Genomic DNA, 56,311 nt, shown 5'->3' with positions numbered 1-56,311 from the left:
TCCGTCCAGCTCGCCGGCGCGCCCGCCCCGGCCCATCGGGATGGTGCGGCGGATGTAGGCGCGGCCCTCCTCGGTGGCGAAGAGCTCCTGGCTCATCTCCGACTCGAAGTAGCCGGGCGCGATCGCGTTCACCCGGACGCCGTCGCGCGCCCACTGCGACGCCAGCTCGCGCGTGAGGTTGACGGCCCCGGCCTTGCTGGCGCAGTAGCCCCCGTGGGGGATCCGCTTGGAACCGACCAGCCCCAGCGCGGACGCGATGTTGACGATGCTGCCTCCGCCCTGCGCGGCCATCGCGAGACCAGCGTACCGGGCGCAGGTGTAGAGGCCGACCAGGTTGACCTCCAGAATGCGGCGGAAGTCGTCGGTGGTCTCCTGGGCGACGGTCTTGACGTGGGTCGTGCCGGCGTTGTTCACCAGCACGTCGAGGCGTCCCGCCCAGTCCTGCGCGCGGGCGACGAGGGCGCGCACGTCGGCCTCGACCGTCACGTCGGTCGTGACCGGCAGCACCCGGTCCTCGCCCAGGTCCTGTGCCAGTTCCTTGAGTTCCTGGGTACGCCGCGCCGCCGCCACGACCCGGGCTCCGCGCCCGGCCAGGCACTGGACGAACCGCCTCCCCAGGCCGGACGAGGCACCGGTGACGACCACGCCGCTGCCGGTGAGATCGAACAGATCTGGCTCCGCCACGCAATCCTCCTTATTCCTGTTCACGCGGAATCGGCCTGGGCGCTGCCGAGATAGGCGGCGAGGACTTCGGGATTCGCGCCTATCTCGGAGGGCGTGCCGACCGCGACGAGGCGGCCGAAGTCCAGGACGGCGATCCGGTCGCAGATGTCCATCACCACGCCCATGTTGTGCTCGATCAGCACCACGGTGAGGCCGAGGCGCTCATTGGCGTCGAGAATGGCGTCGACCATCGACTCGACCTCGTCGTGGGTCATTCCGGCGACGGGCTCGTCCAGCAGCAGGACGTCGGGCTCGGCGGCCAGGGCCCGGCACAGCTCGACCTGGCGCTGGGTGCCGCCCGGAAGCTCGCCCATCCGCGTGTCGCGGAGCGCGCCGAGACCGAACATCTCCAGGACCTCTTCGGCCTTGGCCCTGCTCTCGCGCTCTTCGCGCGCGGCCCATCCGTACCAGAGCATTCCGCGCAGGACGCCGGCGCGCTGCTTGCTGATGCATCCCAGCAGGACGCTGTCCAGGACGGTCATGGTGGGAAAGGACTCGACGTTCTGGAACGTCCGCCCGATGCCCCGCGCGTTGATGCGGTCGGGACGCGCGCCGCGGATTTCCTGGCCGCGATGGCGGATCGAACCCTGCTGCGGCCGGTACACGCCCGAGACGCAGTTGAAGAGCGAGGATTTCCCCGCGCCGTTGGGGCCGATGATTCCGAACGTCTCCCCTTCCCGGATCTCCAGCGAGACGCCGTCCAGGGATCTGACCCCGCTGAAATTGAGGGTGACGTCCTCGAGTTCGAGAACCGTGGTGGTCATCGGCCCGCCCTTTCCGCCGTCCGCCGGGCGCGCCGGCCGCTCATGTCCTGCCCGCCGAGGTAGTACTGCGCGACCCGCTCGTCGCCGGCGAGTTCGGCGGCCGGGCCGCCGGACACGATGCGGCCGCCCTCCAGCACGTAGCCGTACTCGGCGACCTCGAACGCCAGCAGCGCGTTCTGCTCGACCAGCAGGACGGTGGTGCCCTTGGCGTTGATGGCCCGGACGACGTCGCGGATCTCCTCCACGATGCGGGGCGCCAGGCCGAGGCTCGGCTCGTCCAGGACCAGCAGCCGCGGCTGGGTCATCAGCGCCCGGCCGATCGCGAGCATCTGCTGCTCTCCCCCGGACAGGAAGCCCGCCCGCTGCCCGAGCCGCTGCCGCAGGACCGGGAACAGGTCGAGGATCTCCTCGTAGGTCGCCTCCCGGCGTTCGTCGTCGCGGCGCAGGGTGTGCGCGCCGGTCAGGAGGTTCTCGCGGACGGTGAGGTTCGGGAAGACCTGGCGGCCTTCGAGGACCTGCGCCACCCCGCGCCGGACGACGGCGGACGCGTCGGCGCCCGTGATGGCGTCGCCGTCGATGCTGACCCGGCCCTGGTGGATCACGCCCTGGTGGGCCTTGAGGAGGCCGGAGACCGCGCGCAGCAGCGAGGTCTTGCCGGCGCCGTTCGGCCCGACCAGCGCGACGATCTTCCCGGCGGGCGCCGTCAGTGAGACGTCTTCGAGGACGACGCCGCCCGTCCGGTAGCCGACGGTGAGGTCCTCGACGGCGAGGCTCGCCGCCGCCTTCTTCTCAGGCGTCCGTGCGCTCTTGTCAGGCATCTGACCGCCCCTTCCGGCCGACCGCGTTCAGTACCCGTTCGGAGATCCCGGCGAGTCCCCGCGGCTCGAAGACCAGCACCGCCACGATGGCGAGCCCGTAGAGGCAGTTCGCGAGGACGTCGACCGACACGCCGCCGCCCGCCGACGGGGTGGTGCTGATTCCGGGAACGACGCCCGCAAGGAGCGTCACGACCTGCGGGATCGCGGTGACGAACACCGCGCCGGCGATGGCGCCGCGCAGCGACCCGACGCCGCCGATGATGATGATCGCGAGGAGCTCGACCGACATCATCAGGTCCCACTGGTCGGGGACCGCGTACGTCTGGTACGAGACCATCAGGGCGCCCGCGAGGCCCGCGTACGCGGCGGCGACGCCGAACGCCGCGCTCTTCATCCGGGCGACGGGGACGCCGACGACCCCGGCGGTCAGGTCCCGGTCGCGGATCGCCGCGAAGCCGCGCCCCGGCCGGGTGCGGCTGAGGTTGCGGGCCGCGACGGCCGCCACCGCGAGGACGGCGCACGCGAGGTAGAAGAACTGCTGGTCGCCGGTCAGCATGAACGGGCCGGCGATCACGTCGTCCAGCAGGTCGTGGCCGAAGATCTCGACGGGCTGCGCGGCGCGTCCCTTGGTGCCGCCGGTGAGGCCCTCCCAGACGTCCCACACGTACTCCGCGACGAACAGGACCGCGAGGGTGACGACCGCGAGGTAGAGCCCCCGCAGCCGGGCGGCGAACGGGACGACGAGCAGCCCGACCGCCGCGCTGACCAGGCCCGCCGCCGGCAGCCACACCCAGATCGGCAGCCCCTGGTCGGCGCCCAGCCAGATCGCGGTGTAGCCGCCGACCGCGACGAAGGCGGAGTGGCCGAGCGAGACCTGGCCGGCCAGCCCCGTCAGCACGTGGAGGCCGAGCGCGGCGATCGCGGAGATCGCCGAGAACACCGCGATCGCCTGCCACTGCGGCGTGCTGAACAGCGGGACGGCCAGGAGCACGACCACGGTCACGATGCGCACGCTGCGGGACGTCCACCGATGCTGCGGACGGCCCGTCAGCGCCGAAACGACGTCCGCGTCGGCACGGGTCTTCACGGTGGAGGTCATCAGATGCGCTCCGCCTCGTGGTGCCCGAAGAGCCCCGAGGGACGCAGCGTCAGGACCAGCAGCATCGCCACGTACGGAAGCACCACGTGCACACCGCCGTACTCCGCCAGGTAACCCGAGCCGAGCACCAGCATCAGCCCGACGCTCATGCCGCCGACGACCGCGCCCGCCAGCGAGTTGAACCCGCCGATCACGAGCGCGGGCAGGGCGCCGAGGGCGGTGTCGACCATGTCCGGGGAGACGCGGCGCGGGAACGCGCCGAGGAAGATCCCGCCGGCGACGGCCAGCACCCCGGCGATGCCCCAGGACACGGTCTGGACCCAGCGCATGTTGATGCCCTGCGCCAAGGCGGCCTCGTGGTGGTCCGCGGCCGCGCGCAGGGCGAGGCCGTAGCGGGTCCGCTGGAAGAACAGCCAGAGCGCGGCCAGCAGGACGAGGGAGACGCTGATGATCCAGACGCCCGTCCACGAGAGGGCGACGCCGCCTATGCGGAGCACGCCCCGTCCCATCGGCCCCTCGGTGGACCCGCGCGGGTTGACGCCCCACGCCATCGCGACCACCGCCTGCCCCATCACCGACAGGCCGAGCGTCGCCATGATCACGACGTAGAGGGAGCGTCCCGCCAGGCGGCGCAGGATGACCTTCTCGCACACGATCGCGAGCGCCACCATGCACACCAGCGCGACCAGGACGCCCCAGCCGAACCCGTACGGGACGAGCGCCGCGACGATGTAGGCGCTGATCATCACGAACACCGGGTGCGCGAAGTTGAACACGCCCGAGCTCTTGAACACCATGACGAAACCGAGGCCGATGAGCGCGTAGATGCAGCCCAGGGCCATGCCCTGGAAGCTCAGCTGGAGGAAGTTGTCCATGATCGCCTCAGTGGCCCGTCAGCTCTTGGAGCCGTCGGCGAGCCGCCACTTGCCGGCGAGGTCCGTCGCGCCGAAGCCGGTGACCGGCACCGGAACCCCGGTCTTGGTGTCGATCTTGTTCATCCGCGTCTGCCGCGAGGGGATCCGGCTGTCGGCGTCGCCCGAGCCGTACTTGAGGTCGGGGCTCAGCCCGTTCGTCGTGACGCTCAGCCCGGACATGGCGGCCACCACGCCCTTCTGGGTGAGGTCCTTGTCCTTGCACGCCTTCTCCAGCGCGGCGACCGCGACGGACGCGTCCACCCAGCCGGCGATGACGAGCTGGTCGGGCTTGGTGCCGGGCGCGACCTTCTCGACGTTCTGCTTCACCTCGGCCATCGCGGGGACGTTCTCGGTGTAGAGGACGCTGCTGGTCACCACGTGCAGCTTGTCGACGAGGCGGCCGAGCTGCTTCGCCATCGCGGTCTCGTAGCCGGAGTCGACGGTCAGCCAGTGCGGCGAGTAGTCGAGCTGGGACGCCTGGCTGAGGATCGGCCCGGTCTTGGAGGCGATGCCGTGGATCCACACGGTCTCGGCGCCGGCCTTCTTCATCTTCAGGACCTGGGCGGTGAGGTCCTCCGCCTTCACGTCGTAGGCGGCCTCGGCGACGACCTCGATGTCCGGGTCGTTGGTCTCGACGTAGCGGACGGCCTTCTGGCCCTCCTGCCCGAACGCGTCGTCCTGGTAGATGACGCCGACCTTGAGCTTGCCGTCCGAGCCGGCCTGCTCCTTCTTCGCCCAGTCGAGCCCGTTGATGACGTACATCGGGAACGGGGTGGTGAACAGGTAGACGTTCTCCAGCTTGATGACCTCCGCGGCGCTGGTCGCGGCGAGCGTCGCGATGCCGTCGCGGGCGATCTGCTGGCTGAGGCCGTAGATGCTCGTCGCGCCGAGCAGCTGCCCGATCATGACGATGTCCTTGACGTTCGCGCGGTACGCCTGCACCGCCACGGCCGGGTCGTACTTGGTGTCGGCGCGGACGGACTTCAGCTGCCGCCCGCACACGCCCCCGGCCGCGTTGGCCTTGGCCAGGCGCGCGTCGAACCCGGCGGCGCCGGCGATGGCGCCCGCGGCGACGGGGCCGGTGTAGCCGTTGAAGAGGCCGATCTTGATCTCGTCGTCGGTGACGCCGGCGTCGACCTTGACGCCGTCCTTGCTGGTCGACGCTCCCGGGGTGGCGCAGGCGCCGGCGAGCGCGGCGGTGACCGCCAGGGAGATGCAGGCGAGTCGTGTTTTCACAGGGGGTACCTCGTCATCCGCTGAAGGCTGCCGGGAATGGTGGGTGGGTTGCTATTCGTGGGGGTGCGAAGCCGCGGCTCGCAGGTGCGACCGGCGGCGTATGAGCGTGGCGGTGACCGCGACGACGACCACGGCCAGCAGGAGCGCCGATTCGGGCAGGCCGGCGAGATCGTCGATTCCCGCGAGGTGGTCGATGGAGACGCGTCCGGGCCCGGTCAAGAGAAGGGTGAGCGCGGCGGCCGCGAAGACAGCGGGCAGCTCGACTCCCTTGTCGCTCTCCCACAGGCCGTTGGGGACGTGGAGCGAGGCGGCCACGAGCATCACGCCGACGACCGTCGCTGCGGCGGCGGGCGTGAGGAACCCGGCGACCAGCGCGAGCCCTCCCGCCACTTCGAGGGCTCCGGCGAGGGTCGCCATGGGCCGTCCCGGACGGAACCCGCCCTTCTCGAAGGCGAGCGCGGTCTGCGCCAGGCCCGGACCGTCCAGCAGGCCGAACTTCTTCAGCCCGTGACCCGTGAGGTAGAGCCCGAAGACCGTCCGCAGCGCGAGGAGCCCGATGTCGGCCGACGTGCCCGTCATGCCAGGCGCGCCGTGGTCCAGGCGACGATCAGGTCGGCGAGTTCGGCGCGGGCGGCGTCTCTCCCGTCCTTGCCGCCTCCATTCCTGCGGAAGTAATGGTCGCCTGCGATGACGTGGGATTCCTTGTCCTCGGATCCCAGCGCTTGGAGGATCGCGTCGGCGTCGCTGGGGAAGACGCCGGTGTCCATGTCGGCGTTCACCACGAGCGCGGGCTCCTTGATGCGCGCGAGGTGCGGCGTCGCCCGGGTCTCGGAGTCCTCCAGGCTCCAGAGGGAGAGCCAGGTCCGCAGCGTGCAGGTGCCGGCGATGCCGAAGACCGAGGCGTTGGCGCGGGCCGGCTCGCCGGCGTAGCAGGAGTTGGGAGGACGCCGGGTGGGCTCGATCGTGGCGTCCACCATGCGCGGGTCGGCCCAGGTGCGGTGGACGTTGAACAGGCGGTCGCCGGACCCCGCGTCGCGGAGGCGGCGCATCTCGTCCTTCACCCAGCGCGTGATGCGGTGGTTGCGCCGTGTCTGGGCCTCGCGGTACCGGGCGAGGAACTCCTCCGAGTAGGGCGCCGGGTTGCCGGGGTCGAACAGGCTGAGCGCGGGGTCGGTCGAGACGGGGTCGGACTCGTCCACGACCGACGGGTCCATCCAGGCCGTGAGGACCTCGGGACGGCCGAGGTGCGCGGCCGTCGAGATGTAGGCGTCGCCCGCCGGGAGGTCCAGCACGCCGCGCGCGGGCCGCATGCCCTCCAGCGGCGTGACGTTGGGCTCCTTGGCCTGCGACTGGTAGGCGGCCATCAGAGATCCGCCGCCGGAGTTGCCCAGCAGGACGACCTGCTCGACGCCCGCCTCCTCCCGCAGCCACCGGACGCCCTGCCCGATGTCGACGAGGGCGTGGTCGAGCAGGAAGTGGCTCTCGGCGCCCCGGAAGCGCGTGTTCCAGCCCAGAAAGCCCAGGCCGCGCTCGGCGACGAAGTCGGCGAGGTAGTGCTCGGAGAAGTCGACCGAGTAGTGCGTCGCGATCAGCGCGATCTTCGGCGTCCGGCCGGCCGGGCGGTGGTACAGCCCCTGGCACGGGTGTCCCCCGGCGCCGGCCCGTTCCGCCGTGGGCGAGGCGAGGCCGACGAAGAGTTGCTCCACCGCCATGGTGATACTCCCAAAGTAAACCTGACGTCGTATTCGTACCTTAGCCGCGGGTTCAGGGGATGTCCATACGTTGATCTGGGCAGATTCACCGTCCGGCGGCCGCTCGCGCGGGCGGGTGCGGACCGGTCAGGGACGGCCGGTGGGCAGCCAGGGCGGCCGGGTGCGCTCGTGGGCGGCGATGGCCTCGTGCCGGGCGAGGGTCAGGTCGATCTCGTCCAGCCCGTTGACGAGCCGGTGATGCGCCGAGTCGTCCAGCTGGAAGGGGACGCCGCCGATCCCGGCGGCCGGGCAGTGGACGGAACGTTCCATCACGTCCACGACGATCTCGGTCGCGGGGTCGTCTGTCGCGGCGGCGAGGAGCGCGCGGACGACGTCGGGCGCGGCCTGCACCGGCACCAGGCCGCTGTTCGGCAGGTTGCCGCGGAAGATGTCCGCGAAGCCGGGCGCGACGATCGCGCGGAAGCCGTAGTCGCGCAGCGCCCAGGGCGCGTGCTCGCGGGACGACCCGCACCCGAAGTTCGGGCCGCTGACCAGGATCGGCGCCCCGCGGTACTCCGGCCGGTTCAGCACGAACCCCGGGTCGCGGCGCCATTTCTCGAACAGGCCGTCCTCGTAGCCGGTGCGCTCGACCCGCTTCATCCAGTGCGCCGGGATGATCTGGTCGGTGTCCACATCGCCGCGGTCGAGCGGGACGGCACGGCCGGCGACCCGCGTGACGGGCTCCATCAGCGCGCCTCCGGAAGATCGGCGGCACTCGCCAGGTGGCCGAGCACGGCCGAGGCCGCGGCGGACTCGGGCGAGACCAGGTGGGTGCGGGCGCCGGGCCCCTGGCGCCCCTCGAAGTTGCGGTTGGACGTGGACGCGCTGCGCGTCCCCGGCGCCACGACGTCCCCGTTCATCCCGACGCACATGGAGCACCCGGACGAGCGCCACTCGAACCCGGCGGCGCGGAACACCTCGTCCAGCCCCTCCTCCTCGGCCCGCCGCTTGACCCGCGTGGAGCCGGGGACGACCAGCGCGCGGACGGTCGGCGCGATCCGGCGGCCGCGCAGCACCCCGGCGGCGGCGCGCAGGTCGGCGAGCCGGCCGTTGGTGCACGAGCCGATGAAGACGGTGGAGATCGCGATGTCGCGCAGGGCGGTGCCGGGCGCGAGGTCCATGTAGTCCAGCGCGCGTTCGGCGGCGGCGCGCTCGGCGGGATCGGCGAAGGACTCCGGGGCGGGCACCGTCCCGTCGATGCCGGTGGTCTGCCCGGGGTTCGTCCCCCAGCTCGCCTGCGGGCCGATCGCGGACGCGTCGATGACGACCTCCCGGTCGAAGGCCGCGCCGTCGTCGGTGCGGAGGGTGCGCCAGTCGTCCAGCGCGCGTTCCCAGAGGCGCCCGCGCGGGGAGCGCTCGCGGCCCTCCAGGTAGGCGAAGGTGGTGGCGTCGGGGGCGATCATGCCGCTGCGCGCCCCGGCCTCGATGGCCATGTTGCACACGGTCATGCGCCCCTCCATCGGCAGCGCCGCGATCGCCTCGCCCCGGTACTCGATGAGCGCGCCGGCCCCTCCGGCGGTGCCGATCCTGGCGGTGATCGCGAGCGTGAGGTCCTTGGCGGCCGTGCCGGGACGCGGCGTCCCGCGCAGCGTCACGGCCATCGCCCGCGGCCGGGGCATCCAGAGGGTCTGCGTGGCCAGGACGTGCTCGACCTGGCTGGTCCCGATGCCGAACGCGATCGCGCCGAACGCGCCGAGCGTGGCGGTGTGGCTGTCGCCGCAGACGATCGTCATGCCCGGCTGGGTCAGGCCGAGCTCAGGGCCGATGACGTGCACGATGCCCTGCCCCGGCGAGCCGAGCGGATGCAGCTCGATGCCTGCGTCGCGGCAGTTGTCCTGCTGGATCCTCAGCTGCCGGGCGCTCAGGCCGTCCAGCAGGGACAGCGCCTCGGGCGAGGTGGGCACGTTGTGGTCGGCGGTCGCCACGGCGAGGTCGGGCCGCCGGACGGGGCGTCCGGCCAGCCGCAGCCCCTCGAACGCCTGCGGCGAGGTGAGCTCGTGCAGCAGCTGCAGGTCGATGTAGAGGAGGTCGGCGTCGCCGCGCTCGATGACGTGCCGGTCCCAGACCTTGCCGGCGAGCGTTGCAGGGGTCACGGTTCACTCCAGGAATGCGCGGCGGCGGCCCCGGCGGGCCGGCCGGTCCGGGCCGGTCAGTCCGGGTCGGCCCGCCAGTAGATCGCCCGATACCACATCTCGCCGAGGGTGCGGACGGCGTCCTCGTCGTCGATCTCGGCGTCCTCGCCCGCCCCGGCGAGCAGGTCGTAGCAGAACTGGTTGAGCATCGCGACGATCGCCCTGGCCGTGAGCTGCGGATCGGCGCCGGGGCAGTACCCCTCCCGCTGGGCCCGCCGGACGCTCTCGGCGATGCCCTGGACGGCGTCGTCGCACAGCTCCCGCCAGTGCCCCGCGAACTCCTCGTTGATCATGGCGAGCTGGAAGACGCCCACCATCTCGGCGAGCCGCTCGCGGTAGGTCTCCCAGTGCGCGCGCGCCGACTCCATGACGCGCTCGCGGTGCGGGACGCCGTGCTTGTAGGCGACCACGGCACGCGCCTTGGCCTCCTTGCGGAAGTCGTCCGCCCAGTGGGCGAGCAGGTCTTCCTTGGAGTCGTAGTAGTTGTAGAAGGAGGCGGGCGAGCGTCCGGCCTCCTGCGCTATGTCGGCGACCGTCATCGCGAGGAAGCCCTTGCGGGCGATGATCCGGCGCGCGGCCGCCTCGATGGCGGCGAGCGTCTTGCGCCCGCGCCGGGTCGGACGGGGGGTCTGATCCTTCTCCACACCTGAACCTAACATCGGGTTTTCTCCCGCTGAACACGCCGCGCTGGGGAGCGCGCCGGACGGCCTGCCGGAGCCTCGGACACGGCCAGATATGAATCTGATGTTAGCATCATATGCGCCGACCGGTTTCCCGGGCTCCCCCGCCGCCGACCGGGTGCGCCGCTGACCGCAGAGCCGGAAATGACGGCTGCATGTGGCCACGCCGTGCCAATGCCGGGCGGGCTCAGCGGGGTAGGTCTCGACCATGCGCGAGAGCACCCCGGTCGTCGTCATCGGAGCGGGTCCGGCGGGACTCACCCTGGCCAACCTGCTCCGGCTGGCCGGCGTCGGCTGCGTGGTGCTTGAGCGGCAGAGCCGGTCCCATGTGGCACGGCGCCAGCGCGCGGGCGTGCTCGACTACGCCAGCACGCGGATCTTCGAGGAATGGGGGCTCGCGGAGACCCTGCTGGCCGGCATGCCCGAGGACCGCGTCCTCGAAATCCGCGTCGACGGCGAACCGCACCTCCTGGACATGCGCGCCCTCTCGGGCGGCAGGACGGGCCGGGCCATCCCGCAGCAGGTACTCGTCGCGCGCCTCATGGCCGCCTTTCTCGACGGCGGCGGCGACCTGCGGTTCGACGCCGGCGAAGTGACCCCGCACGACCTCGACGGCACCGCCCCCAAGGTCACCTATCGCGACGCGGACGGGACCCTGCATGAGATCGCCTGCGACTACATCGCGGGCTGCGACGGTTACCACGGCGTCACCCGGGAGAGCGTGCCCGCCGAAGCCATGACCACCTACTCCTACGACCACGGCATCGGGTGGTTCACCGTCCTCGCCGACGCCCCGCCGCCGCGCCGCCCGCTCTTCGCGATCAGCGCCCACGGCTTCGCCGCGCAGTTCCCGCGCGGTCCGGCGGCCTGCCGCCTCTACCTCGAATGCGCCCCGGACGACATGCCGGCCGACTGGAACGACGACCGGGTCTGGGAGCAGTCGCGGCTCCGCCTCGGCGACGACGCCCTGCCCACCGGTCCGATCACCGATAAGGCTGTCGTGGAGATGCGCAGCTTCGTCGTCGACCCGATGCGGTACGGGAGGCTCTTCCTCGTCGGGGACGCCGCGCACATCATCACGCCCATGGGCGGCAAGGGGATGAACCTCGCGATCGCCGACGCCGACGTCCTCGCCCGCGCACTTCGCGCGGCCGTGCACGACGGCGATGAGGAGCCGCTCGCCGCGTACTCCGCCACCTGCCTCAGGAGGGTGTGGAACCAGCAGGAGTTCTCCCGCTGGCTGACCGAACTGACGCACGAGGCCGGTGACTCCGCGCTCGCCGGGACGTTCCGCCGCCAACTGGCCAGGGCCCGGCTGGACCGGCTGTTCGCGTCCGGTCCGGCGGGCCGGGCGTTCGCCGACCTCATGGCGGGCGGCTGACGTCGGACGTTCAGCGCGGCTGCCGGGAGCCACCGGCCTAGGCGTCGCGGATGTGCAGGAGCAGGGCGGCGGCCGTGAGCGTCGCGGCGGCCCATCCGGCGGTCACGCCGAGACCGGCCCAGGGGCCGATGGGCAGGCCGCGGACGTCGCCGGTCGCCTGGACGGCGAGCCCCACGCTCGGCCCGATCCGCTGCAGCGGCCGCTGCCAGTGCGGATCGCCGATCACCTGGGCGAGGACGGGGAAGAGGTAGAGCAGCCCGAGGACGACCCCGATCCCGGTCGCGGAGTCCCGCAGGACGGTGGCGACGCCGAGGCTGAACAGGGCGATCAGGATCAGGTAGAGGATCGACCCGGTTGCCGCGCGCAGGGTCGGCCCGTCGGCCAGGGACAGGGCGGGGTGGCCGTGGGCGTCCGTGAATCCGCGGCCGGGCAGGGTGAGCCGTCCGGCCAGCAGCGACCCGAGTACCGCGACGGTCCCGGCCGCGGCCACGCTGCCGGTGAGGACGACGGCCTTGGCCGCGAGTGCGGTGATCCGATGCGGCGTCGCCGTCAGGGTGGTCCGGATCATGCCCGTCCCGTACTCGCCGGCGATGACCAGGACGGCCAGGACGGCGACCGGCGCCTGACCTATCTGGACGCCGATGAGGCTGAGCCTGGTCACGTCGCCGCCGCAGCCCGCGGACGTGCATGTCACCACCGACGTCACCGCCGCGCTGAGGGCCACCGTCGCCGCGATGCTGCCGAGCAGCAGCCATCGAGGGGCGGCGACGGTCCGCAGCTTCGTCCATTCCGCGTGGAGGGCCGGTGTCATGCGTCCCTCCGGTGGAGAAGGACGGCCGCCACCGCCAGGCTGACCAGCGCGTAACCGGCCAGAACGGCGAGCCCGGCCCACGGTGCCAGCGGATAGTAGCCGTTGGACGGCGTGTAGACGCTCGCGACCTGGTGATGCTCCACCAGCGTCTGCTGGACGGCGAAGGCCGCCGCCGGTGTCACCCGGCCCAGCCAGTTCGACACGCTCGCCGGCATGAACGGGATGGCCATCAGGATGTAGGGCAGGACGACGGCGGCGATGACGCCGGTGACCGCACCGGCACCGTGCCGGAGGATCGTGCCGATGGAGAGGGCCAGGATCGAAGCTGCCGCGAGCAGCGCCGCGATCCCGAGCTGCAGGCGCAGTTCGGTCGAAGCGGCCACCGGGAAGATGTAGACGCCGTTGGCCCGGGCGAGCCGCTCGCCGAGCGGAATCGCGGCGGCCGCTCCCGCCAGCCCGGTGACGAACGTGACGGCTCCCAGCACGATCGCCTTGGCCATCAGCACCCGAGGCCGCCGCGGGCTGGCGGCGAGAGTGACATGGATCAGGTCCGTCCTGTACTCCGTGGTGACGAACAGCGACCCGACGACGATCACCGCGATCAGCGCGGTGAACGTGCCGGTGAGGATCTCTCCGAGGGTGCCGCCGGTCGGCAGGGTCTCGCGGACGGCGGGCGCTATGTCCCCGGCGCCGGTCACCGTGAAGCGGCCGTCAGAGCCGGTGAACGAACCCGACGTGTTCTCCGGGTAGCCGGCGAAGGTGGGCGATTCGGGTCCGATCTGGTCGCCCGTCCAGCCGCCGCCCGTCCAGCGCCCCTGGACGCGAAGATCCCCGAAGACGGCCGTGGACACGCTGCCGCGCGTGCTCTTGCCGTGCACGGAAGGCGGGGACGCGACGAACGGCCCGGCCTGCGCGGTCGGCCCGAGCCCGCTCACCTGGACGGCGCCCACCTTTGTCCAGTTCGCACCGTCGGCGGAGGCGTAGCCGGTGATCGTGGCGCCTGAGCGCTCCAGCCGCAGCCGGCGCGGGGACGCCGCGGAGACGGGGCTGGGGATGCCCGCGATGTCGTTGACGTAGCCGTGCTGCATCCGCACGCCGTGGCCGCCGGTGACCATGATCGCGGCGTAGGGCGATCCCTGGCGGGTGCCGTCCTTGATGATGAGCCCGGCCTTCGCCCACGGCACGCCGCCGGGCCGCAGCTCGGCGGGACCGGTGGGGATGCTGCTCGTGAGCGCGGAAACGGACACCGTGATGCCGCCGTCTCCGGCCAGCGGCCGATGCACGAAGTAGAAGCTGTCGGTGACCGGCCCGCCGCCGGGCCCGGTCGGGACGGGCGGCGCGCCTTTCTGATCGCTGCTGACCCCGGCGAGCAGGGCGAACAGCACGACCAGGAGCGCCGCCGCCACCAGGCCGGTCACCCATCCGGGGACCGTCCGGAACTTGGTCCACTCCGCGTGCAGCAGCCGGGGGAAGCCGTCCCGCCCGCCGGACCGGTGAATTCGACTCATGGCCCCCGGTTCTACGCGGCGGCCGGTTCCGTCCGGGTCGCGGCGGCCGCGACCCGGCTGCGACCTCGGGCCTGGCATCGTTGGCGGCATGGCACCTCGACCCGGCGGCCGGTCCCGCCGCGCCGCCCGCTCTACCCGCACGGCGGACGGGGGCGAGCGGCGGTGAGGGTCCTCGTCGTCGAGGACTTCGAGGTCCTGGCGCGCTCCGTCGGGACCGGGCTGCGCCGCGAGGGCATGGCGGTCGACGTCGTCCTGGACGGGGCCGACGCCCTCGACCGGCTCGCCGTCACCCGCTACGACTTCGTGGTCCTCGACCGCGACCTGCCCGGCGTCCACGGGGACGAGATCTGCCGGCGGCTCGCCGGCGACCGCCGCGAGACCCGCGTGCTGATGCTCACCGCGTCCGGCACGGTCCAGGACCGCGTCGACGGGCTGGGCCTCGGCGCCGACGACTACCTGCCCAAGCCGTTCGCGTTCGCCGAGCTCGTCGCCCGCGTCCGCGCCCTGGCCCGCCGCGCCTCCCCGCCGCTGCCGCCGACCCTGGCGTGCGGGGACGTCACGCTCGACCCGGCCCGCCGCACCGCGTTCCGTGCCGGGCGGCGGCTCGAGCTGAGCCCGCGGGAGTTCGGCGTGCTCGAATGCCTGCTCGCCGTGCCTGGCCTGGTCGTCTCCGCGGAGGAACTGCTCGAACGCGTCTGGGACGAGGCCGCCGACCCGTTCAGCAGCGCCGTCAAGCACACCGTGCACCGGCTGCGGGCGAAGCTCGGCGACCCGCCCGTGATCGAGACCGTCCGCGAAGGCGGCTACCGCATCGGACCGTCATGACCGCCCCGCTGCCGGCGAGAAGGTCGTTGCAGGCGCGGCTCGCGCTCGCCTACGCGGCCGGTGTCTACGCCGCCGGGGTCTTCGTGCTCGTCGTCGTCGCGGTCCCGCTCGCCAGCGTCGACGCGGGCACGCCCAAAGGCGGGCCTTCGACGAGCGGGCCCGCCGAGAACGGGCCCGGGATCGGCCTGGCCCAGCTCCTCGCGGGTTCGGCCGTCGCCCTGGTCGTCCTGGTTCCCGTCGCGCTGGCCCTCGGCTGGTTCGTCGCCGGACGGTTCCTGCGCCCGCTGCGCGCCATCACCGCCACCGCCCGGAGCATCTCCGCCGGAGACCTCCACCGGCGCCTCGGCCTCGGCGAACCCGCGGACGAGCTGACCGAGCTCGGCCACACCCTGGACGACCTGTTCGCCCGCCTCCAAGCGTCCTTCGACGCCCAGCGCCACTTCGTCGCCAACGCCTCCCACGAGCTGCTCACCCCTCTCACCGGCCTACGCACCCTCCTTGAGGTCGCCCTCGCCGACCCTGATGCCGACACCGGCGCCCTCCGCTCGGCGTGCGAGGAGGCGCTCGCGCTCGGCGGGCACCAGGAGCGGCTCGTCCAGGCGCTGCTCGCCCTGGCCACCAGCGAACGCGGCGTCACCCGCTGGGACACCGTCGACCTCGCCCAGATCACCGAGGAAGTGCTCGCCTCCCGCCGCGACCATGCGGCGGAGAAGGGCATCGGCCTCGCCGAACACCTCGCGCCGGCGCTGACGGCCGGGGATCCGGGACTGGTCGAGAGCCTCGTCGCGAACCTCATCGACAACGCCATCCGCCACAACCACGCGGCGGGGCACCTGCGGATCACCACGCAGACCTCTGGTGCGCAGGCGTTGCTGACGGTCGCCAACACCGGGCCCGTCATCCCCGACGACCAGGTCCAGCGCCTCTTCCAGCCCTTCCAGAGGCTGGCGCCCGCCCGGGACGGCCGTCGCGACGGCTACGGCATCGGCCTCGCCATCGTCAACGCCGTCGCCCATGCCCACCACGCCACGCTCATGACCACCGCACGTCCCGAAGGCGGGCTTTCCGTCACGGTCCGGTTCGCGGACGGGACCGGCGGCGTCACGCCCGGCGCGGGAACGGCGGGGCCTCCCCGCTCCAGGCGGCCCGGAGCAGGCGCGTGACGCCGTCGCGGGTGACGGGTGCGGGGTTCGCGGACGGGGCGTTCACGACCTGCTCGCAGATGGGTTCGATGTCGCTCTCCGCCATGCCGAGCCCGTGCAGCGAACGCGGCGCGTCCAGGGAACCCGCGAGGTCCCAGAGGCGGCGGGCGGGGTCGTCCGCGTCCAGCGCTCGTGCCAGGGCTTCGGTCGCCTCGGGGGCGGCGGGCTGGTTGTAGGTGAGGACGTGCGGCAGCACCACGGTGTGGGTCGCCGCGTGCGGGAGGTCGAGCGTCCCGCCGAGGGCGTGGCACAGCTTGTGGTGCAGGGACATGGTCGTCGCGCCGAGCGCTGCGCCGCACAGCCAGGACGCGTACAGCGCCGTGGTGCGGGCGCCGGGGTCGCGGCCGTCGGCGAACACGGCGGGGAGCCCCTGGGTCATCGCGCGCACGCCCTCCTGGGCCATCAGCGAGACGACCGGGGAGCGGTCGGGTGCGTAGAGCGCCTCGACCGCGTGGGCGACGGCGTTGAATCCGCTGGTCACCGACATGCCGACCGGGAGCCCGAAGGTGAGTTCCGGGTCGTACAGGACGCTCGCGGGCAGCACCCGCGGGTCCTTCCCGGTCCGTTTGCGGCCGTTCTCGGTGAGGCCCCAGACGGCGGTCATCTCCGAGCCCGAGTAGGTCGTCGGGACGGCGATCACCGGCAGGCCGTGCTCCAGCGCGACGGCCTTCGCCAGGCCGACGGCCGATCCCCCGCCGACCGCCACGCAGCAGTCGGCGCCGAGCCCGGCGGCGCGGTCGCGGGCGCGCCGCGCGATCTCGACCGGGACGTGCATGCGCGCTTCGGCGAACACTCCGGCGGATCGCTCGCCGAGCGCGTCCGCGATGGTCTCCGCGGTCGCGCGCCGCCCCGGTGAGCAGAGCACCAGAGCGCGCCGCGCGCCCAGCCGGTCGACCTCCTCGGGGACGGACGCGACGACGCCGGACCCGAAGCGCACCCGCATCGGAAGCGCGTCGTAGGAGAAGGCGGCCTGGACCATGCTCACGCTTCCCGGTCGGCGGTGCCGGTTTCGGTGTCGGGGCGGAGGACGACGTCGAAGTTCACCGTGCGGAACGGGTTGGGCAGTCCGGCGGCCGCCGCGCGCTCGGGGTCGTCGACGGTGGGGAACTCGCGCACGAGGCTGGGCTTGACCCCGAACACGGCGTCGGAGTCGATGAACGGCGTCCCGGCGACGAACAGGTGGGTGGTCACGGTGCGGTAGCCGGGCGCCGACACCTCGAAGTGGATGTGCGCGGGCCGGTTCGCGTGCCGGGCCGTCGCCTCCAGCAGCCGCCCGACCGGGCCGTCCTGCGGGATCGGGTAGTGGCGGGGGACGATCGAGCGGAACCAGAACCTTCCCTCGCCGTCCGCGGTGAACAGCCCGCGCAGGTTCAGGTCCGGCTGGACGCCGGGTTGCTGCACGTCGTAGAAGCCCTCGTCGTTGGCCTGCCACACGTCGACCGTGGCGTCCGGGACGGGCCGTCCGTCCGGGCCCGCCACGCTGCCGGTGACCAGGCACGGGACGCCCTTGCCGTCCTCGGCGATGTCGGCGCCCAGCTCCCGGCGCGGGGACGCGACCATGTGGAACGGGCCCTCGACCGTCGACTCGGTCAGCCCGCCGCCCGCCCGGTTGTTGAGGGTCTCGACCAGCATCGAGGCGCCGAGCACGTCGGAGAGCAGGATGAACTCCTGCCGGGTGCTGGTGCACGCCTGCCCGGTCGCGGTGAGGAACTCGATCGCCGCGGCCCACTCCCGTTCGGTCAGCTCGACGTCCTTGACGAAGTCGTGCAGATGCCGCACGAGGGAGGTCATGACCTGCCGCAGACGCGGGTCGGGAGTGGCGGCGAAACTGGCGGCGACCACGTCCGCCGACCGCTCCTCGCTGAACAGCTCGGACGAGGGCGGATGCGCCGGGCCGGCGGCGGGGTCTGGTGCGTCGTCCGACATCTCGCTCCTTCCGCGGCGCCCGGATCGCCGACGGCCACCGTACCGGCCACGGGCACGGGGCAGGGGCAGGGGCGCGGATGGCGGAGACTGGAGTCGTGATCGAGTTTCGGATTCGTGCTCCGCAACCCGGCGACGGCGCGGGGGTCGCGGTGGCGTGGTGCGATTTCGCCGAGTTCTACCAGGAGATCAATCCGGAGTCGTTCCGGTCGCCGAACCGCGACGGCCTGGACGCCTGGCTTGAGGGCAAGCTGCTGACCGACGACGAGGACAGATTCGTCCGGGTGGCCGACCTCGGCGGGGAAGCGGTCGGCTTTGTCGGCGCGGCGTTCATGGAGCCGCATGAGGACGCGGATCGCCAGCTCGTCCGGGAACTCGCGCAGCCCCGGGTCTTCGTCAACGCGCTCGCCGTTCAGCGCGGCCATTGGCGGTCCGGGGCCGGGGCGGGTCTGATGACGGCGGTGGAGCAGTGGGCCAGGGCGCGAGAAGCGCACCTGATCACCTTGGACACTTACGCCGCCAGCCCGGTATCGGTTCCGTTCTATGAACGCCGGATGGGATACCAGCGGCAGGGCATCATCTTCGGTAAACGGCTCCGCTAATCGGCGCGGGCGGTTCGGCGCGGAGGCGGGCAATTTCGTTCGCCTCGACTCGGTGCCGTTCGCGAGAGTGAACGGTGACATCGGCAGGACGGTCGGCAGCGCACCCGTCGCGAGCAGCACCGTGCCGAGGAGGTCAGGACACCGGGTGCCCTTTCACTTCCTTCGGGAATTCAGGTGATCCGCGTGTTACTGGACCTGCAGGTCGACACAGGCGTAGAAGGCGTTGCCGGTGTCGGCGATGTTCCAGACCGCCAGCACCTTCTGCCGGCCGGTCACCCCGCCGAGATTGACGGTGTGGGACGAGCTCTGCGGGCTGAACTTCCCGAGGCTCCTGCCGCCGAGGAAGTACTCGTAGTCCCGGGTGGCGTGGCGGGCGGTGAACGTCCAGGAGAAGGTCACCGAGTTGCCGACCGAGGTGGCGCGCCACGGCTTGCTGTCGTCGTCGAGATCGGAGAACCGGCCGTTTCCGCCGCTGCAGCTTTGCAGGCCTTTCGGCCCTTCGACGCTCTGCGGCTCCCACTGGATCTGTCCGCACTGGACGATTCTTTGCGCGCACTGGGCCTGCCGGCTCAGCGGCGAGGAGACATAGCCGTGGGCGTAGGCCGAGGTGGCGGGCAGCACCACGGCGACGAGGGGGGCGATTCCCACGCCGGCCGCGACGGCGGCGAGCTTGCGCCTTGATGATTTCATGCGGGGGGTCCTTGCTTTTCGGGGTGGGTGATCAGGCTTCTGTCGCGGGGCCTTTTTAGATCGGCGGGCGATGGAGGGGAGCGAGGCATGTTGACTCCATCAATAGGAAATTTCCTATTGGATAGTTGAACGTTAACCGTGGGTCCGATAAGGGGCAAGGCTTCGCTGGTGAGCGCGGATTGGCACGGGACATGCCCCCGCAGGCCAGCGACCGAACCACTTCTCGGCCCGCGAAATAATCGTCAGACTCTCCCGACTTTCGGGCGATCGATCGGCAACTTCTGCCTACCGGGGTGATTCGCGGAGTCCGGGCCCGGCGGGAAGGGGGCGCAGGCCGGGGGCGAGCGCGAGGGTGACGGCCACCGAGGCGGCGGCCATGATCGCCATCGCGGTCGCCGGGGATGTCACCTGCGCCGCGCCGCCCGCCAGGGCCGCGCCGACGCCCTGCATGGTGAGCATGCCGGACGCCTGCAGCCCCAGGGCGTGGCCGTGCATGGAGATCGGGGTCAGGGCCATGAGGCGTTCTTGAAGGAGCAGTGTCGCGGCGTAGCCGATGGAGGCGAGGAGGACGGCCGCCGATCCGAGCGGCAGCGGCGGGTCCACGGCGAACAGCAGGTACGGGGCGGCCAGCAGGAGGCGCAGCGCCGGGCCGAGGCGTTCGCGGAGGCGATGCGGGACGAACCGTCCCGTAACGGTGTCGCCGATCAGCATCCCTACGGCCGCCACGGCGAGCAGGAGCCCCGCGTGATGCGGGGAGTAGGAGACGAAGAGCGCCTCGCAGCCGACGATCAGGCCGTTCGGCACCCACATCGCGAGGTAGGTGTAGAGGCGCGGCGTGGAGGAGAGCAGGTGCGCGTTGGTGCGCCAGGTCAGGGCGAGGCTCGGACGGCCGGCGGCCCGGGGCGGGCGCCGGCTCAGCCCGGCGAGCGCCGTCACCGCGGTGAGCAGATAGAGCACGGCCCCGGTGAGCAGCGCGCCCCGCGGCGAGAGCGCGACGACCAGGACGCCGCCGGCCGCGAAACCGCAGATCTGCATCGTCCCCACGGCCATGTTCAGGACCGAGCGGCCGAGGAGGTACCCGTCCTCGGGAAGGATCTCGCTCAGCAGGCCGTAGCGGACGCCGCCGCTGAGCGACGCGACCAGGCCGAGCCCCAGCACGATCACGAACAGCGCCACCAGCGGCAGGCCGGGAATGGCGAGGACGGCCGTGCCCGCGCTGAAGACCAAGGCCATGCAGGCCAGGGCCGTCCGGGGCGGGAGGCGGTCGGCGGCCGACAGGAGGGTCAGCGCACCGATCATCTGGGCGAACGAGCCGCCGAACATGCTCAGCGCCGACAGCAGCGGCGACCGGGTCGCGTCGTACACGAGCGTGCCGAGCGCCAGCGCACCGATCGTCTGGGCGGACATCTGGATCGTGACCGTGGCGAAGAGCGGCGTGTACTCGGGGGCGCGGAACAGATCCCCATACGTGCGCATGATCCAAGGCTCCGGACATCCGGGACGGCGCCGGTAATGTTTCGCAGGGAGGCGGAACATGGGCTGGTGGCTGATCAACGCGGACACGCTCGCGGGCGGCCGGTTCGTGGTCTCGGCGCTGGCGGAGGCCACCGCGTCCCTGCGCCTCCTGGCGTCGGGCGCCGCCGCGCACCCCGGTGAGGCCGCGTGGCTCGACGCCCATCTGGCCGCGTACCGGCGGCTGCTCCGGCGGGAGCCGGTCACCGCCGCGCTGCTGGACGCCGCCCTCGGCGTCACGACCAAGTGGACCGCCGACTTCCTCACGCCGCCGCATCCGGCCGCCGGATCGCCGGCGTTCCACGAGGAGCTCGCGACCGTCCGCCGGACGCCGCCCGAGCGGGCGCACGCCGACCTGGAGGTCTCGCTCGGCCGCCCGCTGCCCGCCGAGCTGCGCCGCCCCGACGTGGCCGAACGGCTCGCCGGGCTGCTGGAATGGGTGTGGACGCACACCGTCGAGCCGGACTGGGACCGCCGCCGCCGCGTCATCGAGGCCGACGCGGTCGCGCGGGCCGGGCAGCTGAGCCGGGGCGGATGGGCCGCCGCGCTGGACGACATGCGCCCCGGGATGCGCTGGCTCGGCGACGGCCGCCTGCAGATCAACGTGCACGACTTCCCGCCGCGCGACATCTCCGGCGCGCGGCTGCTGTTCGCCCCGGTCACACCGCGCAAGGGCTGGGTGGCGTGGGAGGAGCCGGACCCCGACCGGTACATGATCGTCTATCCCTGCTCGGGTCCCCTGGCCGGGGCCGGGTCGAGGGCCGGGTTGGGGGCCGACGCCGCCGCCGTGCCCGAAGCGCTCGAACGGCTGCTCGGCTCCGCGCGGGCGAGCGTCCTCGTGCTGCTCGCGACGCCGCTGAGCACGACGCAGCTTGTGGCGCTGACCGGTCAGGGGCTCGGCTCCGTCGGCCGCCATCTCAAGGTGCTGCTCGACGCCCGCCTGATCGACCGCCGCAGGGCGGGACGATCCGTCCTCTACTACCGGACGGACGCGGGCGACACCCTCGTGGCGGCGCAGACGACATGAGGGCGCCGCACGAGGTCAGGGCTTGCGGGCGACGCCGCCGGAGCACGACACCTCGGGGACGTTCTCATGCCCGGGATCGGGCCGCCATTCCGTCACCGGGACGACGCCGGGATCGACCAGGTCCAGCCCGTCGAAATAGCGGGCGATCTGCTCCTGGCCGCGCGGGTTGTACGGGGCGGCGCCGCTGCCCGCGTTGTAGGCCCTGATCGCCTGGGTGTAGGCCGGGTCGCGGTCGGTGCCGTCGTAGACGGCGAGGTAGCTGCCGGACGGCAGCGCCGCCATGAGCCGCGCCACGATCGACCGCGCCTCGTCGAAATCGCTGACCAGACCCAGGATGCCCATCAGCATCAGCCCGACCGGCCTGTCGAGGTCGAGGGTGCGGGCGGCCTCGGCCAGGATCGCGTCGGGGTCGTGCACGTCCGCCTCGATGTAGTCGGTGACGCCCTCGGGGGTGCTGGTCAGCAGCGCCTTGGCGTGCGTCAGGACGAGGGGGTCGTTGTCGACGTAGACGATCCGGGCCCGCGGGACGAGCCGCTGCGCCACCTCATGGGTGTTGTCCACGGTGGGCAGTCCGGTGCCGATGTCCAGGAACTGGTCGACGCCCGCCTCGCCCACCAGGTACCGCACCACCCTGCGCAGCATCTGCCGGGACTGCTGGGCCATGTCGACCATCCCCCGGAAGACGGAGATGACCTGCTCGCCGGCCCGCCGGTCCACCGGGAAGTTGTCGGTGCCGCCCAGCAGGAAGTTCCAGACGCGCGCCGAATGCGGCACGGTGGTGTCGATCTTGTCCTTCGGCTCCATGGGAGACACCTACCCAATCAGCGCGAAAGGTCTAATCTGTCGGCGAAGTCGATCAAGCGCGGCGAGGCCCCGGCCGGGCGCCGGTCGCATGGAGGGATGACGGATGCGCAGACGAATCCTCCGGACGGCGGTGATCCTCGCCGTCGCGATCGGCGCGGTGCCGGGCGGCGCCGTGCCGGGCGGCGCGGCGGCGGCAGCGCCCGCAGAGCACGAAGCCCCGCTGTTACGGTCCACCGATCCGGGGGCGGAGCGCTTCAGGCCGGTCGGACGGCTGAATGCGTCGAGCCGGTGCACGGCGACACTGATCTCCCCGCCCGGCCACGGCACGACGGCGGCCCGCGGCCCGAACCCAGAGGCCCGCGCGCTGGTCCTCACGGCCGGGCACTGCGTCGGGCGGTTCTCGGCCAACGAGGTCCGCACCGGCGTGGACGCGCCCGGAGACTGGACGTTCACCCCGGCCTACTACGTCGACACCGTCGATCAGCACCGGTCGTTCCCGATCGCCTCGATCCGGTACGCCACCATGAAGGGCGTCGATCTCGCCGTCGCCGAACTGGCCGCGAGCTACGGGGATCTGGCAGCCATCGACGTCCGTCCGCTGGAGATCTCTTCGGCTCCGCCGCCAGAGGGCGCGGCCATCGACGTGGTGCACGCGCCCGTGGACGGCCTGCCGGACGACCAGCAGTACCTCCGCCGCTCCCAATGCCGCAGCGCCGCGCGTACCGACGTGGCCGAGTCGCCCTGGATCTGGCACGGGGCCTCCCCCAACGACTGCGCGGGCGTCGCTGGCGGCTCGTCCGGCGGGCTGGTCGTCCAGCGGGACGGGCGGCGGGTCGTGGCGGTGCTCAACACGACCGTCGAGAGCAGTGTGACGGGGGTGTGCAAGCTGGGGCGGCCCTGCGAGATCGGGCCCGGCGGCGTGGCGATCCGTCCTGGCACCTCGTACGCGATCGGTGTCGCCCCGCTGTCCGGCTGCCCGCTCGACGACCTCGGCGCTCCGACCTGCCGGCTCGACCCGGGGCTGGGCGCGGCGCCGTCGGACACCAGGGTCGCCGTCCCATCGGAAAAGGCCAGGTGGGACGCGACGCTCGACGCCAACGGCCGGACGCACGCGCGGATCAAGACCGGCCCGCTCGGCCGGACCGACTGCCGGAACCCCGCGGGCTACGGCCGCCCGTTCGCCATCGGCGACAGGCCGGCGATCGACGACCCGCTTCCGGCCCGGGAGGACTTCTACGTCCTGTGCGTGATCAGCGGCCAGGGCTCGGAGTGGGTGCCGGTCCGGTTCGCCTCGTTCACGACCGTGCAGGTGGACGACACCCCGCCGACCGTCCCGCCGGTGGTGAGTGCGCGCGATCTCGGCGACCAGTGGGCCGTGGAGCCGATCTACCGGATCTTCGAGATCGTCCACTACGACATCAAGTACGGCGCCCCGGACGCGATCGACTGCGCCGACCCGGCCGGATACCAGCCGTACCGGCGCTTCCCCGCGTTCCTCGCCAAGACCCAGGCGTGGCGGTACTGCGCGATCGGGTACGACCTCGCCGGCAACGCCACCCCGCCGAAGGCGGTCGACCTGAACCCGGCCTAGCCCGCGGGCCCGGAGCGGGAGCGGCCGGTCAGGCGCCGGTGTAGGGGGACGCGCTCGACTCGCGCACCCGCAGTTCCGGGGCCAGCGTGATGCGCTCGGGGGGCTCGCCGCGCATCATGCGGACGAGGAGGTCGACGCCCTGCGCGCCGACGTCGTACATCGGGTTGCGGACGCTGCTGAGCGGGATCGTGAGCTGCGCGGCGATGGGCACGTCGTTGAAGCCGACGACGGCGACGTCCCGTCCGGCGCGCAGGCCGCGCTCGCGGAGCACGCCGAGCACGCCGATGGCGGCGAAGTCGCTCACCGCGAAGATCGCCGACGGGTGGGGCGTGCGGTCCAGCAGCCGCTCGGCCGCCAGCGCGCCCCCGGCCGCGTCGAAGCTCGCGTGGACGACGCACTCCCCCGGCACGGGGTGGCCGCGCTCGGCGAAGTAGCGGGTGAACGCGGTCGTGCGGTCGATGCCGTTGGCGGCGTACGGCAGCCCGGCCACCACGCCCACCCGGCGGTGCCCGAGCGCGTAGAGGTGCTCGGCGGCGAGCCGGCCGCCCTCCAGGTCGTCGCAGGTGACCGAGGGATGGTCGCCCGCCCGCCGGTTGACCAGCACGAACGGGACGCCGTGCGCGGCGAAGTCGGCGAGGAACGCCCCGTCCACATGCGCGTCACCGAAGATCATCGCGTCGACGCGGCGGGACAGCAGCATCGAGATGTGGGCCTGCCGGGTGGCGGGGTCGTCCCAGGAGTTGCTGACCATCGTGTGGAAGCCGTGCCGGGACGCCGAACGCTCGACGCCCTCGTAGATCGAGGCGAGCACCTGGTCGGTCAGCCGGGCCATCATGACGCCGAGGAGCCGGGAGCTCTGCCGCCGCAGCCCGGCCGCCTGGATGTCGGGCACGTAGCCGACCTCCCGCGCCACCTGCCGGACCCGCTCGGCGGTCGCGGCCGAGGCGGCCCGCGCGCCGCTGGTGGTGCCGTTGAGCACCCGGGAGACCGTGGACACGTGCAGCCCGGTGAGTTCGGCGATCGTCTTCAGCGTCGCCCGCCCGCCGGACGCCGCGGACCCCTCGGGCCCTTCCGGCTCTGGATCGGCGGCCTTCCCGTCTCTCGCCCCTTGCAAGACCACCTGTTTTCCCTGGCCACCCTCGCCGGCCGATTTCCTCGGACCGGCTCTTGACAGCGTCCAGGCTAGCAGTTTCTCATTGAGCAAACGTTATAGCCAAACGTTTGCGCATGCCGGCCGGCATCCGGCCGGCCCCGTCCAGGGAGGTCACACCCATGGCGACCGAAGTGATCGCACCGCGTCGGTCGCGGCTGGTGACCCAGCTGCTGCTCGTCTGCGGCGGGGCCGTGCTGCTCAACCTCGTCATGCGGGCCGTGGAGGACGGGCTGCCGAGCACCGCGCCGGAGGCGGCGAGCCCGGCGGGGCGCGGGATCGGCGAATGGGTCCTGTGGATCCTCGGCGACACCAACGAGGCGCAGTTCTACAAGACCTCGCTCGGCGGGATCGGGCTGCTGCTGTTCGCCGCCGCCGCGCACTACGCGGCGCGGCGCAGGCTCCGGGCCAGGGGCTTCGACATCGCCTACGGCACCGGCCTGTGGCCCTGGCTGCTGGCCGCGGCCGGGCTCTCGCTGCTGCTGTCCAACCTGATGTGGGGCTGGACGCTCGCGCCCGACCTCTGGCAGCCGACGTTCGTCCCGTTCGTGTCGGTGGCGCCCTCGGTCGTCCTCGTCTACGGGGCGGGCTGGCGGGTCGCGCTGACCGCCGCCGGGCTGGGCACGGTGCTCACCACGCCGGTGTCGATCCTCGTCGTCGAGCACATCTGCACGCCGCTGGATCTTCCGGCGGTCGTCGGGAACGTCACCGGCATGTGGGTGGGCGCGCTGCTCGCGTTCCTGATCTGCCGGGGGCTGCCCTGGATGATCCTCCCGCCGCCACCGCCGGAAGGCCCGGCCGGCGAGGGCGTCGACGCCGAGCCCGACCCGGTTCCCGACCGTCCCCCCGGCGATAGTGACGGGCTGCCGAAGTGGTGGCTGCCGCGCAGGGCGTTGGCCGACTTCAGCGAGGCGCAGTTCTACGGGAACGAGTGGGCGTCCCTCGGCCTGGTCGGCGGGGCGGTGCTGGCCTGGGCCGTCAACACGACCGGCCCGGCCTACGGCAGCGGGGTGTTCCCCGACCTGCTCACCGCGCAGATCCTCACCGCCGTCCTCGGCGTGTGGCTGTGGGCCGGGGAATGGCACCGGCACGGCTGGTACCCGACGTTCGTCCCGGTGGTGTCCTTCGCCCCGGCGGCCGTGATCGTCATGGAGGGCGGCTGGCCGGTGATCCTTTTCGCCGCCGTCACCGGGGCCGCCGTGGGGCCACCGCTCGCCCGCGCGATCGCCGCGCGGCTGCCCGCCGACTTCCATCCGTTCATCGGCAGCGTCATGTCGATGACCGTCATCACCACGATCGGAGTGCCCGTGCTCAAGCTGCTCGACTCGGCGGGACTCCTATGAGCCCGCACACCCGTCCCACCGACCAGGCCAGGATCTTCTCGGCCCGCCGGATCATCACCATGAACGGCGACGAGCCCGAGGCGGTCGCCGTCCTCGGCGAGCGCGTCGTGGCCGTGGGCGCGCGGCGCGACCTGCGCGACCGGTTCCCCGGCGCCCAGGACGTCGACCTCGGCGGCGGGGTGATGCTGCCCGGGCTCGACGACGCGCACGCCCACCCCTCGGTGCTGGCCGACGGCGGCCTGTACGTGGACCTGGCGCCGACCGTGACCGGCAGCGCCGAGCAGGTGCGGCGGGCGCTGGCCGAGCGGGCGGCCGTCACGCCCGAGGGCGAATGGGTGGTCGGGCACAACTTCGACCTCTCCCGCACCGAGGACGGCCGCAGCGTGAACCGGACGCTGCTCGACCAGGTCTCCGAGCGGCACCCCGTGCTGATCATCCACTACTCCTACCACGGCGCCGTCGCCAACTCCCGGGCGCTGGCCGCCGCCGGATACGCCGAGGACACGCCCGACCCGGTCGGCGGCGAGCTGGTGCGCGACGGCGCCGCCCAAGGCGGGCGGCTGACGGGCGTGCTGTACGAGCGGGCCTGGATGGAGGGCTACCTCGGGCACGGCTCGCGGCCCCCGCTCGTCCCGCAGCCGACGATGGAGGCCCGGGTCGAGTCACTGCGCCGGATGCTCACCCGGATGAACTCGGTCGGGATCACCTCGGTGACCGACGCGATGGTCCATCCCGCCGACTGGGCGCTCTACCAGGCCGCACGCGACGCCGGCGCGCTGACCACGCGGGTCGGGATGCTGCTGTGGTATGAGTTCTTCGAGCCGGCGCGGGCGCTGGGCATGCGCACCGGGTTCGGCGACACGACGCTGCGCTTCAACGGCGTGAAGATGATGACCGACGGCGCGGTCTCCGGCGGCACCTGCCTGTGCCGGACGCCCTACATGGGCGCGCTCGGCGAGCGCACCGCCGGCATCCAGGTCATGCCGGACGAGGAGATCGCCGAGGTCGTCCACCGGGTGCACGCGGCGGGCAGCCGCCTGGCGGTGCACGCCAACGGCGACCTCGCGATCTCCAAGGTCCTGGACGCGATGGACGCCGCGATCGCCGCCACTCCCCCGCGCCCCGGCCAGACCCACCGCATCGAGCACTGCTCGGTGGTCGATCCCGGGCTGGTGGCGCGGATCCGCGCGCTGGGCGTGATCCCGGTGCCCTTCGGCGCGTTCATCTCCTACCACGGCCGCAATCTCGTCGGCCACTACGGGCGCGAGCGCGCCGCGCGGATCAGCCCGCACCGCACCTTCCGCGACGCCGGGATCACCGTGGCGGGCTCATCGGACTACCCGTGCGGGCCGCTGGAACCGCTGTACGCCCTGCAGTCGCTGACCACACGCCGCGCCCAGGACGGCACCGTCCTCGGCCAGGACGAGCGGCTCACCCCGTACCAGGCGCTGGAGGTCTACACGACCGGGTCGGCCGCGGCGTCCGGCGAGCAGCACGACAAGGGCCGGATCGCCGTGGGCCGCCTCGCCGACTTCACCGTCCTCGGCGAGGACCCGCTGCGCACCGAGCCCGAGGCGCTGGCGGAGATCCCGGTGCTGTCCACATGGGTCGGCGGCCGCCAGGTGTGGCACGCCGGATGACCCGTACCGCAACGACCTAGGAGGTCCCGATGTCCACCACCGCGCCGGAGGACGGCCGCACGATCCGCGGCCTGCGCACCATGTACGACGCCGGGGAGACCACCCCGGTGGACGCCGTCGAGGCCGCGCTCGCCTCGATCGAGCGCGACACCGGCGACGACGGGCTGCGCGCGTTCGCGCACCTGCGCGTCGAGCAGGCCCGCGAGGAGGCGAAGGCGGCGGCCGCGCGGCTGTCCGCCGGGGCCTCGCTCGGCCCGCTCGACGGCGTCCCGATCGCCGTCAAGAGCATGGTCGCGATGGCCGGGATGCCGCAGGACGCGGGCTCCCGCGTCCTCGCGGGGCAGTACGCCGACCGCGACGCGACCCTGGTCAGCGCGCTCAAGGAGGCCGGCGCCGTGATCGTCGGCACGACCTCCATGGACGAGTTCGCGCTCACCACGCTCGGCCCCGCCCGCAACCCGTTCGACCGGACCCGGACGGCGGGCGGCTCCAGCGGCGGGTCGGCGGCGGCCGTGCGGGCCGGGATGTGCTTCGCGGCCATCGGCACCGACACCGGCGGCAGCGTCCGGATCCCGGCGGCGTGCTGCGCGGTCGTCGGGCTCAAGCCCACCTACGGCCTGCTCCCAACCGACGGGATCATCCCGCTGGCCTGGTCGCTCGACCACGCCGGGCCGATCGGCCGGACGGTCGCGGACGTCGCGGCGATGTTCGGCGTCCTGCTCAGCGGCGTCACCGGCGGCTCCGGCTTCGGCATCGGGGCCAACGGCTCCGGCCCGGCGGCCGGGCTCGGCGGGATGCGCATCGGGATCCCGTCGGACGAGTACCTGAGCGTCGCCGACCCGCACCTGCTCGCGGACTTCCGCACCGCGCTCGCCGCCGCGGCGGACGCGGGCGCCGAGGTCCTCCGGATCGAGCTGCCCGATCAGGAGGAGGTCAAGGGCGTCCACTGGCCGGTGCTGTCCGCCGAGATGGCCGCCTACCACCTGCGCCGGTTCGGGGCGTCCGAGAACCGCTACAACGCGCCGATGAGGGACGGGATCGCCGCGGGCGCGGCCGTCACCACCGAGGAGTACCTGACCGCGCAGCGCGGCCGTCCCGTCCTGCGCGCCAAGGTCGACGCGGCCCTGTCCGGGGTGGACGTCATCGCCCTGCCGACGATGGCGATCGACCCGCCCGAGATGGGCCGGACGGAGGTGGACCTGGACGGGCGTCCCGAGGACGCCGTGGCCGCGATGGTCCGGCTGACGTCCCTCGCCAACCACACCGGGCACCCGGCGATCTCCGTCCCGCCTGGGACCGCGCCCGCGGGCCGTCCCGCCGGGGTGCAGCTCATCGGCCGCCACTACGACGAGCAGCGCCTCCTGTCGGTGGCCGCCGGTCTGGAGGCCCTGGGCTAGGCCCCGTCCGCGGGGCCGGCGGGGATGCCCATCTCGGTCATGGCCTGGTCGATGAACGAGGCCGGGGGCTCGTCCGTCGCGCCGATCCTGCGGAGGGCGGCGATGCCGAGGTAGATGCCGTACCCGGCGACGACGCGGCGGCGGGCGAGGCCGGGCGGGACGCCGAGCCGCTCCAGCGACGCCTGCATGTAGCCGAGGCGCCGGACGCTCACCCGCCGGGCCACCTCCGCGACCACCGGGTCGTCGGCCTCGCTGATCAGGCGGAAGGAGATCCCGGCGTCGACGGGATCGGAGAGGGCGCCCTCCAGCAGGGTCCGCATCCGCCGCGCGGGGTCGCCGATCTCGTCCAGCTCGGCGATCACGGTCTCGGTGTCGCGCTCCCAGAGCGCGAGCGCGGCCTCCAGCAGCGCGCGGCGGTTGCGGAAGTGCCAGTAGAAGCTGCCCTTCGTCGCGCCCAGCCGGACGGCGAGCGGCTCCACCGCGACGGCGGCGAGGCCCCCGCCGGCGAGAGCGTCCAGCGCGGCCCTGGCCCAGTCGTCGGCTGTCAGTCGCGTCACATTGCCACCCTTCCATACGGCAGCGTACGGTGAGAACATACGCCACCGTATGGAAGGTCGGATCATGGTCTACAACATGCACGAACGCTTCGTCCGCGCCGAGCCAGGGCGGATCTGGGAGCTGCTCACCACGATCGGCTCCGACGACGACCGTCTGTGGCCGGAGGGCCACGGGTCCTTCCGGCTGCCCGAGGGGCTCGTCCCCGGCGCCCCGGTCGAGCACTCCTCGCTGCGCTACCACGTCGGGGCGGTCGAGCCCGGTCGCAGGCTCTGGTTCGACACCGGCAAGCAGCTCAGCGAGGGGCACGGCTTCACGCTGACCGAGCGGGACGGCGGCACGCTCGTCCGGCACGAGCTCAAGGGCCGCACCGGGGGGATGTTCCGGCTGCTGTGGCCGCTGCTGATCCGGCGGCAGCACGACGTCGTGATCGAGCTCGTCCTCGACAACCTGGAGCGGGAGGCGGCGCGCGCCGCGCTGTGACACGATCAAGGTGCGTAATGATCATCCTCGGCGGCGCGTCCCCCCGCTCCCCGTCTCCGGTCGCGCCGCCCGCACCGGAAGGACAAGCACCGTGCGCACCCTCTACTCGACACTGATCGCGTCCGTCGCGGCGCTGCTCTGGCTCGGCTTATCCGCGCCGGCAGCGCTCGCCGAGCCCCGGCCGCCGTCGCCGGACGGCACCGTCTCCCCCATGATCATCGGCGGTGTCGACGCCCCCGAACCGTACTCGTTCATGGTGTCGCTGCAGACCGTCCAGTCGGGGCACTTCTGCGGGGGCAGCCTGCTCACCGCCGACTGGGTCGTCACCGCCCTGCACTGCGTCAGGGGCAGGCAGCCCGAGGAACTCCGGCTCCGCGTCGGGAGCCTCCGCCTGGACAGCGGCGGCAGCGCCCGCCAGGCCGAACGGATCGTCCTGCACCCCGAAGGCAGCCCCGCGCGATTCGACATCGCGCTCGTCAAGCTCGACGAGCCGGTCGCGGACGCGCCGGTGGCCCTGGACGTCCGCCAGCCCGTCGGAACTCCGGCCCGGCTGCTGGGCTGGGGATGCACGCAGGTCGGCATCTTCTGCGGCGACGAAGGCACCCCTGAAGTGCTGCAGCAGCTCGATTCGGCGGTACGTGCGCCCGCGTCCTGCGTGAACGTCCAGGCGCCCATCGACCCCGACTCCGAGGTCTGCACCGGGAACCAGGAAACGGCCACCGGCCCCTGCTTCGGCGACTCGGGCGGGCCCATGCTGCGCCGGACCGCGGACGGCTGGCGGCTCATCGGCGCGTTCAGCCGGGTCGAGGTGCTCCCCCAGAATCCCGACGACCCGCCGCAGTTCCCCGACTGCAGGACGGGCATGGGCATCTACACCGACGTGACCGTGCACCGCGCCTGGATCGAGAGCGTGATCTCTCCGGCCGCCTAGGCCCTGCGGACGGCGCGACAATCCGTCCCGCGGGCTAGTGGACTCCGCCGCGCGGGGGAAGATCAACCCGGCGCGGCGCTGCGAACGTGTGGGAGCGGACGAAGGACGTCCGCGAAAGGGGATCCACATGTCGCGGAAAAGACGTGCACTGGTCGCCGGGCTCGCCACGCTCGGCGTGGTCGTGACGGCGGCGGGCGGAAGCGCAGCGGCGGACGGCGGCGCGCCGGCGAAACACCCCGGCGCGCCGCCGGCCGCCGAGGAGGCCCACGTGACCGGGGACGCGTGGCTCAAGTACCCGGGCGACCGCGAGTACCCGTACCGGCGGTTCATCGTGGACGCGCACGGCGGCCCGTGGAAGTTCGTCGACGGCAAGATGGTCATGGGCGCCGCGCGCGGCACGGTGAAGTTCGACCACTACTCGCCGGACGTCCCCGGCGGGCCGTCCAAGCACCACTGGGGCTGGATCAAGGTCGACTACGTGATGGCGTCCGGGCCGGTGGCGGTCGTGTCCGGGATCCGGCAGGACGACGCGCAGGGCCCCGTCCCGCCGAACCAGAAGCGCGCGAACCTGACGTTCTACCAGTCGCCGCTCGGCCACCGGTACGACCGGATGGGGTTCTCGTGGGGCGTCGTGTTCCCGCACTGCCAGCAGATGGGCACCGGGCCGGCGCCGTTCAGCGAGAACAGCCCCGGCCCGTTCGGCAAATGGCTGAAGGGCTACACCGTGAAGGACGCGCCGCTGCGGTTGCCGTCCGGTGACTTCCAGCCGCCGGACATGCCGCCCGACTGCTCCTTCGCCGACAAGTAGGCCGCTACGAGCCGGGGTTCCGGCGGCGGACGGCTCGGGGCAGCGCGGTGACCGACCGGCCGACCTTGAAGCTGACCGAGTTGCGGACGGAGGCGAGCTCGTCGCGTGCGCGGGCGAGGCGGTCCTCCGTGCGGGCCAGCTTGTCCTGTGACTTGGCGAGCCGCTCCTTCAGCCGCTGGACCTCGCTCGACGGCGCCCACCTCCCCTTGACGCGGAGGAGGCGGCGTCCGGCGACCTGCTGGACCTCGTGCCAGACGTTGTCCTGCGCCGCCAGCCACTCCAGCAGCTCGTCCTGCACCGTTCCGACGTCGCCCCAGGTGCCGTAGAGCTTCTGGGTGGTGACGCAGATCGGGCGCAGCCCGTCCACGGCCACCGCCTCCCAGACGGCGGCGGAGACGCCGGGGGTGTGCTCGGACCGGTAGTCGTCGCACACGATGATGCCGCCGGCGGGCAGCATGACGTGCGCGGCCTGGATGTCGCCGGCCACGTGCTCGTAGAGGTGGGACGCGTCGACGTGCACGAAGCGGCAGGTCTCGGGCTCGACGTGGTCGAGGATCACCGACGTCGGCGCCTGGATGATCTCGGGCAGCCGGTCGTGGAAGGCGCGGTAGTTGGACTCGAAGGCGGTGCGGGTCAGGGTGGCGTACGACCCGTTCATCTCGGCCTGGTTGGAGTCGTCCGGGGCCTCGGAGTCGAAGAGGTCGCAGACGGTGAACCTCTCGCCGTCGCGCCGGTGGCGGCCCATGAGGATCGCGCTCTTGCCGAGGTAGGAGCCGAGCTCCACCAGGTCGCCGGTCTCCCCGAGGCGCTCCTGGCGCTCCAGGAACCAGGTGAACAGCATCTGGTCGATCTTGGGGAACCATCCTTTGACGTCTTCGAGGGCGGCGGGGGGCGCGGGGGGCGCGGTCTCTTGCCTGGTCATGCGGGTAACAGCTCCAGGTTGGTACGACGCTGCCGGATTGGCGGGATCCGGGAGCCGCCATGATAGGGGGTAGCGGGGATGTCGCAATCCGCGACCGCTGTCCTACCCGTCCGCGAGCCCGGCAACATTCCATGGCTTGTGTCTTGCTGCACGTTTATGAATGATTGTGGAGAGTTTTGAGCTGAAACGTGCAGAGGCGAGGACTCATGGGCGACAGCCGGATCAGCGTCGAGATCGCCGCCCAGCCGGAGTGCTGGCGCCTGGCCGCCCACCTCGCGGGCGGCGCGGCGGGCGCGCTCCCCGGACGCGGCGAGCGGGTCGCGGTGATCGGCTGCGGGACCTCGTGGTTCATGGCGCAGGCGTACGCTTCGCTGCGCGAGGCCGCCGGGCACGGCGAGACCGACGCGTTCGCCGCCTCGGAGGCGCCGCTCGCCCGCCGCTACGACCGGGTGCTGGCGCTGACCCGGTCCGGGACGACGACCGAGGTGCTCGACGTCCTCGGCCGCCTCGCCGGGAAGGTCCGCACGACCGCGATCACCGCCGTCCCGGACGCGCCCGTCGCGGCGCGGGCCGACGAGGTGATCGCCCTGGACTTCGCGGACGAGGAGTCGGTCGTCCAGACGCGGTTCGCCACGTCGCAGCTGATCCTGCTGCGCGCCCATCTCGGCGAGGACGTGGCGGGCGCGATCGCCGACGCGGAGGCCGCCGTCCGCGATCCGCTCCCGCCGGACCTGCTGGACGCCCGCCAGTTCACCTTCCTCGGGCGCGGCTGGACGGCCGGCGTCGCGCAGGAGGCCGCGCTCAAGATGCGGGAGGCCGCCCGGTTCTGGACGGAGGCGTACCCGGCGATGGAGTACCGGCACGGCCCGATCAGCATCACCGGCCCCGGCCGCGCGGTGTGGATGTTCGGGACGGTCCCGGACGGCCTGGCCGCCGAGGTGCGGGCGACGGGCGGGCTGCTGCGCGCGTCCGGCGCCGATCCGCTGGCGGAGCTCGTCCGCGTCCAGCGCGTGGCGGTCGCGCTGGCCGAGGGGGCGGGCCTCGACCCGGACCGTCCCCGCCACCTCACCCGCTCGGTGATCCTGGACGGCCCTGTGATCGGGAACGACAGGGCATGATCCTCACCGTCACCCTGAACGCCGCGCTCGACGACACCTACGAGGTGCCGGACGTCCGGTTCGGCGAGGTGAACCGGGTGGCGGCGGTGCACCGGCGGCCGGGCGGCAAGGGCGTCAACGTGGCCCGCGTCCTGCACGGTCTCGGGCATGAGGTGACGGCCGCCGGGCTGGTGGGCGGCGTCACCGGGCTGCAGATCGAGGAGGGCCTCGCTTCGCTGGGCGTGCCCGCGTCGTTCACGCGGGCGTCCGGGGAGTCGCGCCGGACGGTCACCGTCGTCGGCGACGAGGTCACGGTCTTCAACGAGCCGGGGCCCGCGGTGACCGGCGACGAGTGGGCCGCCTTCCTCAGCGACTACGAGCGGCTGGCCAGTGACGCCGCCGTGGCGGTGCTGTCGGGGAGCCTCCCGCCGGGCGTCCCGCCGGACGCCTACGCCGAGCTGGCCCGCCGCGCCCCCGGCCCGGTGATCCTGGACGCTGACGGGGAGCCGCTGCGGCTCGGCCTCGCCGGACGTCCCGCCGTGGTGAAGCCGAACGCCGGGGAGCTGGCCCGCGCCACCGGCACCGGCGATCCGGCCGCCGGGATCCGGACGCTCCGCGACGCGGGCGCGACCGCCGTCGTCGTCTCGCTGGGCGCGGACGGGGTCCTCGCCGGGACCCCGGACGGCGTGCTCCGCGCGGCTCTGGACCGTCCCGAACCCGGCAATCCCACGGGCGCGGGCGACGCGCTGGCGGCCGGTCTCGCCGCGGGCCTGGCGGAAGGTCTGCCCTGGCCGGAGCGGCTCCGGAACGCGGTCGCGCTGGCGGCGTGCGCGGTCCGCTCCCCCGTCGCCGGTGAGGTCGACGTCGGCGAACTGCCCGCGCTGCTCTCGCGTGTCGCCGTCCGGACCGGGGAGGGCCATGCCGCTCGCGGCCATGAGTGACGTCGTCGCCGGGCCCGCCGCGCGGGGGCGCGGGCTCGGGGCGTTCAACGTGATCCAGCTGGAGCACGCGGAGGCGATCGTCGCCGGGGCGGAGCGCGCCGGGGCGCCCGTGGTGCTGCAGGTGAGCGAGAACTGCGCGGCCTACCACGGCGCGCTCGCGCCGATCGGGCGGGCGGTGCTGGAGGTCGGGCGCGCGGCCGCCGTCCCGGTCGTCGTCCACCTGGACCACGCGACGTCGTCCGGCCTGGTCGCGGAGGCCGTCGCGCTGGGGTTCGGGTCGGTGATGTTCGACGCGTCCCGCCTCGGCCATGACGCGAACGTGGCGAGCACGGCCGAGGTGGCCGCCCGCTGCCATGCGGACGGCGTCTGGGTGGAGGCGGAGCTCGGGGAGGTCGGCGGCAAGGACGGCGTGCACGCCCCTCACGCCCGCACCGACCCCGGCGAGGCGGCCCGCTATGTCGCGGCGACCGGCGTGGACGCGCTGGCCGTCGCGGTCGGGACGTCCCACGCGATGCTCACCCGCGACGCCGTCCTGGACCTGGCGCTGATCGCGCGGCTGCGGGCGGCGGTGCCCGTGCCGCTGGTGCTGCACGGCTCGTCCGGGGTGCCGGACGAAACGCTCGCCGCCGCCGTCGCGCACGGCATGACGAAGATCAACATCGCGACCCGCCTGAACGAGGTCTACACGGCGGCGGTCCGCGGCCGGCTGGCCGCGGACCCCGCCGTGGTGGACCCGCGCCGCTACCTCGCCCCGGGCCGCGACGCCGTCGCCGCCGAGGTGGCGCGCCTCCTGGGCGTCATCCGCGCGGCGCCGTGGCACGGTACGTGACGTGCGTGACGAGGCCGCTGTGCGACACGGCGGTCTGTTCGAGGCCGATGTCGCCGACCCCCTCGAACAGCCGCTCGCCGCCGCCGAGGACCATCGGCGCGATGTGCAGGCGCAGCTCGTCGATCAGGCCCGCCGCCAGGTACTGGTTCACCGTGTGGGCGCCGCCGCAGATCGAGACGTTGCGGTCTCCCGCCGCGTCCCGGGCGCGGGCGAGCGCGGCCTCGATGCCGTCGGTGACGAAGTGGAACGTGGTCCCGCCCTTCATCGGCACCGGCTCGCGCGGGTAGTGGGTCAGGACGAAGGTCGGCGCGTGGTACGGCGGCTCCTCGCCCCAGTAGCCGTTCCACTCCAGGTCCCACTCGCCGCGCCCGGCGGTGAACATGTTGCGCCCCATGATGAACGCGCCCGCGTCCGTGACGGACTCGATGATCTCGGCGTTGGCCTCGGCCTCTTCGAACATCCAGCGGTGCAGCAGCTCGCCGCGGTCGCCGATCGGCTCGTCCACGCGCTGGTTCGGGCCGGCGGCGTAGCCGTCCACCGAGATGCCGATGTCGCAGGTGACCTTGCTCATGTCGGTGCCTCCCATCCGGGCGCCCTTCCGGCGCCGCTCATCAGATGGTCGGAGCCGTGCCCGCGTCCTCTACATCCGCCTCCACATCCGCACGGAAAATTTTGTATCCGGTCGGTGAGAGGAAGAGAGCGGGGAGCGGGACGTCCAGGGCGCGGCTGAACGCGTGCAGTTCGTCGGCGTCGAACCGGCGGGGCGGTGTGAAGGTCTCCGCGCGCTCGATCTGGTCGGCCGTCCAGGCGGTGCCGGTGAGCGAGGTCAGCTTCTCTGCGAGCGCCGTCCTGGGCAGGTCGCGGACGAGGCGCCACTGCCGGATGTTCGCGGCGACGATCTCGTTCATGCCGGCCGCCGTCCGCGCGACGGGCTCGGCAGGGACCGGGCGGCGGACGGGTCTGCGCTTGCTCGTGAGTTCCCTGACCACGGTCGCCGGGACGGCCAGCGCGAGCAGCGCGGGAAGCGCCCACGGGTACGAGGACGTGTGCGCCGTGAACCGAGCTGGGCGGTCGACGCCGGTCAGCTCCCCCACGACCGTGTACCGGCCGAACGCGGGACCGGGCAGCGTCACGTCGACCTCGTAGGTGCGTTCCTCGCCGGGGGCGAGCGTCCCGATCTTGGGGGCGTCCAGGATGCCGGTCGGCTCGGCGCCGCGTCCGGCCGCCAGGGTGAGCGGCGGGTCGGTGACGGGCGCGGCCCCGGTGTTGCGGACGGTGAACGTCACCGTCCGCTCGGCGGGCCCGGCGAACCACGCGGCGGACGGCCCGCCCCCGCTCACCCGAACCCCCGACACGGTGAGGTCCCGCGCCGGACCCGCCGACACGGTGCGCCGCTGCGCCGCCGTGAGCACCGGCACGCCCTCGATCTTCAGCGGGACGGTACGCGCCCGCCCGCCGCTGACCGGGCGGGCCGACACGACGCAGGGGCAGCCGATCGGCGGTTTCACGACCGTGATCATCGCGGTGCCGCGGCCCTGCCCGGTCACGAACGTGGTCGCCGCGGCGGCCACCGCGCAGTCGGCGGAGCCGCGCTCGCCGCCGTTGCCGCACAGCTCGATCAGCACGTTCCCGGCGGGCCAGGCGGCGAGGTCGACGGTGACGGTGTCCCCCGGCTTCGCCTCGGCGCGGTCGATCTCGACGGACGGCCCGGGCGCGCCGAAGAGGAGGGACGGGAGCGCGAACGTCCCGGCCAGGAGCGCCTTCATGACCGCGTCCTGCGGCGGCGCAGCACGAGCAGGGCGGCGACGGCGATCACGACCACGCCCATGACCGTCCACGGCGCGGCCCACCATCCGGCGGTGCGGACGGTCGGGCGCGCCGCGCCCGGCGCGGCGGCCATCGCGTCGAGCGGGGTCAGCTTGAGCGTCGCGGTGAGCGGCCCGGCGGGGAACACGCCCCGGACGCGGTCGGTGAACGTGTAGGCGTTGCCGGGCAGCAGTTCGGGCACCCGCCGGGTGGCGGCGCGTCCGAGCCCGATGCCGAACGGGCCGCTCACGCCGATCCGCGTCGTCGCGGCGAGCCGCACGTTGCCCGCGTTGCGGACCCGGTAGGTGACCAGGACGCTCCCCGTCCCGAGCCACGCGCTCTCCGGCGCGACCGTCAGCGACTCCACCTGCAAGGACGATGAGAGCGCCCCGTTGACGCGGGCGTAGACGCGGGCGGCGACGCGGCGGTCGACGTTGACGCGCTGCCCCTGCGCGCCGGTCGTCTGCTCGGTGACGGCGGCGATCACCCCGCCGGAGTGGTCGCCGGGAGTGGCTTCCGAGGGCACTGTCAACGTGAACGGCACGCGCGCGGATTTGCCCGGTCCGACGGTCCGGGCGGGCGCGCCCGGGATGGAGATCCAGGTGCCGACGCCCGTGGCCTGCCGGTCGGCGGTGAGGAGCGCGAACGAGCCGTCGGAGGTGTTGAAGGCGTCCGTGGCGTACACGCGGAACGTCAGCGGGCGGTCGCTCAGGTTGCTGATCACGACACTGTCACGGACGCGCTGACCCGGCGAGAGCGTGTACACGAAGAAGTCGCGCCGGGCCTGGCCGTTCGCCCCGGACGGCTTGACCGACCACGCGAGCCCGCCCGGCGCCGGAGCCCCAGCATGCGCGGTGGCAGGCGCCGGAGCGGCGAGGGGGGCCGCGAGCAGCAGCACCGCCACCAGGATCGCCCCGCCACGGAATGCTTTCATCTGCTTCGCTCCGCGTACTCTCTGTCCGGGCGGGGTGGGGATGCTTCGACCATTCCCACCCCGCCTCCGCCTCTTAGGAAAGGGTCAGGGTGAGGGTCGCGGTGTAGTCGCCGGGCGAGGTCCCGGCCGGGACGCCGAGGTCCAGCCCGGCGCCCGCCTGGAACACGCCGCCGCTGCTCCCGGCGGCGGACGACGCCAGCGTCCGGGCCGTCCCGAGCGGGCCCGCCGTGCCCGGCGTGACCGCGCCCTGCGAGCCGTCGTCCACGACCTGCGCGGTCGGGCTCCACGCGAGGTTGGCCTTCGGGATCGTCGCGCCCTGCGCGTGGCTGAAGTCGGTCACCTCCCCGACCAGGCTCCAGCCCGCCTGGGTGCCGCGCGCGTCGGTGACCGTGGCGGTGCGCAGCGCCCCTGTGGAGTGCTGTCCCGGCGCGACCGTGCTGAGCTGGGCCGAGTCGCCGTCCAGGGAGAGGGTGAGGGCGCCGTTGTTCACCTTCGCGGACAGCTTCTGCTCGCCCTTGCCCACCGGGTCAGGGCCGCCTGGGCCCGGGTTTTCGCCTCCGACGAATGTGACCGGCGTGAAGGTGTCCTGGCTGCGGTCCGCCGAGCCGTGCGCCGCCATCGTGATGACGTAGCACTGCGTCGTCAGGCAGTCGACGGCCTTGCCGCTGCCGTCGGTGTACTTGGCCTTGACGCCCGGGAGGGTGAGGGCGAAGGTGCCGTCGGCGTTGAGCTTGTTCTCTCCGGCGCCGTTCTTGTGCACCCACTTGGACGCCTGGAAGGCGCCCGCGTTCGTCCAGTAGTCGGGGACCTTCGGCCCGAACACGACGTAGACGCCGAGGCCGCCGTTGGCGGCGGGGTCGAACCCGCTGCCTTGGACGGCGAGGTCCTGCCCGGCGGGATCGGCCCCGGTCGCCGGGGTGACGGTGGTGGCCGGGCCTGCGGCGAGCGCGGGCGCCGCGCCGAGTCCGATCGTGATCAGCCCGGCGGCGGCGATGACCGCACCGCCTTGGGTGATCCGTGTGGTCGCCTGTCTCATGGCTTCCTCTCGCGGGGAGAACGGAAGGCAAGAACTTAGGTAAGCCTTACCTAAATCGAGGACTGTAACGGAGTCCCGGCCGGAATCAAGGACTGTGACCGAGATCGCGGCGCCGTCCGGACCGCGCTGACCGGCGGCGAAGCACGGTCCGCGCGATCAGCGCGGCCGCGGCGGCGGCCGCCGTCGCGGCCCAGAACGGCCACGGGGACGCGGCCCGTCCGCCCGACGCCGTCTGCTCGAACGCCCCGGCCGGAGAGGCGCCGGCGAGCGATGCGCCGTCCGGTGTCGCAGACGGCGAGGCCGTGCCGGACGGGCCGCCCGTCGCGGACGCGCCCGGAACGCCCTGCGCGCCGGGCCCCGAGCCCGATGCCGCCCTCCCCTGGCCGCTTCCGGCCGAGTTCGCCGTGCCGCCGGGACCGGTCGCCGACCCCGGCCCGGAACCGGTGCCGGAGCCTTTGAAGCGGATCGGCGTGAAGGTGTCCTGGCTGCGGTCGGGGACGCCGTGCGCCGCCATCGTGATGACGTAGCACTGCGTCGCCAGGCAGTCGACCTTCCTGCCGTCGCCGTCGGTGTACTTCGCCTTCACCGAGAGGGTCACCGAGAAGCCGCCTGACGGGCTCATCCGCGCCTGCCCGCCGCCGGAGCCGCCTGGATGCACCCAGTTCGCCGCCAGGTAGGCGTTGGAGTTCGACGTCCAGTCCGGGCGGCGCGGCCCGAAGACGACGTACACGCCGAACTTGTTGTTCCGCACGGGATCGAAGCCGGAGCCGCGGACCGTGACCGCCTGCCCCGCCGGGTTCACGCCCGACGTCGGGGCCACCTGAACCGACGCCGCGTGGGCGGGCAGGGACGCGGCCACGAGCAGGCCGGCGGCGGTCGCGGCGACGACGGCGCCGCGCCGGGACGCTCTGAAGTTAGGCAAGGCTCACCTCTTAAAAGTTAGGCAAGCCTAAGCTAATGTATGCGGCGAATCTTGGTAAAGGCCCTGGTGGGCCGCGAATCGCCTCCGAGGGACTGACGCCCGATGCACGCAGCACGCACCACCGCACGTCCGATCGCGGCGCTCGTCCTGACGGCCGCCGCCTGTGCCTGCGGTGCCGCCGCGTTCACGCCGGGCGCGCACGCGGACGCCGGGAAGGCCACCGGCCCGTCCGGGCAGACCCTCACCGTCTCGCAGGTGGACGGCCTGCCCACAAAGGGCGCCACCGTACAGGTCAAGGGCTCGGGGTTCGACACGCGCAAAGGCATCTACATCGCGTTGTGCAAGGACGACGGGGCCGGGAAGGTGCCGTCGCCGTGCGGCGGGGGCGCGGACACGTCCGGGACGGCCGGGGCGTCGCAGTGGGTCTCGTCCAACCCGCCGCCGTACGGGAAGGGGCTCGCCGTCCCGTACGGGCCCGGCGGCACCTTCGACGTGAAGATCCGCATCGGGTCGGCTCTCTCCGGGTCGGTCGACTGCACCGAGGTGCGGTGCGCCGTGGTGTCCCGGTCCGACCACACGCGCGCCTCCGACCGTTCGCAGGACGTCCGGGTGCCGGTGGCGTTCGGAGGCGACGGCGGACTCCCCGTATGGGCCTGGGCCGCCATCGGCGCCGGCGGGGTCGCCGTGGCCGGTGGCGGTGCGCTGCTCGTCCTGCGCCGCCGGGGCCCGGCCGCGACCGCCGAAGCCGGGGCCGGATCCGGAGCCGGGGCCGCCGCGTGATCCGATCGACCAAGGCGGTGGCGGCGCTCGTGCTGGGCGGTGCGCTGCTGCTCGGCGGGTGCGGGATCGGCAAGGCCGGGGTGCCGGGGAGCGGCACCGATCCGGCCGCCCGGTGCGGAGCGGGGACGGTCTCCGCGCCGAAGGGGAACCCGGAGCCCGTCGGGAAGCCGGACGAGCCGGAGCTGCCGGTCACCGTCAGGTCCGCCGACGGCAGGGACGTGACCGTCCGCGATGTGCGGCGCGTCCTCGCCGTCAACCTGTACGGGTCGCTGGCAGAGATCGTCTACGGACTGGGTCTCGGCGACCGGCTCGTCGGACGCGACATCTCCACCACGTTCCCGGCCGCGCAAGCGCTTCCGCTGGTCACCGGGCAGGGGCACGACCTGTCCGCCGAGGGGGTGCTCAAGCTCGACCCGTCCGTCGTGATCACCGACAAGAGCATCGGGCCGCCGGAGGTGCTCGACCAGATCCGGCAGGCCGGCGTCCCGGTCGTGCTCGTGGACGACCGCCAGACGCTCCCCGCGATCGGCCCGCACATCCGCGCGGTGGCCGGGGCGCTCGGCGTCCCGGACGCGGGCCGGAGGCTCGCCGCCCGGGTGGACGGCCAGATCGAGGAGGCCGCGAAGTCCGCGTCGGGGGCGCGGCTCAAGGTCGCGTTCCTCTACGTCCGGGGCAGCGCGGGCGTCTACCTGATCGGCGGGAAGGGCGCCGGGTCGGACGCGATGATCGAGGCGATCGGCGCGGCGGACGCGGGCTCGTCCCTCGGCCTGTCCGGCTTCCGGCCGCTGACCAGCGAGGGGCTGATCAACGCCGCGCCGGACGTGCTGCTGGTGATGACCGCCGGGCTGAAGTCGGTCGGCGGCGTCTCCGGCCTGCTCAAGCTGCCGGGCGTCGCGCAGACCCCCGCCGGGCTGAACCGCCGGATCATCGACGTGGACGACGGGACGCTGCTGTCCTTCGGCCCGCGCACCGGAGAGACGATCTCCGCGCTCGCCGCCGCCGTCCACCGGACGTGCTGATGCGGCGCGGTTCCGTCCTGCTCGTCGCGCTCGGCGTCGTGCTGGTGGTGCTGTGCGTCGTCGCGGCCGGGATCGGGCAGGTCAGCGTCCCGCCCGACCAGGTCATCGGGTCGATCCTGCACCGCGTCGGGCTCGACGCCGGGCCGCGTCCCGCCGCCGCGCAGGGCGACAACGCGCTGTGGATCGTGCGGTTCCCGCGCGTCGCGCTGGCCGTCGTCGCCGGCGCGGCGCTCGGCTGCTCCGGCGCCGTCATGCAGGGCGTCTTCGGCAACCCCCTCGCCGAGCCAGCCGTCATCGGGGTGTCGTGGGGCGCGGCGGTCGGCGCCGCCACCGTCATCGTGTTCGGCCTGACCGTCCTCGGCAACTGGACGATCGTGGCCGCCGCGTTCTGCTGCGGCCTGGTCACCACGCTGCTGGTGTACGCGGTGTCGCGGTCGGCGGGACGGACCGAGGTGGTGACGCTGCTGCTCACCGGCATCGCGGTGAACGCGGTGGCGAGCGCGCTGCTGGGGCTGCTGATGTTCGCGGCCGGCAACGACGCGCTGCGCGCCATCACGTCCTGGAACCTCGGGAGCCTGGCGGGCGCGAACTGGGACGCCGTCGCGACCGTCGCGCCGCTGGCCGCCGCGGGACTCGCGGTAGCGCTCGGCTGCGCGCGGCGGCTCGACCTGCTGTCGCTCGGCGAGCGCACCGCCCGCCACCTGGGCGTGGACGTGGAGCGGCTGCGCTTCACCGCGATCGTCCTGATCGCGCTGCTGACGTCGGCGGCGGTCGCGTTCGCGGGGGTGATCTCGTTCGTCGGGCTCGTCGTCCCGCACCTGGTGCGGATGGTCGCGGGGCCCGGGCACCGGACCCTCATCCCGGCGAGCGCGCTCGGCGGCGCCGTCGTGCTGGTCGCGGCGGACCTCGTCGCCCGGACCGCGATCGCCTACCAGGAGCTCCCGCTCGGCGTGCTGACCGCGCTGCTCGGCGGCCCGTTCTTCTTCTGGTTGCTGCGCCGCGCCCGGCACGGCTCGGGAGGCTGGGCGTGATCGGCCTGCGCGTCCGGAGGCCGATCATGCCCGGCCCCGTCCCGGCCGGGTCGGCGGCGGTCGGGGTGCGGGGGCTGCGCGTGGAACGCGGCGCCCGGACGGTCCTCGCGGACGTCGATCTGACCGTGCGGACGGGCGAGGTGCTGGCGCTGGTCGGCCCGAACGGCGCGGGGAAGTCGACGCTGCTGGCGGCGGTCGGCGGTGACGTCGCGTCCACCGGGGACATCACGGTGGACGGCAAGCCGCTCGGCGCGTGGAGCCACGCCGAGCTGGCGATGCGGCGCGCGATCCTGCTGCAGCGGCAGACCGTGGCGTTCCCGTTCACCGTCGCCCAGGTCGTCGGCATGGGCCGCGCGCCCTGGGCCGGGACCCCGCTGGAGGACGACGACGAGGCCGCCGTCGCCGAGGCGATGCGCCAGACGGACGTCACCGGGTTCGCGGACCGCCCCTACCCGCAGCTGTCGGGCGGCGAGCAGGCCAGGGTCGCGCTGGCCCGCGTCCTGGCGCAGCGGACCGGCACCCTCCTGCTGGACGAGCCCACCGCCGCGCTCGACCTGCACCACCAGGAGATGGTGTTCGGCGTCGTCCGGGAACGCGCCGCCGCCGGGGCCGCCGTCGTCGCCGTCGTGCACGACCTCGGGCTCGCCGCCGCGCACGCCGACCGCGTCGCGGTGCTCGCCGGGGGCCGCCTCGCCGCCTGCGGGCCGCCCGCCGACGTGCTCACGGCTGAGCTGCTCAGCGACGTCTACCGGCATGACGTCGAGGTCGTCCCGCATCCGCGCACGGGACGTCCGCTGATCCTGCCGCGCCGCTCCGGGCCGGGGTGATGGCCTCACCCCGGTGATCGATGGAAGCGTTGAACCGGCGGCCGCGCGACGTCCGTGCTGTGGGTGTCGCGAGACGGCGGCCGGGACCGGGCCGGGCGAACCGGCCGAGCTGGGGAGGACGCGCTGACCACCGATAGCCGCGCGGAGCGGGAAGAAGCAGCAGAGCGGGAGGACGCCGCGGAGGCGACCCCGCCGACCAGGCGGCGGCGCGCCGCGGGACGGGCCGTCACCGTCGCGGCGTTCCTGTTCGTGCTGGTCGCGCTCGTCCTGCCGGACGAGTTCGCGCACCTCACCCCGGCCGCGTTCGCGCGCATCCCGGTGGAGGGGATCGCGGGGGTCGTCCTGGTCCTCGCGGCGCCGGAGCGGGCGAGGCGGTACGCGGCCTTGGCGGCGGGCGGGCTGCTGGGCGTGCTGACCGTCCTGAAGGTCATGGACATCGGCTTCGACGCGGTGCTGGTCCGGCCGTTCGACCTGGTGCTCGACTGGCCGCTGCTGCACCCGGCGGTGGAGTTCGTCGAGGAGTCGGCCGGACGGGCGGGGGCGATCGGCGCCGTGGTCGTGGTGGTCGCGCTGATCGTGGCCGTGGTCGTGCTGATGGCGATGTCGGCGCTGCGGCTCAGCCGCGTGGTCGTCCGGCACGACAGGAAGGCGGCCGGGGCGGCGGCCGTCCTCGGCGTGACCTGGGTGGTGTGCGCGGCGCTCGGGGCCCAGTTCGTGGACGGCGTGCCGGTCGCGGCGCGGAGCGACGCCGTCCTCGCCTACGACCACGCGCGGCAGGTCCGGGACAGCCTGAACGACAAGGAGGAGTTCGCCGAGGCCGCCGCCGTCGACGCGTTCCGCGACACTCCCGGCGACCGGCTGCTGACGGGCCTGCGCGGCAAGGACGTCGTGCTGGCGTTCGTGGAGAGCTACGGGCGCACCGCCGTGGAGAACCCGCAGTACGCGCCGCAGGTCGGCGCCGTCCTCGACGCCGGGACGCGGCGGCTCGGCGCCGCCGGGTTCTCCGCCCGGAGCGGCTGGCTCACCTCCTCGACGGCGGGCGGCGGGAGCTGGCTGGCGCACGCGACCCTGCTGTCGGGGCTGTGGGTCGACAACTCGCAGCGGTACCGGACGCTCGTCCAGAGCGACCGGTTCACGCTCAACCAGGCGTTCCGCCGCGCCGGCTCCCGGACGGTCGCGCTCATGCCCGCCATCACGCGCGCCTGGCCGGAGGGGTCGTTCTTCGGCTACGACAAGGTCTACGACAACCGCAACCTCGGCTACCGGGGGCCGCGCTTCAGTTTCGCGACCATGCCCGACCAGTACACGCTGTCGGTTCTGCAGCGCGCCGAGCTCGACAGGAAGGACAGGGCGCCGGTGATGGCGGAGACGGCGCTGGTGTCGAGTCACGCGCCCTGGGCGTCCCTCCCCCGGCTCGTCGGGTGGGACCAGGTCGGCGACGGCTCCGTGTTCACCGGCATGGGCAAGGGCTACGACGCGGCATGGCCGACCGGCGGACACGTCCGCACCGAGTACCGGAAGTCGATCGAGTACACGCTGAACACGCTCGTCTCGTACGTGGAGACCTACGGCGACGACGACCTCGTGCTCGTCTTCCTCGGCGACCACGAGCCCGCGCCGCTCATCACCGGCCCGGACGCGGGACGCGACGTCCCGGTCACGATCGTCGCCAAGGACAAGGCCGTCCTGGACAAGGTCTCCGGATGGGGCTGGCAGGACGGCCTGCGCCCGGCGAAGAACGGCCCGGTCTGGCCGATGAGCGACTTCCGCGACCGGTTCCTGACCGCGTTCGGCGGGTGATGCGAAGGTGGCGCGGTGACCTCGCTGTCCGCTGAGCCCGAAGACGCGCCGGCGCCTCCGCGCGAGGCACCGGCGCGCCGTCGTCGGCGCTGGCTGCTCACGCTCGTCGTGGTGGCGCTGCTGGCGGAGATGGCCTTCGCGATGGTCTCGACGGCCGTGCGGCAGAGCCCGACGATCGACGAGCCGGTGTACGTGGCGTCCGGCGTGATCTACTTGAAGGAGCACGACCTCCGGCCCAACGCCGAGCATCCGCCGCTCGGCAAGCTGCTCATCGGCGCCGGGGCCGTGCTCACCGGACCACGTCTCGACCCGGAGTTCACCGGAGACCAGCAAGCGGTCGGACGGCATCTGCTGTACGAGTCGGGCAACGACGCGCAGGGGCTGCTCCTGGCGGCGCGGCTGCCGGTCGTCGTCCTGACGCTGCTGTTCGGGCTGGTCGTGTTCGCCTTCGCCCGCGACCTCACCGGCTCCGGCGGCGGGCTCGTCGCGCTCGCCCTGTACGCCTTCTCCCCCGACGTCATCGCGCACGGTTCCCTGGCCACACTGGACGTGCCGATGGCCGGGTTCCTGCTCACGTCCGCGTGGCTGCTGTGGCGGGCGCGGCTGCGTCCGCGGCTCTGCCTCCCGCTCGCCGGGGCGGCTCTCGGCGCGGCGGTCGCCACCAAGATGAGCGCCCTCCCGGCCGTTCCGGTGCTGCTGGCGCTGGTGGTGGTCTCGGTCTGGTCCGCGCGCGGCCACCGCGTCATGGACGGCGTCGCATGGGCGGCCGGGACCGCCCTGGCGGTGGCCGCGGTGGTGTGGGCGTCCTACCTGGCCGTCGACCCGCGGCTCCGCTGGACGGCACCCGCCGGCGTCCCGGACGTCGACGGCCTGCGCGGCCTCGCCGCCGCCGGGCTGCCCTTCCCGGAGCCGTTCCGCGACGGCATGCGCGTCCAGTTCGGCTTCGAGGACCTGCGCTGGACCGGGTTCCTGTTCGGTGAGGTCTACCTGGGCTCCCGCTGGTACTACCTCCCGGCCGCGTTCCTGGTGAAGACGCCGCTGGGGATGCTCGCGCTGTGGGTGATCGGGATCGCCGCGCTGTGCGCGGTGCCGCGGCTTCGTCCCGCCGCGCCGTACGTCCTCGTGCCCGCCGCCGTGTTGCTGGGCGCGGCCATGACGGGCTCCCGCGATCTCGGCGTCCGGTACGCCATCGCCGTCCCGATGTTCCTGGCGGTGGCGGCGGGCGCGGCGACCGCGCTCCGGTGGCGGTGGACGCCCACCGTGGTGGGCGCGCTCCTGCTGTTCGTCGCCGTCAGCTCGCTGCGGACGTACCCGCTCTACCTGCCCTACTCCAATGAGGCGTTCGGCGGGCCGTCCAAGACCCATCTGCGCCTGCACGACTCCAACGTCGACTGGGGCCAGGACCTCCGGCGTCTCGCCGACCGCCTCCGCGACCGGTATCGGGGCGAGCAGGTGTGGCTGGCCTACAAGGGCAGCGGCGTCCCGTCCTACTACGGCATCCGCGCGTCCGACCCGCTCGCCGTGCCGCCCGGACGGGTGCGCGGGCTGCTCGTGGTGTCCGACAGCTGGATCGCCAAGTCGGACCCGAGGCTGACCCCGCTGATCGCGACGAGCGAGCCGATCGACGGGGTCGGGCATTCGATCACCATCTTCCGCCGACCCTGATCAGCGGCGGGTCAGCGGCGGTGGCTGTGGGCGCGGGCCCAGAGCGCCGTCCACCCGCCGGGCGGCAGCCAGGACGCGGGGACGCGCAGCCCGTGCGCGGCGATCTCGTCCCAGAACCGCGCGGTGTCCGCGCCGAGTTCGCGGGCGGCGGAAACGGCGCGCCGCCGCCACGGGCCGTCGTCGTCATCGAGAGCGGTGGCCGGGAACCCCGGGACGCGCACGGAGCGCGGAGCGGTCACGGTCGCCAGTTCGGTCTCGGGCGCGGCGCAAGTGACCGCGACGGTCAGCGCACAGAGGAGCGGCTCGGTCGTGCGCCGCGCGACGGCGGCGGCGAGGGCCGGGTCGTCCTGGACGGCCAGGAGCCCGATCGCCCGGCGCGCCCGCCGTCCGGCCAGGTCGAGGGCGTAGGCGTCGGCGATGGCGGGGAGCTTGACGAGCCTGTGCAGCGCCTTCGGCAGCGGCGGCTCGCCGAGCAGCAGCGGGAGCTGGTCGAAGCGGCCGCGCAGCGCCGGGTCGAGGGCGTCGAGGGCCGTGCCGAGGGGGCGGCTCCCGGTCGCCGTCCACAGCCCGACGAGGTCGACGTCGCCGCTCTCCAGCGCGCGCCGGACGGCGCCGGTGAACCGCTCGCTCCCGAGGCGGCGCAGCCGGACGAGCGCGGCGTCCGGCGGGGTCGCGGCGATCGCGGCGAAGACGCCGAGGGCCTCGGTGGCGGTCTCCCGCCAGGCGCGCTCCGCGAGCGGCCCGAGCGCCTGGCCGACGTCCTCGACGAGACGCGGCGCGGCGCGCCGCCGGGCGGCGGGCCGGACGGGCGGCAGCTCCTCCTGCCCCTGGGCGGGCTCGGCCTTCACCGGGCCCGGGATCGCGGCGACCCAGTCGCGGAACCGCCGCGCCAGCTCCGCATCCGGCTCGTCGTTGAACCTCGCCGCGAGCTCGCTGACCCGCCATCCGCGCGACGCGGGCCGCAGCGGCAGCAACTCGGCGTTGGCGACCAGCAGCCCGTGCTTGTCGTAAAGGCCCGCGAGCCCGCTGCGTCCGTTCTTGGCGTCGTCGATGTAGAACGGCCCGGCGATGCAGTTGCCCATGTACTCCGACCATTCCGACAGGTCGCGGGCGCTGCGCGCGATCCTGAACCGGACGGCGGCGCCGGGGACGGCCGTTCCGTCCCGCTCCAGCAGCGCGGCCGGGACGGCGAAGTCGCCGGTCAGGGCCTCGGCGATCGCGGTGCCCGCCAGCAGGCCGGCGGTGAGGTCCGTCCAGGCGCGGGCGCCGCGCGGCGGGACGCCGCCGAGCGCGACGAGCTGCGCGGCGCCCGACACGGCGAGGGTGACCGAGTCGAGCCGCGGCGCGAGCCGCTCGGAGACGGGCTCCGGGTCGTGTTCGAACCACGGCTCCCCGGTGCCGGGCGTCGCCTGCGCCCGCTCGTGCCCATGCAGCCGGGCGAGGGCGTCGACCAGGTCGGCGTACCAGAGCAGGTCGCCGACCATCTCCACGGACGCCGGGTCCTGCCCGGACGCGAGCCGTTCGTGCAGCGGGGCCGCGTTCCCCAGCAGCGGGCCCGTCCACGGCGGGATCCCGGACCACTCGCCGGGCGGGCGGACGTACCCGGCCGCCTCCCGCCAACCGTGCAGGCCGGCCGCCGCCCAGTGCCGCAGGTATTCGGCGAACGGGCCGCGCAGCTCCCGCATCGCCAGGCCGACGTCCTCGATGATCAGGAGGGCGAAGGCGCGGGCGCACGACAGGCGCGGCCGGACGTAGGCGGCGAACTTGGCGTCGCGCGGCTTGCCGTCGCCGATCCTGCGGTGGATGTCGCGCACGTAGGCGGCCGGACGAGCCGGAAGACCGGTCAGGCCGGGGACGCGCCGGGCCGACTCTGTGGCGTGCAGGTCGTCCACCTCCGCCGCCGCCGCGGCGATGACGCCGGCCGAGCGCGCCAGGCCGTCCTCCAGGCCGTGGTCGGCGACCGCCACGGCGGTGCGGAGCAAGGCCGTGGCGCCGAGCGCGTCGTTGAGAATCCGGTCGAGCCGGGCCGCCAGTACCGCTCGTCGGGCACCCACCGCGCGGCGTCGGCGAGCGACGGTTCGGCGACACCCAGCGCGTACCGCACCCGGTGCAGGATCTGCTCGTCCTCGAAATGGGTACGGCGTTTGCGCAGGTCGGGCACCCGGTCGCGGCTGCTCTGCGTCGCCAGCCGCCGCTTGCGCCGGGCGGCGCCCTCGTGGTGCTCCAGCACCCGCGCCCACAGGTCCAGGATCGGGTCGAGCCGCCGGGGGCGCGGCACGTCCCGGAACACCTGCCGGAGATGCTGCCCGAGCACCGACGGCTGACCGCCGGGAATGAGGTCGGCGTCCTTGGGCGCCTCGAGTGCGAGGACGCGTTCCAGCTGCTCGGGCCCGAGGACGTCGCTGGCCGCGACCGCCAGATGCAGCGCCGCCCACCGTCCCTCGCCGACGGCCCGGGCGGCCGCCGCGCCCACCCGCTTCGTGACCGCCGGCCCGAACAGCGCGACCAGGTACCCCGCCCGGTCGCCCAGCTTGTGCGCATTGTCGAGGCCGACGACGCGCAGCGCCGCGAGGACGGCGTCGCGCTGATCGCCGCGCGCGCCGTCCAGGCGTGCGGAGCGGAAGCCCCCGCCGAGGTCGACGCCCGCGCCGGCCGCGACCACTCCCCCGGCCCTGACGAGCCGCGCCAGCTCCGTGACGGCGTGCTCGACGTCCTCGACGGCGGCGGCGTCCGGTCCGAGCGCGACGGCCTCGCCGGGACGCGCCGCCGGGCCGTCCTGGTCGCCGGGCAGCCTGACGGGCCCGCCGGGACGCGCGGCCCAGGCGCACCGCCCCGAGGCCACGACACCGCCCGCAAGCCTGATCTTCACGCGCCCCATCATCCCCGTCCCGGACGCCCCGGCCAACGGAGTTTCGGCGGGCTCAGCCAACGGGGTTTCGGCGGGCTCAGCCCGGGCGGTGCAGGCTCGCGTACCCGTGCTCGACGAGACGCTCGGCCCCCTGCGCGTAGGCGGCCGGGTCGGCCGGGAGGCTGGTGCCGAGGCCGTCCACGTACCGGTTGTACATGCAGAACGCGGCGGCGATGAGCACGGTGTCGTGGATCTCGACGTCGGTGGCGCCCGCCTCGCGGGCCGGGCCGATGTGCTCGTCGCCGACCTCCCGGCCGCCGCGCTGGACGGCGGCGGCGATCCCGAGGAGGGCCCTGAGCTTCCCGCCGATCGGCGCGATGGCCGGGTCGGCGTGCACCTGCCGGACGAGCGTCGCGCCGCCGTCGAGCTGCGCGGCGGCGCACGCCCCGTGGGACCCGGCGCAGAAGCGGCACCCGTTCAGCTCCGACACGTAGGACGCGATCAGCTCCCGCTCACCGCGCTCCAGCGGGCTCGGGCCGCGCAGCAGGGCCTCCGCGAGCGCGCTGAGCGGCCCCGCCGTCTCGGGCCGGAACCGGAGCAGGGACGGCAGCCCGGGGACGGCGTCGTCCAACTCGATGTGCGCCACGGGACCGCCCCTTCACGGAAGTTCTCCTGGTCCCTTGATCCTCTACCGAACGCCGTCACGCGGGTAGTTTTCTCGCCACTCCACAAAAGGTCATGGTCTCCTGCGGCTCGCCCCAGGGGTTGGGCTCGGGACGCCACCGCGAGCACGACACCACTCCGGGCTCCAGCAGTTCCAGGCCGTCGAAGAGGGCCTCTATCTCCTTGCTCGTCCGGGCCTTGATGGGGTGCGGGGTGCCGCTCTCGTTCCATGCGCTGACGGCGAGGCGGGTCACGTCCACGTCCAGGCAGGCGTGGGACAGCGCCACGAAACTCCCCGGCGCGAGCGCGCCGACCAGCCGCGCCAGGATGTGCCGCAGCTCGTCCTCGTCGGTGACGAGGTGAAGCAGGGCGAGCATCATCAGCCCGACCGGCTTGCCGATGTCGAGGGTCGCGGCCGCCTCGGCGAGGACGCGGTCCGGATCGCGGACGTCCGCGTCGATGTAGTCGGTGGCGCCGCCCGGCGCGCTGGTGAGCAGCGCCCGCGCGTGCACGAGCACGAGCGGGTCGTTGTCGACATAGACGACGCGGGATTCCGGCGCGACCCGCTGCGCGATCTCGTGCGTGTTGTCGACGGTGGGCAGGCCGGTGCCGATGTCGAGGAACTGGCGGACGCCCTCCTCGCCCGCGAGGTGCCGGACGCACCGTCCGAGGAACAGCCGGTCGGTCCGCGCCGCCGCGACGATCCCCGGCACCTGCCGCGCGACCCGCTCCCCGGCCTCCCGGTCGACCTCGTAGTGGTCCTTGCCGCCGAGCCAGTAGTCCCACACCCGCGCCGAGAGGGGCCTGTCCGCCCTCGTGGGGTCGGGGCGTGCGATGTCGTCCGTGGCCATGCGGCTCCTCCTTCGCCCGTGACGGCGGGCCCGTGAGGCGGGATGACCGACGCTACACCGGACGGCCACACGCCCTGTCAAGGACCCCCGTCACGGCCCCGGGATCGTAGGAGGGGAGCACGCCCGCGAGGTGGCCGTCCGGGCGGACGACGTGGACGGTGTCCGGCCCGGCCCGCAACGCCGCCCGCAGGACGCCCTCGGCGTCGATGTCGTCCAGCGCGTGGACGCGGTGCGGGACATCGGTCTGCAGCTCCGCCGCATGCCGTGCCGCGGTCAGGACGACGAACTCCGTGCCGAGCAGGCGGCGCAGCCGGGTGGGCTCGCCGGAGACGACGCACGGGCCGTCCGGGCAGATCACGCCCGGCACCGGCGGGCGGACGGCCCCCGGCTCGCGCGGGAACCCGTCGAGCGCGCCGGACGGCGTCGTCAGCGGCGAGTCCAGATACCAGAACGGCTCGGCCAGGCGGCCCGAGTCGATGATCTTGTGGGCGGCGGGGTCGGTCCGCGCCTTCTCCAGCGCCTCCAGCCGCCGGGCGCGCTGCCCCGGCGTGTGCGGGACGAGGAACTCCATCGTCCGCGTGGTGACCCGGAGGTTCTCCCCCGCCGCGGCCCTGCGCTCGACGTCGTAGCTGCTCAGCAGGCTCTCGGGCGCCCGGCCGCGCCGGACGAACGCGAGCTTCCACGCGAGGTTCTCCGCGTCCTGCACGCCCGAATTCAGCCCGCGGGCGCCGAACGGCGCGTACAGGTGGGCGGCGTCCCCGGCGAGGAACGCGCGGCCGGACGCGAACGTCGCGGCCCGCCGCTCGTGGAACCGGTACACGCTCGACCACACGAGCTCGTACGGGACGTCCCCGACGATCTTCCGGATGCGGGCGTCCAGCGCCCCGGACGCGCGCTCTGCGTCGAGGTCGTGGTCGCCGGGCACCTGCCAGTCGATCCGCCACGTCCCGTCCGGGCACTGGTGGACGAGGACCTGCCGCCCGGGATTCCACTCCGGGTCGAAGAAGAACCGCCGCTCGCTCGGGAACGGCAGCTCGGCCCGGATGTCGCAGATGAGGAACTTGTCGGCGAACGTCCGCCCGGGGAAGGGGATGCCGAGCAGCCGCCGGACGGTGCTGTGCCCGCCGTCCGCGCCGACCGCGTGGCTGCCGCGGACGGTCGCGCCCGCGTCCACCTCCACGCCGCGTTCGTCCTGGTGGAGCCCGCAGACGGGATGCCCGTACCGGACGTCGGCGAGCGGCTCGGCGTCGGCGAGATCCCGCAGGTGCGCCTCGACCTCCGCCTGCGAGATGTTGAGCCACGGCGGCACCGCGCTCCGCCCGGGCTCGGGGAACGTGACGGCGAACAGCTCCTCGCCCCGGTAGTAGGTGCGGCCGGTCGTCCACGTCACGCCGCGGGAGATCATCCGCTCGGCGCAGCCGACCCGGTCGAGCACGTCGAGGACGTCCCGCTGGAAGCAGATCGCCTTGGACCCGGACGGGTCGCGCCGCGCCGCCGCCTCCAGCACCACGCTCGGCACGCCGTGCCGGGCCAGCAGCAGCGCCGTGACCAGGCCGACCGGCCCGGCGCCGACGATCACGACCGGTTCGCCGTCACTCCAGGAGCCCACATCTGAATGGTGCCCCGGCACGGGCGGCGATGGCCAGGGGCGGCCATATTTGATCAAGCCGGGCCCGGCCCGTGCGCACAATGGCCTATGTCCCGCGTGCGAACGCCGACCCGCCGGGAATTGGGCAGGGCGGGCGCGGCGGCGCTCCTCCTCGCGGCGGGCGCGTACGGGGTGCGGGCCTACGCCGGCCTGTGGCTGGACTTGTACGTGCACCGGCCCTCGACGTCGTCGCTGATCGCGCTCGCGGCGCTGGAGGCGATCGCGGTCGTGCTGATGGTCGCCGCCCTGCGCAGGCGCCGTGACGGGGCGAGCGAACCGGTGTTCGGCCGGTGGACGGGGGCCCTGGCGACCGGTTTCGTGCTTCTCGTGCTGGGGCTGCCCCTAGGTCTGGCGGTCCTCGCACTGCGCGGGCCCCTCCATGTGGAGCTCCCCCCGCCGGATGACCTCCCGATGCACGAGTGGCCGAGGCAGGATCTGGAGCGCGAATCCCCCTGGCTGGTCCCCCCGGCGGCCATGGCGGCCGTCCTCACCCTCGCGATGATCGCACTGATCGTGTCGGCGGCCTGGGTGGCCGTCCGGTACCGGAACCGGCGGTGGCGGCGACTCGGCGGGCGCCGCCGCCCGCCCGCGGCGCCCGCCGGGCCGCCGCCCTCGGACCGGTTCGAGGAGGCGGCGGAGGCCGGGAGCCGGGCGCTCCGGGGCACCGCCGACGCACGGGCCGCCGTGATCGCCTGCTACGCCGTGATGGAGGGGGTCCTGGCGGAGGCGGGCGCCGCCCCGCACGCCAGCGACACCCCGGCCGAGGTGCTCGCCCGCGCCTCCGGCTCCGGGCTGGCCGGGCTGGACGCCGCGACCACGCTGACCGGCCTGTTCAGGGAGGCCCGGTACAGCGACCGCCCGGTGACCGGGCGGCACCGGGCGGAGGCGCTGGCCGCGCTGGAGTCGCTCCGCGCCGGGAGCCGGGTATGAGAGCCGCCGCGCTGGTGGCGGCCGCCGGGTGCGGGTTCGCCGCCGCCTACCTCGCCGCCGGCGCCGCGGCCGTGGTCATCCTGGCCGCCGGGCTGGCGGTCCTCGGGCTGCTCGCCGCCCGGGCGGGGCTGCCCGCCGCACTCCCGTCCCGCCCGGCCGTCGGGACGCCGGACGTACCGGACGAGCTGCGGGAATTCCCCTCGTACCGGCGGGTCCGCGAGGCGGTGTCGTGGTCGCAGGTGTCCGCCCGGCATTACGACTCCGTGACACGGCCGCTGCTCGTCCGGCTGTTCGCCGCCGCGCTGGCCGAGCGGCACGGCGTCGACGTCCACCGCGATCCCGCGCGGGCCAGGGTGCTGGTGGGAGACGACGTGTGGCCGTTCGTCGCCCCGGACCGTCCCCGCTCCACCGACGCGCTCCCGCCCGGCCCGGACCTCGCCGGCCTGCGAGCCGTCGTGACCCGACTGGAGGAACTGTGGCCGAACGACTGACCATCGACTCGCCCGCCGCCGCGGCGGCGCGCTGCCAGGACGTCCTCGACGAGGTCGAGAAGGCCGTCGTCGGCAAGCGCGCCGCCGTCGAGCTGGTGCTGACGGGCGTCCTCGCGTCCGGCCACGTGCTGATCGAGGACCTTCCGGGGCTCGGCAAGACGCTGCTGGCCAGGACGTTCGCCACCGTCCTCGGCCTGGACTTCGCGCGCGTCCAGTTCACGCCGGACATGCTGCCCGCCGACCTGACCGGCGCCGCCGTCTACGATCCCCGCACGTCCGACGTGGAATTCCGGCCCGGCCCCGTGTTCACCCAGCTCCTGCTGGCGGACGAGATCAACCGGACGCCCCCGAAGACCCAGGCCGCGCTGCTGGAGGCCATGGAGGAGCGGCAGGTCAGCGCGGACGGGGAGACCCGTCCGCTGCCGCGCCCCTTCATCGTGCTGGCCACCGACAACCCGATCGAGTACGAGGGCACCTACCCCCTGCCGGAGGCGCAGCTCGACCGGTTCGCGCTGCGGATCCGGCTCGGCTACCTCTCCGCCGACAAGGAGAGCGAGATGATCGCCCGGCGGCTCTCCCGCGGCGCGGCGCCGCCCGCCCTGCGCGCGCTGGCCGGGCCGGACGACGTGCTCGCCATGCGCGAGTGCGTCGAGCGGGTGCACGTCGACGACGCGATCGTCCGGTACGCGGTCGCGCTCTCGGCGGCGACGCGCGAGCACCTCAAGGTGACGGTCGGGGCCAGCTCGCGGGCGACGCTCGGGGTCGTCCAGGTCGCGCGGGCGCACGCGCTGCTCGCCGACCGCGACTACGTGCTGCCCGAAGACGTGAAGGCCGTCGCGGTACCGGCGCTCGCGCACCGGCTCGTACTGCGGCCGGAGATGTGGGTCCGGCAGATCAGCGGCGAGGACGTCGTCACGGAGATCCTCGGCCGGGTCCCCGTGCCGCGCGCCGCGGACCAGCCCGCATGAGCC

54 protein-coding genes (1 of these 54 cut by a window edge) are annotated in these 56,311 nt (G+C 73.7%); 24 read left to right on the top strand and 30 right to left on the bottom strand.

What is annotated here, in order from left to right; translation table 11 throughout:
* The 11 genes from E1287_RS12860 to E1287_RS12810 all read right to left on the bottom strand — a co-directional run.
* Window positions 1-684, bottom strand: partial view of a glucose 1-dehydrogenase gene (locus tag E1287_RS12860; RefSeq protein ID WP_131965132.1) — the 5' portion only. 84 nt of this gene lie to the left of the window's left edge; only the first 684 of its 768 coding nucleotides appear in the window; it begins with the start codon at window positions 682-684; the stop codon falls past the left edge of the window.
* Between the two features lie 20 nt (window positions 685-704).
* A complete protein-coding gene (locus E1287_RS12855) occupies window positions 705-1,487 on the bottom strand; it encodes an ABC transporter ATP-binding protein (RefSeq protein ID WP_131965131.1) in 783 nt (260 codons plus the stop codon).
* A complete protein-coding gene (locus tag E1287_RS12850; protein WP_131965130.1) occupies window positions 1,484-2,305 on the bottom strand; it encodes an ABC transporter ATP-binding protein in 822 nt (273 codons plus the stop codon). Before E1287_RS12850 ends, E1287_RS12855 begins: the two co-directional genes overlap by 4 nt.
* Window positions 2,298-3,404, bottom strand: coding sequence for a branched-chain amino acid ABC transporter permease (locus E1287_RS12845; RefSeq protein ID WP_131965129.1), 1,107 nt, complete (start codon window positions 3,402-3,404; stop codon window positions 2,298-2,300). Before E1287_RS12845 ends, E1287_RS12850 begins: the two co-directional genes overlap by 8 nt.
* Window positions 3,404-4,279, bottom strand: coding sequence for a branched-chain amino acid ABC transporter permease (locus E1287_RS12840; protein WP_131965128.1), 876 nt, complete (start codon window positions 4,277-4,279; stop codon window positions 3,404-3,406). The genes E1287_RS12845 and E1287_RS12840 overlap by 1 nt, the downstream gene beginning before the upstream one ends.
* A gap of 18 nt (window positions 4,280-4,297) precedes the next feature.
* Window positions 4,298-5,554, bottom strand: coding sequence for an ABC transporter substrate-binding protein (locus E1287_RS12835; protein WP_131965127.1), 1,257 nt, complete (start codon window positions 5,552-5,554; stop codon window positions 4,298-4,300).
* Between the two features lie 51 nt (window positions 5,555-5,605).
* A complete protein-coding gene (locus E1287_RS12830) occupies window positions 5,606-6,133 on the bottom strand; it encodes a DoxX family protein (protein WP_131965126.1) in 528 nt (175 codons plus the stop codon).
* Window positions 6,130-7,266, bottom strand: a complete 1,137-nt coding sequence (locus E1287_RS12825) for an alpha/beta hydrolase (protein WP_207934175.1) — start codon at window positions 7,264-7,266, stop codon at window positions 6,130-6,132. Before E1287_RS12825 ends, E1287_RS12830 begins: the two co-directional genes overlap by 4 nt.
* A gap of 126 nt (window positions 7,267-7,392) precedes the next feature.
* Window positions 7,393-7,992 carry a 3-isopropylmalate dehydratase small subunit gene (gene leuD, locus E1287_RS12820; RefSeq protein ID WP_131965125.1) on the bottom strand — a complete coding sequence of 200 codons (600 nt, stop codon included), beginning with the start codon at window positions 7,990-7,992 and terminating at the stop codon, window positions 7,393-7,395.
* Window positions 7,992-9,398: a 3-isopropylmalate dehydratase large subunit gene (gene leuC, locus E1287_RS12815; RefSeq protein ID WP_131965124.1), complete on the bottom strand. Its 1,407-nt coding sequence runs from the start codon at window positions 9,396-9,398 to the stop codon at window positions 7,992-7,994. Before leuC ends, leuD begins: the two co-directional genes overlap by 1 nt.
* 56 nt (window positions 9,399-9,454) lie before the next feature.
* Window positions 9,455-10,081 carry a TetR/AcrR family transcriptional regulator gene (locus E1287_RS12810; protein ID WP_243718916.1) on the bottom strand — a complete coding sequence of 209 codons (627 nt, stop codon included), beginning with the start codon at window positions 10,079-10,081 and terminating at the stop codon, window positions 9,455-9,457.
* 244 nt (window positions 10,082-10,325) lie between these two features.
* Between E1287_RS12810 and E1287_RS12805 the strand changes: the two genes are divergently transcribed.
* Window positions 10,326-11,498, top strand: a complete 1,173-nt coding sequence (locus tag E1287_RS12805; RefSeq protein WP_131965122.1) for a 4-hydroxybenzoate 3-monooxygenase — start codon at window positions 10,326-10,328, stop codon at window positions 11,496-11,498.
* 37 nt (window positions 11,499-11,535) lie between these two features.
* On the opposite strand, the gene E1287_RS12800 is transcribed toward E1287_RS12805, so the two are convergent.
* Both E1287_RS12800 and E1287_RS12795 read right to left on the bottom strand, forming a co-directional pair.
* Window positions 11,536-12,309 carry an ABC transporter permease gene (locus E1287_RS12800; protein ID WP_131965121.1) on the bottom strand — a complete coding sequence of 258 codons (774 nt, stop codon included), beginning with the start codon at window positions 12,307-12,309 and terminating at the stop codon, window positions 11,536-11,538.
* The gene (locus E1287_RS12795) at window positions 12,306-13,817 is read right to left on the bottom strand and encodes an ABC transporter permease subunit (RefSeq protein ID WP_131965120.1); all 1,512 of its coding nucleotides are present in this window, start codon (window positions 13,815-13,817) and stop codon (window positions 12,306-12,308) included. Before E1287_RS12795 ends, E1287_RS12800 begins: the two co-directional genes overlap by 4 nt.
* A gap of 162 nt (window positions 13,818-13,979) precedes the next feature.
* Here E1287_RS12795 and E1287_RS12790 point away from each other — a divergent pair, with 162 nt between their 5' ends.
* Together E1287_RS12790 and E1287_RS12785 are read left to right on the top strand one after the other, a co-directional pair.
* Window positions 13,980-14,642, top strand: coding sequence for a response regulator transcription factor (locus E1287_RS12790; RefSeq protein ID WP_131965119.1), 663 nt, complete (start codon window positions 13,980-13,982; stop codon window positions 14,640-14,642).
* Window positions 14,639-15,805, top strand: a complete 1,167-nt coding sequence (locus tag E1287_RS12785) for a HAMP domain-containing sensor histidine kinase (protein WP_131965118.1) — start codon at window positions 14,639-14,641, stop codon at window positions 15,803-15,805. The genes E1287_RS12790 and E1287_RS12785 overlap by 4 nt, the downstream gene beginning before the upstream one ends.
* On the opposite strand, the gene E1287_RS12780 is transcribed toward E1287_RS12785, so the two are convergent.
* Together E1287_RS12780 and E1287_RS12775 are read right to left on the bottom strand one after the other, a co-directional pair.
* Window positions 15,744-16,823: a maleylacetate reductase gene (locus E1287_RS12780; protein ID WP_131965145.1), complete on the bottom strand. Its 1,080-nt coding sequence runs from the start codon at window positions 16,821-16,823 to the stop codon at window positions 15,744-15,746. The genes E1287_RS12785 and E1287_RS12780 overlap by 62 nt on opposite strands.
* A 2-nt stretch (window positions 16,824-16,825) precedes the next feature.
* Window positions 16,826-17,770, bottom strand: a complete 945-nt coding sequence (locus tag E1287_RS12775) for an intradiol ring-cleavage dioxygenase (RefSeq protein ID WP_131965117.1) — start codon at window positions 17,768-17,770, stop codon at window positions 16,826-16,828.
* Window positions 17,771-17,865: 95 nt separating this feature from the next.
* Between E1287_RS12775 and E1287_RS12770 the strand changes: the two genes are divergently transcribed.
* Window positions 17,866-18,369: a GNAT family N-acetyltransferase gene (locus E1287_RS12770; RefSeq protein WP_165968981.1), complete on the top strand. Its 504-nt coding sequence runs from the start codon at window positions 17,866-17,868 to the stop codon at window positions 18,367-18,369.
* A gap of 186 nt (window positions 18,370-18,555) precedes the next feature.
* Here the strand turns inward: E1287_RS12770 and E1287_RS12765 are convergent, their stop codons facing one another.
* Together E1287_RS12765 and E1287_RS12760 are read right to left on the bottom strand one after the other, a co-directional pair.
* On the bottom strand, window positions 18,556-19,059 hold the full coding sequence (locus E1287_RS12765) for a lytic polysaccharide monooxygenase auxiliary activity family 9 protein (protein ID WP_131965115.1): 504 nt from the start codon (window positions 19,057-19,059) through the stop codon (window positions 18,556-18,558).
* A 285-nt stretch (window positions 19,060-19,344) separates the two neighbouring features.
* Window positions 19,345-20,535, bottom strand: a complete 1,191-nt coding sequence (locus E1287_RS12760) for an MFS transporter (RefSeq protein ID WP_131965114.1) — start codon at window positions 20,533-20,535, stop codon at window positions 19,345-19,347.
* A 58-nt stretch (window positions 20,536-20,593) separates the two neighbouring features.
* Here E1287_RS12760 and E1287_RS12755 point away from each other — a divergent pair, with 58 nt between their 5' ends.
* Window positions 20,594-21,598, top strand: a complete 1,005-nt coding sequence (locus tag E1287_RS12755; protein ID WP_131965113.1) for a helix-turn-helix domain-containing protein — start codon at window positions 20,594-20,596, stop codon at window positions 21,596-21,598.
* 15 nt (window positions 21,599-21,613) lie between these two features.
* On the opposite strand, the gene E1287_RS12750 is transcribed toward E1287_RS12755, so the two are convergent.
* A complete protein-coding gene (locus E1287_RS12750; protein WP_131965112.1) occupies window positions 21,614-22,402 on the bottom strand; it encodes an SAM-dependent methyltransferase in 789 nt (262 codons plus the stop codon).
* Between the two features lie 103 nt (window positions 22,403-22,505).
* Between E1287_RS12750 and E1287_RS12745 the strand changes: the two genes are divergently transcribed.
* Window positions 22,506-23,993, top strand: coding sequence for a hypothetical protein (locus E1287_RS12745; RefSeq protein ID WP_131965111.1), 1,488 nt, complete (start codon window positions 22,506-22,508; stop codon window positions 23,991-23,993).
* A 28-nt stretch (window positions 23,994-24,021) separates the two neighbouring features.
* On the opposite strand, the gene E1287_RS12740 is transcribed toward E1287_RS12745, so the two are convergent.
* Window positions 24,022-25,113 carry a substrate-binding domain-containing protein gene (locus E1287_RS12740; protein WP_207934174.1) on the bottom strand — a complete coding sequence of 364 codons (1,092 nt, stop codon included), beginning with the start codon at window positions 25,111-25,113 and terminating at the stop codon, window positions 24,022-24,024.
* A gap of 152 nt (window positions 25,114-25,265) precedes the next feature.
* Between E1287_RS12740 and E1287_RS12735 the strand changes: the two genes are divergently transcribed.
* The 3 genes from E1287_RS12735 to E1287_RS12725 are packed head-to-tail and all read left to right on the top strand — an operon-like array spanning window position 25,266 to window position 29,523.
* Entirely contained in the window at window positions 25,266-26,486 is a 1,221-nt protein-coding gene (locus tag E1287_RS12735; RefSeq protein ID WP_131965110.1) for a hypothetical protein, read from the top strand.
* Entirely contained in the window at window positions 26,483-28,126 is a 1,644-nt protein-coding gene (locus E1287_RS12730; protein ID WP_131965109.1) for an amidohydrolase, read from the top strand. Before E1287_RS12735 ends, E1287_RS12730 begins: the two co-directional genes overlap by 4 nt.
* A 29-nt stretch (window positions 28,127-28,155) precedes the next feature.
* Window positions 28,156-29,523, top strand: a complete 1,368-nt coding sequence (locus tag E1287_RS12725) for an amidase (protein WP_131965108.1) — start codon at window positions 28,156-28,158, stop codon at window positions 29,521-29,523.
* Here the strand turns inward: E1287_RS12725 and E1287_RS12720 are convergent.
* On the bottom strand, window positions 29,520-30,080 hold the full coding sequence (locus E1287_RS12720; RefSeq protein ID WP_165968980.1) for a TetR/AcrR family transcriptional regulator: 561 nt from the start codon (window positions 30,078-30,080) through the stop codon (window positions 29,520-29,522). The genes E1287_RS12725 and E1287_RS12720 overlap by 4 nt on opposite strands.
* A 49-nt stretch (window positions 30,081-30,129) precedes the next feature.
* Between E1287_RS12720 and E1287_RS12715 the strand changes: the two genes are divergently transcribed.
* From E1287_RS12715 to E1287_RS12705, 3 genes are all read left to right on the top strand, one after another.
* Window positions 30,130-30,561 carry an SRPBCC family protein gene (locus tag E1287_RS12715; protein ID WP_165968979.1) on the top strand — a complete coding sequence of 144 codons (432 nt, stop codon included), beginning with the start codon at window positions 30,130-30,132 and terminating at the stop codon, window positions 30,559-30,561.
* Between the two features lie 91 nt (window positions 30,562-30,652).
* The gene (locus E1287_RS12710) at window positions 30,653-31,492 is read left to right on the top strand and encodes a serine protease (RefSeq protein WP_131965105.1); all 840 of its coding nucleotides are present in this window, start codon (window positions 30,653-30,655) and stop codon (window positions 31,490-31,492) included.
* A 127-nt stretch (window positions 31,493-31,619) separates the two neighbouring features.
* A complete protein-coding gene (locus E1287_RS12705; protein WP_131965104.1) occupies window positions 31,620-32,300 on the top strand; it encodes a hypothetical protein in 681 nt (226 codons plus the stop codon).
* A gap of 4 nt (window positions 32,301-32,304) precedes the next feature.
* Here E1287_RS12705 and E1287_RS12700 read toward each other — a convergent pair whose 3' ends face one another.
* Window positions 32,305-33,222, bottom strand: coding sequence for a class I SAM-dependent methyltransferase (locus tag E1287_RS12700; protein WP_131965103.1), 918 nt, complete (start codon window positions 33,220-33,222; stop codon window positions 32,305-32,307).
* A 206-nt stretch (window positions 33,223-33,428) separates the two neighbouring features.
* On the opposite strand from E1287_RS12700, the gene E1287_RS12695 reads away from it, so the two are divergent.
* The 3 genes from E1287_RS12695 to E1287_RS12685 are packed head-to-tail and all read left to right on the top strand — an operon-like array spanning window position 33,429 to window position 36,089.
* Window positions 33,429-34,340, top strand: a complete 912-nt coding sequence (locus E1287_RS12695; RefSeq protein WP_131965102.1) for an SIS domain-containing protein — start codon at window positions 33,429-33,431, stop codon at window positions 34,338-34,340.
* Window positions 34,337-35,260, top strand: coding sequence for a 1-phosphofructokinase family hexose kinase (locus E1287_RS12690; protein ID WP_131965101.1), 924 nt, complete (start codon window positions 34,337-34,339; stop codon window positions 35,258-35,260). Before E1287_RS12695 ends, E1287_RS12690 begins: the two co-directional genes overlap by 4 nt.
* Entirely contained in the window at window positions 35,253-36,089 is an 837-nt protein-coding gene (locus E1287_RS12685) for a class II fructose-bisphosphate aldolase (protein ID WP_243718915.1), read from the top strand. Before E1287_RS12690 ends, E1287_RS12685 begins: the two co-directional genes overlap by 8 nt.
* Here E1287_RS12685 and E1287_RS12680 read toward each other — a convergent pair.
* From E1287_RS12680 to E1287_RS12660, 5 genes are all read right to left on the bottom strand, one after another.
* Window positions 36,058-36,660, bottom strand: a complete 603-nt coding sequence (locus tag E1287_RS12680) for a dihydrofolate reductase family protein (RefSeq protein WP_131965099.1) — start codon at window positions 36,658-36,660, stop codon at window positions 36,058-36,060. The two genes, E1287_RS12685 and E1287_RS12680, sit on opposite strands and share 32 nt — an antisense overlap.
* A gap of 40 nt (window positions 36,661-36,700) precedes the next feature.
* Entirely contained in the window at window positions 36,701-37,855 is a 1,155-nt protein-coding gene (locus E1287_RS12675) for a hypothetical protein (RefSeq protein WP_131965098.1), read from the bottom strand.
* Window positions 37,852-38,829: a DUF916 domain-containing protein gene (locus E1287_RS12670; RefSeq protein WP_131965097.1), complete on the bottom strand. Its 978-nt coding sequence runs from the start codon at window positions 38,827-38,829 to the stop codon at window positions 37,852-37,854. Before E1287_RS12670 ends, E1287_RS12675 begins: the two co-directional genes overlap by 4 nt.
* A gap of 73 nt (window positions 38,830-38,902) precedes the next feature.
* Entirely contained in the window at window positions 38,903-39,865 is a 963-nt protein-coding gene (locus E1287_RS12665) for a hypothetical protein (RefSeq protein ID WP_131965096.1), read from the bottom strand.
* Between the two features lie 85 nt (window positions 39,866-39,950).
* Complete coding sequence (locus E1287_RS12660) at window positions 39,951-40,787, bottom strand: hypothetical protein (RefSeq protein WP_131965095.1); 837 nt, start codon at window positions 40,785-40,787, stop codon at window positions 39,951-39,953.
* Window positions 40,788-40,889: 102 nt separating this feature from the next.
* Between E1287_RS12660 and E1287_RS12655 the strand changes: the two genes are divergently transcribed.
* From E1287_RS12655 to E1287_RS12630, 6 genes are all read left to right on the top strand, one after another.
* On the top strand, window positions 40,890-41,567 hold the full coding sequence (locus E1287_RS12655) for a hypothetical protein (RefSeq protein ID WP_243718913.1): 678 nt from the start codon (window positions 40,890-40,892) through the stop codon (window positions 41,565-41,567).
* Window positions 41,564-42,586 (top strand): ABC transporter substrate-binding protein, encoded by a 1,023-nt coding sequence (locus tag E1287_RS12650; protein ID WP_207934181.1) that lies wholly within the window; start codon window positions 41,564-41,566, stop codon window positions 42,584-42,586. The genes E1287_RS12655 and E1287_RS12650 overlap by 4 nt, the downstream gene beginning before the upstream one ends.
* A complete protein-coding gene (locus E1287_RS12645; RefSeq protein WP_131965093.1) occupies window positions 42,586-43,617 on the top strand; it encodes an iron ABC transporter permease in 1,032 nt (343 codons plus the stop codon). The genes E1287_RS12650 and E1287_RS12645 overlap by 1 nt, the downstream gene beginning before the upstream one ends.
* Entirely contained in the window at window positions 43,614-44,444 is an 831-nt protein-coding gene (locus E1287_RS12640; protein WP_243718911.1) for a heme ABC transporter ATP-binding protein, read from the top strand. Before E1287_RS12645 ends, E1287_RS12640 begins: the two co-directional genes overlap by 4 nt.
* Window positions 44,445-44,507: 63 nt before the next feature.
* Complete coding sequence (locus E1287_RS12635; RefSeq protein ID WP_207934173.1) at window positions 44,508-46,244, top strand: sulfatase; 1,737 nt, start codon at window positions 44,508-44,510, stop codon at window positions 46,242-46,244.
* A gap of 15 nt (window positions 46,245-46,259) precedes the next feature.
* The gene (locus E1287_RS12630) at window positions 46,260-47,909 is read left to right on the top strand and encodes a phospholipid carrier-dependent glycosyltransferase (RefSeq protein ID WP_207934172.1); all 1,650 of its coding nucleotides are present in this window, start codon (window positions 46,260-46,262) and stop codon (window positions 47,907-47,909) included.
* Window positions 47,910-47,920: 11 nt separating this feature from the next.
* Here the strand turns inward: E1287_RS12630 and E1287_RS12625 are convergent, their stop codons facing one another.
* The 4 genes from E1287_RS12625 to E1287_RS12610 all read right to left on the bottom strand — a co-directional run bounded on the left by E1287_RS12625 (window position 47,921) and on the right by E1287_RS12610 (window position 53,880).
* Window positions 47,921-49,963 (bottom strand): hypothetical protein, encoded by a 2,043-nt coding sequence (locus E1287_RS12625; RefSeq protein ID WP_131965092.1) that lies wholly within the window; start codon window positions 49,961-49,963, stop codon window positions 47,921-47,923.
* An 891-nt stretch (window positions 49,964-50,854) separates the two neighbouring features.
* Entirely contained in the window at window positions 50,855-51,403 is a 549-nt protein-coding gene (locus tag E1287_RS12620; RefSeq protein ID WP_131965091.1) for a carboxymuconolactone decarboxylase family protein, read from the bottom strand.
* 55 nt (window positions 51,404-51,458) lie between these two features.
* Complete coding sequence (locus E1287_RS12615) at window positions 51,459-52,271, bottom strand: SAM-dependent methyltransferase (RefSeq protein ID WP_131965090.1); 813 nt, start codon at window positions 52,269-52,271, stop codon at window positions 51,459-51,461.
* Window positions 52,272-52,323: 52 nt separating this feature from the next.
* Window positions 52,324-53,880 (bottom strand): FAD-dependent monooxygenase, encoded by a 1,557-nt coding sequence (locus E1287_RS12610; protein ID WP_131965089.1) that lies wholly within the window; start codon window positions 53,878-53,880, stop codon window positions 52,324-52,326.
* 96 nt (window positions 53,881-53,976) lie between these two features.
* Between E1287_RS12610 and E1287_RS12605 the strand changes: the two genes are divergently transcribed.
* Genes E1287_RS12605 through E1287_RS12595 form a run of 3 tightly spaced genes read left to right on the top strand, consistent with a single transcriptional unit; the run spans window position 53,977 to window position 56,308 of the window.
* Window positions 53,977-54,849, top strand: coding sequence for a DUF4129 domain-containing protein (locus E1287_RS12605; RefSeq protein WP_207934170.1), 873 nt, complete (start codon window positions 53,977-53,979; stop codon window positions 54,847-54,849).
* Entirely contained in the window at window positions 54,846-55,340 is a 495-nt protein-coding gene (locus tag E1287_RS12600; RefSeq protein ID WP_131965087.1) for a hypothetical protein, read from the top strand. Before E1287_RS12605 ends, E1287_RS12600 begins: the two co-directional genes overlap by 4 nt.
* Window positions 55,325-56,308, top strand: a complete 984-nt coding sequence (locus tag E1287_RS12595; RefSeq protein WP_243718909.1) for a MoxR family ATPase — start codon at window positions 55,325-55,327, stop codon at window positions 56,306-56,308. Before E1287_RS12600 ends, E1287_RS12595 begins: the two co-directional genes overlap by 16 nt.
* Window positions 56,309-56,311: the final 3 nt, after the last annotated feature.

The organism is Actinomadura sp. KC06 (genome assembly GCF_004348735.1).
Taxonomy (GTDB): Bacteria; Actinomycetota; Actinomycetes; order Streptosporangiales; family Streptosporangiaceae; genus Spirillospora.
Note: the sequence above shows the minus strand (reverse complement) of the source record. Positions and strands in the feature narration are given on the sequence as shown.

Coding starts and splice junctions, on each gene's coding strand:
- E1287_RS12705 (WP_131965104.1), top strand. CDS start 31,620: ATGTCGCGGAAAAGACGTGCACTGGTCGCCGGGCTCGCCACGCTCGGC.
- E1287_RS12695 (WP_131965102.1), top strand. CDS start 33,429: ATGGGCGACAGCCGGATCAGCGTCGAGATCGCCGCCCAGCCGGAGTGC.
- E1287_RS12830 (WP_131965126.1), bottom strand. CDS start 6,133: ATGACGGGCACGTCGGCCGACATCGGGCTCCTCGCGCTGCGGACGGTC.
- E1287_RS12850 (WP_131965130.1), bottom strand. CDS start 2,305: ATGCCTGACAAGAGCGCACGGACGCCTGAGAAGAAGGCGGCGGCGAGC.
- E1287_RS12665 (WP_131965096.1), bottom strand. CDS start 39,865: ATGAGACAGGCGACCACACGGATCACCCAAGGCGGTGCGGTCATCGCC.
- E1287_RS12675 (WP_131965098.1), bottom strand. CDS start 37,855: ATGAAGGCGCTCCTGGCCGGGACGTTCGCGCTCCCGTCCCTCCTCTTC.
- E1287_RS12615 (WP_131965090.1), bottom strand. CDS start 52,271: ATGGCCACGGACGACATCGCACGCCCCGACCCCACGAGGGCGGACAGG.
- E1287_RS12805 (WP_131965122.1), top strand. CDS start 10,326: ATGCGCGAGAGCACCCCGGTCGTCGTCATCGGAGCGGGTCCGGCGGGA.
- E1287_RS12600 (WP_131965087.1), top strand. CDS start 54,846: ATGAGAGCCGCCGCGCTGGTGGCGGCCGCCGGGTGCGGGTTCGCCGCC.
- E1287_RS12765 (WP_131965115.1), bottom strand. CDS start 19,059: ATGAAATCATCAAGGCGCAAGCTCGCCGCCGTCGCGGCCGGCGTGGGA.
- E1287_RS12825 (WP_207934175.1), bottom strand. CDS start 7,266: ATGGCGGTGGAGCAACTCTTCGTCGGCCTCGCCTCGCCCACGGCGGAA.
- E1287_RS12795 (WP_131965120.1), bottom strand. CDS start 13,817: ATGAGTCGAATTCACCGGTCCGGCGGGCGGGACGGCTTCCCCCGGCTG.
- E1287_RS12750 (WP_131965112.1), bottom strand. CDS start 22,402: ATGGAGCCGAAGGACAAGATCGACACCACCGTGCCGCATTCGGCGCGC.
- E1287_RS12800 (WP_131965121.1), bottom strand. CDS start 12,309: ATGACACCGGCCCTCCACGCGGAATGGACGAAGCTGCGGACCGTCGCC.
- E1287_RS12845 (WP_131965129.1), bottom strand. CDS start 3,404: ATGACCTCCACCGTGAAGACCCGTGCCGACGCGGACGTCGTTTCGGCG.
- E1287_RS12655 (WP_243718913.1), top strand. CDS start 40,890: ATGCACGCAGCACGCACCACCGCACGTCCGATCGCGGCGCTCGTCCTG.
- E1287_RS12680 (WP_131965099.1), bottom strand. CDS start 36,660: ATGAGCAAGGTCACCTGCGACATCGGCATCTCGGTGGACGGCTACGCC.
- E1287_RS12760 (WP_131965114.1), bottom strand. CDS start 20,535: ATGCGCACGTATGGGGATCTGTTCCGCGCCCCCGAGTACACGCCGCTC.
- E1287_RS12840 (WP_131965128.1), bottom strand. CDS start 4,279: ATGGACAACTTCCTCCAGCTGAGCTTCCAGGGCATGGCCCTGGGCTGC.
- E1287_RS12730 (WP_131965109.1), top strand. CDS start 26,483: ATGAGCCCGCACACCCGTCCCACCGACCAGGCCAGGATCTTCTCGGCC.
- leuD (WP_131965125.1), bottom strand. CDS start 7,992: ATGGAGCCCGTCACGCGGGTCGCCGGCCGTGCCGTCCCGCTCGACCGC.
- E1287_RS12780 (WP_131965145.1), bottom strand. CDS start 16,823: ATGGTCCAGGCCGCCTTCTCCTACGACGCGCTTCCGATGCGGGTGCGC.
- E1287_RS12735 (WP_131965110.1), top strand. CDS start 25,266: ATGGCGACCGAAGTGATCGCACCGCGTCGGTCGCGGCTGGTGACCCAG.
- E1287_RS12670 (WP_131965097.1), bottom strand. CDS start 38,829: ATGAAAGCATTCCGTGGCGGGGCGATCCTGGTGGCGGTGCTGCTGCTC.
- E1287_RS12715 (WP_165968979.1), top strand. CDS start 30,130: ATGGAAGGTCGGATCATGGTCTACAACATGCACGAACGCTTCGTCCGC.
- E1287_RS12745 (WP_131965111.1), top strand. CDS start 22,506: ATGCGCAGACGAATCCTCCGGACGGCGGTGATCCTCGCCGTCGCGATC.
- E1287_RS12645 (WP_131965093.1), top strand. CDS start 42,586: ATGCGGCGCGGTTCCGTCCTGCTCGTCGCGCTCGGCGTCGTGCTGGTG.
- E1287_RS12685 (WP_243718915.1), top strand. CDS start 35,253: ATGAGTGACGTCGTCGCCGGGCCCGCCGCGCGGGGGCGCGGGCTCGGG.
- E1287_RS12725 (WP_131965108.1), top strand. CDS start 28,156: ATGTCCACCACCGCGCCGGAGGACGGCCGCACGATCCGCGGCCTGCGC.
- E1287_RS12755 (WP_131965113.1), top strand. CDS start 20,594: ATGGGCTGGTGGCTGATCAACGCGGACACGCTCGCGGGCGGCCGGTTC.
- E1287_RS12700 (WP_131965103.1), bottom strand. CDS start 33,222: ATGACCAGGCAAGAGACCGCGCCCCCCGCGCCCCCCGCCGCCCTCGAA.
- E1287_RS12785 (WP_131965118.1), top strand. CDS start 14,639: ATGACCGCCCCGCTGCCGGCGAGAAGGTCGTTGCAGGCGCGGCTCGCG.
- E1287_RS12775 (WP_131965117.1), bottom strand. CDS start 17,770: ATGTCGGACGACGCACCAGACCCCGCCGCCGGCCCGGCGCATCCGCCC.
- E1287_RS12690 (WP_131965101.1), top strand. CDS start 34,337: ATGATCCTCACCGTCACCCTGAACGCCGCGCTCGACGACACCTACGAG.
- E1287_RS12855 (WP_131965131.1), bottom strand. CDS start 1,487: ATGACCACCACGGTTCTCGAACTCGAGGACGTCACCCTCAATTTCAGC.